The organism is Sphingobium sp. B8D3B (assembly GCF_025961875.1).
GTDB lineage: Bacteria > Pseudomonadota > Alphaproteobacteria > Sphingomonadales > Sphingomonadaceae > Sphingobium.
Map to the genome: position 1 here is coordinate 1,134,357 of NZ_JAOQON010000001.1, position 56,976 is coordinate 1,191,332.

At 64.5% G+C, this 56,976-nt stretch carries 54 protein-coding genes and 2 riboswitches (2 of these 56 running past the window's edge); of the genes, 22 read left to right on the forward strand and 32 right to left on the reverse strand.

What is annotated here, in order from left to right; genetic code table 11:
* The 3 genes in view from M2343_RS05300 to M2343_RS05310 are tightly spaced (at most 54 nt apart) and all read right to left on the reverse strand, a layout consistent with a single transcriptional unit that may run on beyond the window.
* Positions 1 to 555: the 5' portion of an SRPBCC family protein gene (locus tag M2343_RS05300; protein ID WP_264575865.1), read on the reverse strand. The gene continues 21 nt to the left of window position 1, outside the view; 555 of the gene's 576 nt are visible here — the first part of the coding sequence; its start codon is at positions 553 to 555; its stop codon lies off the left edge, out of view.
* A 54-nt stretch (positions 556 to 609) separates the two neighbouring features.
* Positions 610 to 1,152: a hemerythrin domain-containing protein gene (locus M2343_RS05305; RefSeq protein ID WP_264575866.1), complete on the reverse strand. Its 543-nt coding sequence runs from the start codon at positions 1,150 to 1,152 to the stop codon at positions 610 to 612.
* A gap of 24 nt (positions 1,153 to 1,176) precedes the next feature.
* Positions 1,177 to 3,264, reverse strand: a complete 2,088-nt coding sequence (locus M2343_RS05310; RefSeq protein ID WP_413716005.1) for a catalase — start codon at positions 3,262 to 3,264, stop codon at positions 1,177 to 1,179.
* A gap of 266 nt (positions 3,265 to 3,530) precedes the next feature.
* Here M2343_RS05310 and M2343_RS05315 point away from each other — a divergent pair, with 266 nt between their 5' ends.
* The 7 genes from M2343_RS05315 (at position 3,531) to M2343_RS05345 (ending at position 7,593) form a co-directional block, all read left to right on the forward strand.
* Positions 3,531 to 4,271: a Crp/Fnr family transcriptional regulator gene (locus M2343_RS05315; RefSeq protein ID WP_264575867.1), complete on the forward strand. Its 741-nt coding sequence runs from the start codon at positions 3,531 to 3,533 to the stop codon at positions 4,269 to 4,271.
* Entirely contained in the window at positions 4,268 to 4,453 is a 186-nt protein-coding gene (locus tag M2343_RS05320) for a hypothetical protein (protein WP_264575868.1), read from the forward strand. The genes M2343_RS05315 and M2343_RS05320 overlap by 4 nt, the downstream gene beginning before the upstream one ends.
* 237 nt (positions 4,454 to 4,690) lie before the next feature.
* Positions 4,691 to 5,176: a CinA family protein gene (locus M2343_RS05325; RefSeq protein ID WP_264603867.1), complete on the forward strand. Its 486-nt coding sequence runs from the start codon at positions 4,691 to 4,693 to the stop codon at positions 5,174 to 5,176.
* Between the two features lie 8 nt (positions 5,177 to 5,184).
* Positions 5,185 to 5,697: a hypothetical protein gene (locus M2343_RS05330; protein ID WP_264575869.1), complete on the forward strand. Its 513-nt coding sequence runs from the start codon at positions 5,185 to 5,187 to the stop codon at positions 5,695 to 5,697.
* Positions 5,697 to 6,179, forward strand: a complete 483-nt coding sequence (locus M2343_RS05335) for a DUF421 domain-containing protein (RefSeq protein WP_264575870.1) — start codon at positions 5,697 to 5,699, stop codon at positions 6,177 to 6,179. The genes M2343_RS05330 and M2343_RS05335 overlap by 1 nt, the downstream gene beginning before the upstream one ends.
* Positions 6,180 to 6,333: 154 nt before the next feature.
* On the forward strand, positions 6,334 to 7,035 hold the full coding sequence (locus M2343_RS05340) for a 2OG-Fe dioxygenase family protein (protein ID WP_264575871.1): 702 nt from the start codon (positions 6,334 to 6,336) through the stop codon (positions 7,033 to 7,035).
* A gap of 9 nt (positions 7,036 to 7,044) precedes the next feature.
* The gene (locus M2343_RS05345; RefSeq protein WP_264575872.1) at positions 7,045 to 7,593 is read left to right on the forward strand and encodes an AAA family ATPase; all 549 of its coding nucleotides are present in this window, start codon (positions 7,045 to 7,047) and stop codon (positions 7,591 to 7,593) included.
* Between the two features lie 13 nt (positions 7,594 to 7,606).
* Here the strand turns inward: M2343_RS05345 and M2343_RS05350 are convergent, their stop codons facing one another.
* Positions 7,607 to 8,995, reverse strand: a complete 1,389-nt coding sequence (locus tag M2343_RS05350) for a PLP-dependent aminotransferase family protein (protein ID WP_264575873.1) — start codon at positions 8,993 to 8,995, stop codon at positions 7,607 to 7,609.
* Between the two features lie 86 nt (positions 8,996 to 9,081).
* On the opposite strand from M2343_RS05350, the gene M2343_RS05355 reads away from it, so the two are divergent.
* From M2343_RS05355 to M2343_RS05365, 3 genes are all read left to right on the forward strand, one after another.
* Positions 9,082 to 9,675 carry a LysE family translocator gene (locus M2343_RS05355; protein ID WP_181559558.1) on the forward strand — a complete coding sequence of 198 codons (594 nt, stop codon included), beginning with the start codon at positions 9,082 to 9,084 and terminating at the stop codon, positions 9,673 to 9,675.
* 12 nt (positions 9,676 to 9,687) lie between these two features.
* Positions 9,688 to 10,062 (forward strand): nuclear transport factor 2 family protein, encoded by a 375-nt coding sequence (locus M2343_RS05360; RefSeq protein WP_264575874.1) that lies wholly within the window; start codon positions 9,688 to 9,690, stop codon positions 10,060 to 10,062.
* Between the two features lie 43 nt (positions 10,063 to 10,105).
* Positions 10,106 to 10,210: riboswitch (SAM-I-IV-variant riboswitch) on the forward strand.
* 36 nt (positions 10,211 to 10,246) lie between these two features.
* A complete protein-coding gene (locus M2343_RS05365; RefSeq protein ID WP_264577500.1) occupies positions 10,247 to 11,170 on the forward strand; it encodes a homoserine O-succinyltransferase in 924 nt (307 codons plus the stop codon).
* Positions 11,171 to 11,176: 6 nt separating this feature from the next.
* Here the strand turns inward: M2343_RS05365 and M2343_RS05370 are convergent, their stop codons facing one another.
* The 8 genes from M2343_RS05370 to M2343_RS05405 all read right to left on the reverse strand — a co-directional run bounded on the left by M2343_RS05370 (position 11,177) and on the right by M2343_RS05405 (position 21,505).
* Positions 11,177 to 11,596, reverse strand: a complete 420-nt coding sequence (locus M2343_RS05370; RefSeq protein ID WP_264575875.1) for a MerC domain-containing protein — start codon at positions 11,594 to 11,596, stop codon at positions 11,177 to 11,179.
* 221 nt (positions 11,597 to 11,817) lie between these two features.
* Positions 11,818 to 13,494: a CocE/NonD family hydrolase gene (locus M2343_RS05375; protein WP_264575876.1), complete on the reverse strand. Its 1,677-nt coding sequence runs from the start codon at positions 13,492 to 13,494 to the stop codon at positions 11,818 to 11,820.
* 72 nt (positions 13,495 to 13,566) lie between these two features.
* Entirely contained in the window at positions 13,567 to 16,506 is a 2,940-nt protein-coding gene (locus M2343_RS05380; RefSeq protein ID WP_264575877.1) for a TonB-dependent receptor domain-containing protein, read from the reverse strand.
* A gap of 259 nt (positions 16,507 to 16,765) precedes the next feature.
* Positions 16,766 to 17,755, reverse strand: a complete 990-nt coding sequence (gene egtD / locus M2343_RS05385; RefSeq protein WP_264575878.1) for an L-histidine N(alpha)-methyltransferase — start codon at positions 17,753 to 17,755, stop codon at positions 16,766 to 16,768.
* Positions 17,756 to 17,757: 2 nt separating this feature from the next.
* Positions 17,758 to 19,032, reverse strand: a complete 1,275-nt coding sequence (egtB, locus tag M2343_RS05390) for an ergothioneine biosynthesis protein EgtB (RefSeq protein WP_264575879.1) — start codon at positions 19,030 to 19,032, stop codon at positions 17,758 to 17,760.
* 1 nt (position 19,033) lies between these two features.
* On the reverse strand, positions 19,034 to 19,300 hold the full coding sequence (locus M2343_RS05395) for a DUF2171 domain-containing protein (RefSeq protein WP_264575880.1): 267 nt from the start codon (positions 19,298 to 19,300) through the stop codon (positions 19,034 to 19,036).
* A gap of 86 nt (positions 19,301 to 19,386) precedes the next feature.
* Complete coding sequence (gene ligK / locus M2343_RS05400; RefSeq protein WP_319799423.1) at positions 19,387 to 20,061, reverse strand: 4-carboxy-4-hydroxy-2-oxoadipate aldolase/oxaloacetate decarboxylase; 675 nt, start codon at positions 20,059 to 20,061, stop codon at positions 19,387 to 19,389.
* Positions 20,062 to 20,074: 13 nt separating this feature from the next.
* Complete coding sequence (locus M2343_RS05405; protein WP_264575882.1) at positions 20,075 to 21,505, reverse strand: aldehyde dehydrogenase family protein; 1,431 nt, start codon at positions 21,503 to 21,505, stop codon at positions 20,075 to 20,077.
* Between the two features lie 63 nt (positions 21,506 to 21,568).
* Between M2343_RS05405 and M2343_RS05410 the strand changes: the two genes are divergently transcribed.
* Positions 21,569 to 23,197, forward strand: a complete 1,629-nt coding sequence (locus M2343_RS05410; RefSeq protein ID WP_264575883.1) for a GMC family oxidoreductase — start codon at positions 21,569 to 21,571, stop codon at positions 23,195 to 23,197.
* Positions 23,198 to 23,328: 131 nt separating this feature from the next.
* On the forward strand, positions 23,329 to 24,678 hold the full coding sequence (locus tag M2343_RS05415; RefSeq protein ID WP_264575884.1) for a neutral/alkaline non-lysosomal ceramidase N-terminal domain-containing protein: 1,350 nt from the start codon (positions 23,329 to 23,331) through the stop codon (positions 24,676 to 24,678).
* Positions 24,679 to 24,717: 39 nt separating this feature from the next.
* On the opposite strand, the gene M2343_RS05420 is transcribed toward M2343_RS05415, so the two are convergent.
* Positions 24,718 to 25,200 (reverse strand): hypothetical protein, encoded by a 483-nt coding sequence (locus M2343_RS05420; RefSeq protein ID WP_264575885.1) that lies wholly within the window; start codon positions 25,198 to 25,200, stop codon positions 24,718 to 24,720.
* 21 nt (positions 25,201 to 25,221) lie between these two features.
* Positions 25,222 to 25,767, reverse strand: coding sequence for a hypothetical protein (locus M2343_RS05425; protein WP_264575886.1), 546 nt, complete (start codon positions 25,765 to 25,767; stop codon positions 25,222 to 25,224).
* A gap of 244 nt (positions 25,768 to 26,011) precedes the next feature.
* Between M2343_RS05425 and M2343_RS05430 the strand changes: the two genes are divergently transcribed.
* From M2343_RS05430 to M2343_RS05440, 3 genes are read left to right on the forward strand one after another with little or no spacing between them, the layout of a single operon-like run.
* Positions 26,012 to 28,189, forward strand: a complete 2,178-nt coding sequence (locus tag M2343_RS05430) for a pilus assembly protein TadG-related protein (RefSeq protein WP_264603868.1) — start codon at positions 26,012 to 26,014, stop codon at positions 28,187 to 28,189.
* Between the two features lies 1 nt (position 28,190).
* Positions 28,191 to 28,853 carry a TadE/TadG family type IV pilus assembly protein gene (locus tag M2343_RS05435; RefSeq protein WP_264575888.1) on the forward strand — a complete coding sequence of 221 codons (663 nt, stop codon included), beginning with the start codon at positions 28,191 to 28,193 and terminating at the stop codon, positions 28,851 to 28,853.
* Positions 28,850 to 29,551, forward strand: coding sequence for a TadE/TadG family type IV pilus assembly protein (locus M2343_RS05440; RefSeq protein WP_264575889.1), 702 nt, complete (start codon positions 28,850 to 28,852; stop codon positions 29,549 to 29,551). Before M2343_RS05435 ends, M2343_RS05440 begins: the two co-directional genes overlap by 4 nt.
* Before the next feature lie 15 nt (positions 29,552 to 29,566).
* Here M2343_RS05440 and M2343_RS05445 read toward each other — a convergent pair whose 3' ends face one another.
* The 10 genes from M2343_RS05445 to M2343_RS05490 form a co-directional block, all read right to left on the reverse strand.
* Positions 29,567 to 30,664: a Gfo/Idh/MocA family oxidoreductase gene (locus M2343_RS05445; RefSeq protein ID WP_319799389.1), complete on the reverse strand. Its 1,098-nt coding sequence runs from the start codon at positions 30,662 to 30,664 to the stop codon at positions 29,567 to 29,569.
* A 26-nt stretch (positions 30,665 to 30,690) separates the two neighbouring features.
* Positions 30,691 to 31,836 (reverse strand): dihydropteroate synthase, encoded by a 1,146-nt coding sequence (gene folP / locus M2343_RS05450; protein WP_264575890.1) that lies wholly within the window; start codon positions 31,834 to 31,836, stop codon positions 30,691 to 30,693.
* Between the two features lie 111 nt (positions 31,837 to 31,947).
* The gene (locus M2343_RS05455; protein WP_319799390.1) at positions 31,948 to 33,087 is read right to left on the reverse strand and encodes a site-specific DNA-methyltransferase; all 1,140 of its coding nucleotides are present in this window, start codon (positions 33,085 to 33,087) and stop codon (positions 31,948 to 31,950) included.
* A gap of 238 nt (positions 33,088 to 33,325) precedes the next feature.
* Complete coding sequence (locus M2343_RS05460) at positions 33,326 to 33,895, reverse strand: TMEM165/GDT1 family protein (protein ID WP_181559541.1); 570 nt, start codon at positions 33,893 to 33,895, stop codon at positions 33,326 to 33,328.
* A 3-nt stretch (positions 33,896 to 33,898) separates the two neighbouring features.
* Positions 33,899 to 34,084, reverse strand: a riboswitch (yybP-ykoY riboswitch).
* A 37-nt stretch (positions 34,085 to 34,121) separates the two neighbouring features.
* Entirely contained in the window at positions 34,122 to 34,703 is a 582-nt protein-coding gene (locus tag M2343_RS05465; protein WP_264575891.1) for a ribonuclease HII, read from the reverse strand.
* On the reverse strand, positions 34,703 to 35,821 hold the full coding sequence (thiD, locus tag M2343_RS05470) for a bifunctional hydroxymethylpyrimidine kinase/phosphomethylpyrimidine kinase (protein ID WP_264575892.1): 1,119 nt from the start codon (positions 35,819 to 35,821) through the stop codon (positions 34,703 to 34,705). The genes M2343_RS05465 and thiD overlap by 1 nt, the downstream gene beginning before the upstream one ends.
* Before the next feature lie 52 nt (positions 35,822 to 35,873).
* Positions 35,874 to 36,197 (reverse strand): TraR/DksA family transcriptional regulator, encoded by a 324-nt coding sequence (locus M2343_RS05475; RefSeq protein ID WP_264575893.1) that lies wholly within the window; start codon positions 36,195 to 36,197, stop codon positions 35,874 to 35,876.
* Between the two features lie 90 nt (positions 36,198 to 36,287).
* A complete protein-coding gene (locus M2343_RS05480) occupies positions 36,288 to 36,512 on the reverse strand; it encodes a DUF1272 domain-containing protein (protein ID WP_264575894.1) in 225 nt (74 codons plus the stop codon).
* On the reverse strand, positions 36,505 to 37,857 hold the full coding sequence (glmM, locus tag M2343_RS05485) for a phosphoglucosamine mutase (RefSeq protein ID WP_181559536.1): 1,353 nt from the start codon (positions 37,855 to 37,857) through the stop codon (positions 36,505 to 36,507). The genes M2343_RS05480 and glmM overlap by 8 nt, the downstream gene beginning before the upstream one ends.
* Positions 37,858 to 37,907: 50 nt before the next feature.
* A complete protein-coding gene (locus M2343_RS05490; RefSeq protein ID WP_181559535.1) occupies positions 37,908 to 39,491 on the reverse strand; it encodes a peptide MFS transporter in 1,584 nt (527 codons plus the stop codon).
* Positions 39,492 to 39,710: 219 nt separating this feature from the next.
* Between M2343_RS05490 and M2343_RS05495 the strand changes: the two genes are divergently transcribed.
* The 3 genes from M2343_RS05495 (at position 39,711) to M2343_RS05505 (ending at position 41,180) form a co-directional block, all read left to right on the forward strand.
* The gene (locus M2343_RS05495; RefSeq protein ID WP_264575895.1) at positions 39,711 to 40,289 is read left to right on the forward strand and encodes a nitroreductase; all 579 of its coding nucleotides are present in this window, start codon (positions 39,711 to 39,713) and stop codon (positions 40,287 to 40,289) included.
* Between the two features lie 58 nt (positions 40,290 to 40,347).
* Positions 40,348 to 40,704: a GntR family transcriptional regulator gene (locus M2343_RS05500; protein WP_264575896.1), complete on the forward strand. Its 357-nt coding sequence runs from the start codon at positions 40,348 to 40,350 to the stop codon at positions 40,702 to 40,704.
* A 110-nt stretch (positions 40,705 to 40,814) separates the two neighbouring features.
* On the forward strand, positions 40,815 to 41,180 hold the full coding sequence (locus M2343_RS05505; protein WP_181559532.1) for a glycine zipper 2TM domain-containing protein: 366 nt from the start codon (positions 40,815 to 40,817) through the stop codon (positions 41,178 to 41,180).
* Positions 41,181 to 41,238: 58 nt separating this feature from the next.
* Here the strand turns inward: M2343_RS05505 and prsR are convergent, their stop codons facing one another.
* Both prsR and prsK read right to left on the reverse strand, forming a co-directional pair.
* Positions 41,239 to 42,603, reverse strand: coding sequence for a PEP-CTERM-box response regulator transcription factor (gene prsR / locus M2343_RS05510; RefSeq protein WP_264575897.1), 1,365 nt, complete (start codon positions 42,601 to 42,603; stop codon positions 41,239 to 41,241).
* The gene (prsK, locus tag M2343_RS05515; RefSeq protein WP_264575898.1) at positions 42,603 to 44,690 is read right to left on the reverse strand and encodes an XrtA/PEP-CTERM system histidine kinase PrsK; all 2,088 of its coding nucleotides are present in this window, start codon (positions 44,688 to 44,690) and stop codon (positions 42,603 to 42,605) included. The genes prsR and prsK overlap by 1 nt, the downstream gene beginning before the upstream one ends.
* Positions 44,691 to 44,933: 243 nt before the next feature.
* Between prsK and M2343_RS05520 the strand changes: the two genes are divergently transcribed.
* Positions 44,934 to 45,314 (forward strand): hypothetical protein, encoded by a 381-nt coding sequence (locus tag M2343_RS05520; protein WP_264575899.1) that lies wholly within the window; start codon positions 44,934 to 44,936, stop codon positions 45,312 to 45,314.
* Between the two features lie 430 nt (positions 45,315 to 45,744).
* Here the strand turns inward: M2343_RS05520 and M2343_RS05525 are convergent, their stop codons facing one another.
* Positions 45,745 to 47,037, reverse strand: coding sequence for an amidohydrolase (locus M2343_RS05525; RefSeq protein ID WP_264575900.1), 1,293 nt, complete (start codon positions 47,035 to 47,037; stop codon positions 45,745 to 45,747).
* Between the two features lie 112 nt (positions 47,038 to 47,149).
* Here M2343_RS05525 and M2343_RS05530 point away from each other — a divergent pair, with 112 nt between their 5' ends.
* Positions 47,150 to 47,842, forward strand: coding sequence for an HAD family hydrolase (locus M2343_RS05530; RefSeq protein WP_264575901.1), 693 nt, complete (start codon positions 47,150 to 47,152; stop codon positions 47,840 to 47,842).
* Here the strand turns inward: M2343_RS05530 and rmuC are convergent.
* On the reverse strand, positions 47,839 to 49,293 hold the full coding sequence (gene rmuC / locus M2343_RS05535) for a DNA recombination protein RmuC (RefSeq protein ID WP_264575902.1): 1,455 nt from the start codon (positions 49,291 to 49,293) through the stop codon (positions 47,839 to 47,841). The two genes, M2343_RS05530 and rmuC, sit on opposite strands and share 4 nt — an antisense overlap.
* Positions 49,294 to 49,359: 66 nt before the next feature.
* Positions 49,360 to 49,872: a YbjN domain-containing protein gene (locus M2343_RS05540; RefSeq protein WP_264575903.1), complete on the reverse strand. Its 513-nt coding sequence runs from the start codon at positions 49,870 to 49,872 to the stop codon at positions 49,360 to 49,362.
* A 106-nt stretch (positions 49,873 to 49,978) separates the two neighbouring features.
* Here M2343_RS05540 and M2343_RS05545 point away from each other — a divergent pair, with 106 nt between their 5' ends.
* Positions 49,979 to 51,058, forward strand: a complete 1,080-nt coding sequence (locus M2343_RS05545) for a PA0069 family radical SAM protein (protein WP_264575904.1) — start codon at positions 49,979 to 49,981, stop codon at positions 51,056 to 51,058.
* A gap of 26 nt (positions 51,059 to 51,084) precedes the next feature.
* On the opposite strand, the gene M2343_RS05550 is transcribed toward M2343_RS05545, so the two are convergent.
* Both M2343_RS05550 and dnaE read right to left on the reverse strand, forming a co-directional pair.
* Positions 51,085 to 51,687 carry a PEPxxWA-CTERM sorting domain-containing protein gene (locus M2343_RS05550; protein ID WP_264575905.1) on the reverse strand — a complete coding sequence of 201 codons (603 nt, stop codon included), beginning with the start codon at positions 51,685 to 51,687 and terminating at the stop codon, positions 51,085 to 51,087.
* A 194-nt stretch (positions 51,688 to 51,881) separates the two neighbouring features.
* Positions 51,882 to 55,418: a DNA polymerase III subunit alpha gene (gene dnaE / locus M2343_RS05555; RefSeq protein WP_264575906.1), complete on the reverse strand. Its 3,537-nt coding sequence runs from the start codon at positions 55,416 to 55,418 to the stop codon at positions 51,882 to 51,884.
* Between the two features lie 186 nt (positions 55,419 to 55,604).
* Here dnaE and M2343_RS05560 point away from each other — a divergent pair, with 186 nt between their 5' ends.
* Entirely contained in the window at positions 55,605 to 56,768 is a 1,164-nt protein-coding gene (locus M2343_RS05560) for a Yip1 family protein (protein ID WP_264575907.1), read from the forward strand.
* 71 nt (positions 56,769 to 56,839) lie between these two features.
* Here M2343_RS05560 and M2343_RS05565 read toward each other — a convergent pair whose 3' ends face one another.
* On the reverse strand, positions 56,840 to 56,976 hold the final stretch of the coding sequence (locus tag M2343_RS05565) for an SDR family oxidoreductase (protein ID WP_264575908.1). 529 nt of this gene lie beyond the right edge of the window; 137 of the gene's 666 nt are visible here — the last part of the coding sequence; the start codon falls outside the window, past its right edge; the stop codon is at positions 56,840 to 56,842.

Below are 56,976 nucleotides of genomic sequence, written 5' to 3' on the forward strand. Positions count from 1 at the left end.
TTGCTCGTGCGTCCACGCCGACGTGGCGATCTCGCCGGTTTCCATGAGTTGCTTGAAGCGCCGCAGGTCGCGCCGAGCCTGAATGGCCGGCTCGCGCTGGAACATCTTCGCGATGACCTTGCCGATGAACCCTGCGGGCGGATCGTAGAGGATCGTCGCCGTAACCACGGTGCCGCGCGCGCCTGCATCGCGAAAATCGATTCGACCGCTGTTCGGCACGTCGGCACCCTCGGTCGAGGCCCATGCGATGAACGCATCCGGCTGCTCTTCGGTGATGACTGCATCCCACTCGACGGTCCGGCCGCCAGGCGCCTTCACCACCCAATGGCTGGTCACATCATCGATCATGTCGACCCGCACGACATTGTCCATGAAGGTCGGCAGCCGGGTGAAGTCACGCCAGTAAGCGTACAGCTCCGCACGGGGGCGATTGATCGTCACGGAGCGGCCGACCAGACTGTCGCCTTTGGGTTCGACCAGGGTCGCCGCAGCCTCATCGACCGCTTGGCGATCTTTGGAGGTCGTCAGCGGTGCGTCGTCGCGCGCATCGGGCATTCTACTTCTCCTGTCGCGGGTTGGTTCAGTGAGCGTATGATCAGTCAACGCGTCTCAGCTGGGACCGTTGCCCACATATCGGACGAACTCCTCAGAATAGCGGCGGGTGATCATCGCCTGCTCGCTGGACGAGACGTCCTCCATCAGCTTGGGGAACCAGGTTCCCTCCTCGGAATAGATGTGATGGGCAACCGCGCCGCGGATATGCTCGAGCTTGTCGAGATAATCCTGGCTCATCGGGTCCAGCCGTTCCAGCAGACCCATCTCCATCTTGGCGGCAGATTGTTCCTGATAGGCAAGCTCGGCATGGCCGACCTGCTTGTCCGCGGCCAGCGCAGGATAGATCGCCGCTTCCTCCGCGATGGAATGGCCCGTGAGGAGCAGCGCCAACCGCTCCTGCGCATCGCGACGCGTCTCGGCCGTGGTTGCGGCCTTCACGGCTGCGAACAGAGCCTCGATCTGCCGATGATGATCGAGAATATGCGCAAGCCAGCTGCCGCGCGTCGCAAGCTCCTCGGCCTTGGCCCGGGCCTCGGCCCGCGCCTCCTCGCTTTCGGGCGGGGTGACAGCGGCGATGACCTTATCGATAATGGACATGATTAATCTCCTTTTCGAAGGAACTCAGGCAACGGCATCGAGATCGACGAGCGGCTCGCGTGCCCAGAACCGCAGCGGCGCCAGCGCCGCGACGAATGCCGTCGCATCGGATTTGCTCTTGAGGGCGAAGCAGCCTTCATCGAGGTCGGGCATCAGACCGGCCTTGGTCAGCAGCGGCTCTGCTTCCTTGCTCAGGCCCATGAACTTGCAGTGGGCAAAAGCGTCCGTCACGAAGTCCTTCGCCGTGGCATCGAGCGCGAGCAATTGCCCGCCTTCGGCCGAGGCGACGACCGCGACGGCATCGAACAGGACCGAAGGCCCGCCATCCACCTTGTAGTGGGCGCCAAGGATCTTACCGTCCGACAAGGTGACCCCGCCGATCTTGGGGGCAATGAACTCGATCATCGCACCGGCTTCATCGACCGCATTGATGATCGCCTGGACAAGCGTCGCATCGGCGCCGTCGGTTACCAGCAGGCCGAGCTTGCGGCCGGCAAAGCTCTGCGGCCCACGCTTGATGATGCTCAAGGCGTCGGACGGCGCCAGATCGGTCCGCGGCTGCACCGCTGCGGTCGCCGCCTGCGGCATGGCAAGCCCCAGCCCGTCTGCGACGGTTGCCGCGAGGTCCGCATCGATGTTCAGCAGATGCGAAACCATGCGCGACCGGATGTCCGGCCGCTCCACGCGGGAGAGCTCGAACACCAGCGCATCGCCGATATGCTTTTGCTCGATCAACGTCTGGCTCGCATAGAACTGCGTGGCCTGGCTATAATGATCGGCAAAGCTTTCCGGCCGGATGCGCAGCTTGTCGCCATCGGCCGGCTCCGCATAGCTCTTGAAGCCGCGCTGCGGATCCTCACGCGGACCGCCGATTTCCGCGCCCCAGCTATTGGGCTCGTAATTGGCGCGACCAACGGGATTGCGCATCGCCATATGCCCATCCTGCTGGAAATGCGCGAACGGGCAGCGCGGGGCGTTGATCGGCAGATGCGTGAAATTGGGCGAGCCGAGGCGCTTGAGCTGGGTATCCAGATAGGAGAAATTGCGCCCCTGCAACAGCGGGTCGTTGCTGAAGTCGATGCCCGGCACGACATTTTGGGTGCAGAAGGCGACCTGCTCGGTCTCGGCGAAGAAATTATCGACCAGGCGATCGAGCACCAGACGACCCACGACGCGGATCGGCACCAGTTCCTCGGGAATGATCTTGGTGGCATCGAGCACATCGAAATCGAAGCTGTCGGCGAATTCCTGATCGAAGAGCTGGAGGCCCAGTTCCCATTCAGGGAAATCGCCGGCTTCAATGGCGGCCCAGAGGTCCCGCCGGTGGAAGTCGGGGTCGGCGCCGTTGATCTTGACCGCTTCGTTCCAGGCTACCGACTGAAGGCCCAGCTTGGGCTTCCAGTGGAACTTGACGAATGTCGACTTTCCGTCTGCGTCGACCAGCCGGAAGGTGTGGACGCCAAAGCCTTCCATGAAGCGGAAGGAGCGCGGGATCGTCCGGTCGGACATGATCCACATGACCATGTGCATCGATTCCGGCGTCAGGCTGATGAAGTCCCAGAAGTTGTCATGCGCCGTCTGGGCCTGCGGAAAGGCGCGATCCGGCTCGGGCTTGGCGGCATGGATCAGGTCGGGAAACTTCATCGCGTCCTGGATGAAGAAGACCGGGATATTGTTGCCAACGAGGTCCCAATTCCCCTCCTTGGTGTAGAGCTTCACCGCAAAGCCGCGCACATCGCGCGCGAGATCGAACGAGCCCTTGGACCCAGCCACGGTCGAGAAGCGCACGAAGGCCTCGGTCCGCTCGCCTACCCGCTGGAAGAGATCGGCGCGGGTGATGTCGGACAGGCTGTCTGTCAGCTCGAAAAAGCCATGGGCGCCATAACCGCGCGCATGAACCACGCGCTCGGGGATACGCTCATGATCGAAGTGGAACATCTTCTCGCGAAAATGGAAGTCTTCCAGCAGCGCGGGGCCGCGCGCGCCCTGCTTGAGGCTGTTCTGGTCATCGGAAACGGGAACGCCCTGCGCGGTCGTCAGCGTCGCGACATCACCGCCAGCGGTCTGCCGCGTTTCGCCACCCTCGCCCATCGGTCCTTCAAAAACAGGCATGTCCTCAAAGGCGGCATCTGCAGAAGGGCTGTTTGCCGATGACCGCTGCTGATCGGATTTCATAGGCGCACGGCCTTTCGCCGCACGCGTTGCCTGTTTCGCCATCGCGGTTCCTTGTCATTGCTGGGATGTGAACGAGTTCGTCTCGTGCTTCACCAACACGCCGTCCGGATGACAGTTGCCTGTTAAGGCTAGGAATTAACATTGATCATAGTGAAAGCCGATCGGGGCTGGATCGCCAGCGCGGCTTATCCGTTAGCCACTCGATGTTGATGGATCGCCTCCTTGCAAACCGCCGCGGCGTGGCCCTGACGCCGGAAGAACGAGCCGCGCTCGAAGACACGATTCTCGAGGTTCGCACCTTTGAGCCCCGCACGACAATCGTCGAAGCGGGTCAGATTGTGGATGTCAGCAGCTTCCTGGTCGAAGGGATCATGTCGCGCTACATCGATGATCGCAAAGGCTTGCGGCAACTCGTCGCCATCCATGTGCCGGGCGAATTCGTCGATCTCCATGCCTATCCCATGCGGGAGCTGGACCATGCTATCGGCACGCTCACGACCGCGAGCATCGCCATCGTGCCGCACAAAGCGCTGAAGGAAGTGCTCGACCCGCGACCCGATCTGGCGCGCAAGCTGTGGTTTTCGACGCTCATCGATGCGGCCCTGCACCGCGCCTGGTTGTTCCGGGTGGGCCGGCTCGACGCGGTCGGGCGTGTCGCCCATTTCCTGTGCGAGATGAATGCCCGCCTGTATGCGGTGGGATTATCGGACGGACATCGCTTCGTGCTGACCCTGACGCAGGGCGACATTGCCGAGATTTGCGGCCTGACTACCGTTCACACCAATCGGGTGCTCCGCCAATTAAGAGAAGCCGGACTGTGCGAGAGGCACGCCTCACTGGTCCAGATCAACGATTATGCCGGTCTGGCCCGCCGGGGCAATTTTTCATCAGATTATCTGTATCTCGCCCCCTGCGCAGATATCCAGCAAGGAGGACCAGCATGACTGTCCACTCCCCAATCGAGCCTTATGCCGAACCCGGCGTCGCCACGGCTGAGGAGGATCATGTCATCCTCGAGGGTCCGGGCGGGATCGCCGTCACCATGACGGCGGATGCAGCCGTTGCCACGGGCGAGAGCCTGATTGAAGCCGGCGAGGAAGCGCAAAGGCACCTGAAGACGAAGTAACTGCGTTATCTCAGATGCCACGCAAGCTTGGACTGGGACGGTCACGGGACGCGTCGATCGCTTGTCGACTCCTCTCGGAGACCCCGGCGCCGGGAACGATGTCGACCGGATGGAAGTTTCTCTCCAGCGATAAGGACAACAGGTCGAAAGATGATGTTTCCGCAGCAAAAAGCTTCGCAGGGTGCCGACGCTGAGACCCTTGCGCCGGCGTTGCCCGATGACATCATTGCGGCGGCCATGGCTGTGCTCGAAACCGCCAGTCAAGCGGAGACCGGAATCGCGACCGCAGAAAGTTGCACCGGGGGCCTGCTCGCATCGCTGCTGACCGATATCGAGGGGACCAGTAATGCCTTTGACCGCGGCTTCGTCGTCTACAGCAAGGATGCCAAATGCGATCTGCTCGGGCTCAGCCATAAGCTTGTCGAGGATTGCGGCGCGGTGAGCGAACCCGTCGCGCGCGCGATGGCTGAAGGGGCCTTGCGCCGATCCAAAGCGCGACTGGCGATTGCGATCACCGGCTTTGCCGGCCCCGGTGCCTCCGACGACGAACCGGGGCTGGTCCATTTCGCCTGCGCCGCGCATGGGGCGGATACGCGCCACAGCGTCCATCACTTCGGCGACAACGGGCGCGGCGCGACCAGGATCGAATGCCTGCGCGTTGCGCTTGTCATGCTGGGCGAGACGCTCGCCGAGGTGGCCGCCGATCCGCAGCGGGCCGCGTGAGGCCGCCCATGGCGACACCGGCACCCGATGGCATCACGCAAGAGCATGAGAGCAACAGCCGGCGGGCCAATCCCTGGCCGCTGGTCCTGCTCACGGTGATCTTGGGCGCCGGTCTGACCGGCCTGTTTGCGGGGCAGGCCCCTGTCGTGCGCAAAAGCTCGAACGACAGATTGATCTTCGCCGTGCAGACGCCGGAAACGCTGCGCAACGGCATGGTTTTTGAGACCATCGTCGAGGTGACGCCGCGCAAGCCGGTCGGTGAGCTGGTGATTGCCGTATCGGATGACCTGTGGCGGGAGATGACGATCAACACGATGATCCCGGCTGCAAGCGAGGAACGCTATAAAGACGGCTCTCGGCAGTTCTCCTTCGGCGCGGCAAAACCCGGCGAGACCTTCCGCTTCAAGATCGACGGGCAGATCAACCCGCCGCTGTTCGCCGGTACGCGCGGCAAGATCGCCGCCCTCGACGGGGAGCGCGAACTCGCTGCCCTGCCCGTCCACATCAAGGTCTTGCCCTGATGGATATCATTCTGCGCGCCAGCGTGATGTTCTTCATCATGTACATGCTGCTCCGGCTGCTGGGCAAACGCGAGCTCAGCCAGGTCACGCCGTTCGAACTGGTGCTGCTGGTGGTGATGGGCGATCTCGTCCAGCAGGGCATCACCCACAATGATCTCAGCATGACCGGCGCCGCGCTCGCCATTGGCACCATTGCCTTCTGGGCGCTGGCGCTGAGCTGGATCACCTATCTTTCCCCACGCGCCGAACGGTTGCTGGAAGGCGTACCGCGCGTGCTGATCAAGGATGGGGAACTGATTACCCCCAATATGCGCCGCGATCGCGTGACCCGGGCCGAGGTTGAAATCGAGATGCGGCTGGCGGGTATCGCCAACATATCCGAGGTCGCCTGGGCCATCCTCGAACCCAATGGCAAAATGAGCTTCATCGCGAAGAAGGATGGCGGGCCGGCCAAGCAGGAAGATGATGACAAGGCCGTTTGACCGGCTCCGCTGACCGCGCCGCCGGTCTTTCCAGCTGAACAAGTGCGGCAGGGTTGCCCACAGGCCGGCGTCATTGTATCAGCAGGTCCGCCGACCAAACGAACTAATGTATTGGTTCAATCATGCACATTCACCGTACAGCTGGCCTCACGCTATGAGGCCACGCATCGAGACCCTGACTCGTCCCACAGCCCTGCTGCTGCAGCCCGGCGACTTGGCGCTCCCTGCCCGGCCCGAATGGCGCTCGTTCGCGCAGAGTTGGGATGACCTGCCCCGCGACATGTGGATGGCCGATGGCGGAACCTATCGCCGCCGCCGCTACGCTGCCTTTGAGATCGATGGCGACGCCTGCGCGCGCCTGCCGCATCGCGCCCATTATCAGGATCGCGATCACAATCCCTTGAACGGCGGCGTCGAACGCTGGTTTGCCCCCATGGCGGACGGGCAGGCCGCGAGCGGGTTATTGCGCGATCTGATGCGGAATACTGCGGCGCGCATTTCGCAGGCCAGCGGTTGCGAAGAGCACGCATGGATGGTCGAAGCCCATCAGTTTCGCATTGAGGCCCTGCCCGGCCACCCCGGTCTTCCGACGCCTGAGGGGATGCATCAGGATGGACGCGATTGGGTGTTGATCCTGCTGGTCGGCGGCAGCAATTATTCGGGCGGCAAGACCCGCGTCGAAACTGTTTCGGGCGCGTGCCTGCTCGAACACCGGCTCGCGCACGCCGGCGAAGCGCTGCTCCTCGATGATGGAAAGGTGGGCCACGGAACCACGCCGATCCAATCGGAAGCCGGGGATCTGCCGGCCTGGCGGGATACGCTGGTCCTGACCTTCGCGAACGCCGCGCGGCGCTGAGCGGCCGGCGTGGATCGCTTTTTCATCGTCACCGGCGGCCCCGGATCGGGCAAGACCACGCTGCTCGATGCGCTGGCCCGGCACGGCGTCGCGACCATGGCCGAGGCCGGGCGCGCGATCATCCGGCAACAGATGGCCGCAGACGGCAGCGCCCTGCCCTGGGCCGACCGGGAGGCGTTTGCGGAGAAGATGCTGGCGTTTGACGTGACGTCCTATGAGGCCGCAAAGGGACGATCCGGCCCGATCCTCTTCGACCGGGGCATCCCGGATGTCATCGGCTATCGCGCCCTGTGCGGCCTTTCGGTTCCGCACGATCTGGAGCGGACCGCCAGCGCGCATCGCTACAATAACGACGTCTTCATCGCCCCGCCCTGGGCGGACATTTATGCGCAGGATGCCGAGCGCAAACAGGACTGGTCGGAAGCCGTGGCGACCCATGAGGTCATGGCCCGGGTTTATTCCGACCTTGGATATAATCTCCTGCCGCTACCGTTTACGACTCCGGACAAGCGCGCGGATTTCGTGCTGCGCAGGATCAGCGCCAACGCGTCAGCCTGACGACGATCGCCCCTCACACAAGCCCCCGTGCGGCGCTGTCGCCGGCCGGCGTCAGCATCTCCACCACCTCGTGAAGCGCCTGCTCCAGACGATCCCGTGACGGGATCGCGCCGAGGCACAGCCGCACGCCCGAGGGTGCACAGGGATCGACGGCCGGCGCATCGGGCGGGGTGAGCGCGATGCCGGCGCGCAGGGCGCGGGCGCTCAGGCGCTCGGCATCGAGCATCGGCATCGGCATCCACACATGGAGGCTGCGCGCCGCGCCCGGCACCGCCATGGCCTTGCCGAGAATGTCGCGGGCAAGCTGCGTCCGCACCTCCGTCTCGGCGACCAGTTCGTCGGCGATGCGATCGGCCGTGCCATCCTGCTCCCACTGGCTGAACACCAGACCGCCCAACGACGGCGGCGTATAACCAAAGGCGCGGACGCCGAGCAGCAATCGGTCGCGAATCCCGCCATCCTCCGGCGGCAGCAGAAAGCCGAGGCGAAGGCCCGGCGCGACGGCCTTGGACACGGCCGCGACCATCAGCGTGCGCTCGGGCGCCAGATCGGCGAAACTCTCCGGGGCGTCGCGATCCGCGAACACGCGATAGGCATCGTCCTCGACGATCATCAGATCCTGCGCGCGCGCCACCTCGATGATCTCTGCGCGTCGCGCGGCATCGAGCGTGATGGTGGTAGGGTTCTGCAGGGTCGGGATCAACACCACCACGCGCGCACCGGTCTCGCGGGCGGCGCGGGCCAGTGCCGCGGGTTCGAGCCCACGTTGATCCATGACGACACCGCCCAGGCGATAGCCGGCATGATCGGCCAGCGTCCGGATGCCGGGATAGGTAGCCGCCTCGCACAAGATCGTATCGCCGGGCCGCGCCAGCGCCGAGAAGGCAAGCGCAAGGCCGTGTTGGCCGCCATTGCACTGGATCACGCGATCCCGCGTGGCGCGCTGAACGCCATGGCGACGGTGGAGCCAGGAGGCTCCGGCCTCCCGGATGGATTCAAGCCCCTCGGGCGGGCCATAATTGACGGCTGTCGCCAGATCCGCGCGCTGTCGCACACGGCTCAACCCTTCGCCGATCCAGCGCTCGGCAGGCGCGAGCGGCGGAATGTTCCGCGCCATGTCCAATGGCCCGCCCGCCTCGGCCGGCGACTGCGGCCGCGCCCGGTCCGCAACGAAGGAACCGCGCCCGACATGGCTGGAGATAAAGCCCCGCCGTTCCGCCTCGACATAAGCGCGGCTGACCGTCCCGACACTCAGCGCCAAGCGATGGGCAAGGTCGCGCTGCGGCGGAAGGCGATCACCGGGGACGAGCCGCCCCTCGCGCACATCGCGCTCCAGCGCTGCGACAAGACGCTCGTACATCGGTGCATCCTCGCCCGACACCTGCGGCCGCCAGTCCTTCATTCAACATCCTCGCTCGATTGAACCGGTGCAATATCACATTTGACACATGGATCAATCGCGATCATTTCCGGAAGCAGGAGATCATCATGGATACCAGCCTGCTCGCGCCTTTGGCGCTTTATAGTTTCGTCTGCACGGCCACGCCTGGCCCCAATAACATCATGCTCGCCTCATCCGGGCTGGTGTTCGGATTCCGGCGGACGCTGCCCCATATCTTCGGCATCAACTTCGGTTGTGCGGCGATGCTGGCCTTGAGCGGGCTGGGCCTTGGCGCGATCTTCGAAGCCTGGCCGATCCTGCGCTGGGTGCTGCGCATCGTGGGCGCAGCCTATCTGGCCTGGCTTGCAGTGAAACTCTGGCAGTCCGAAGGCATGGCCCGGCGTGAAGGGGCGCATCCGATGACCTTCTGGCAGGCGGCGGCCTTCCAGTTCATCAATCCCAAGGCATGGGCCATCACGGTGCCGGCTATCGCCACCTTTACCGTGCCGGATCGTCCGCTGGGTCTGCAGCTTGCGGTGATCGTCGCAGCGTTCTCGCTGGTCGGCCTGCCCTCCATCGCGGGCTGGGCGGCGATGGGCGCCGGCGCGCGCGAATTGCTCGAGAGTCGCAAGGCCATGACACTTTTCGTGCGTACCATGGCCATCATGACGGCGCTCACCGCTTTGCTGTTTCTGATCTAGGGAGCTGGACGCGTGACACGCGACGAGATGATGCGCTTTGCGGCCCGGTGGATCGCCAACTGGAACGCGCGCGATCTGGAGGCGGTGCTTTCGCACTTCGCCGAGGACGCGCACTTCATCAGTCCCTTGGCTAGGGAGGTTACCGGTTCGCCCATTATCGAGGGCAAGGCCGCGTTGCGCGCTTATTGGTCCGATGCGCTTGCGGTCACCACGGACATGCACTTCACCCTGATCGCGGCGGTGTGCGACATCGAGGCACAGGTGCTGGACGTGCATTATCTCGCGCAGCGGAACGGCAGATCCCGGCGCGCGCTGGAGACGATGCGGTTCGTCGATAGCAAGCAGGTGGAAGGCGAGGCCTTTTTCGGCATCGATCTCACAGACTGATAGCAGGCGCGGTTGCCAAAGCCTGCGCGAGCGTCTAGCAGAATCGTTACATCAAGAGTTGGGGCGACGCCCAACGCCAACCTGCCAATCCGGGCAAGGTGGCACTCCGCAAGGAGGATGTGGCCGAACGGCAATTATGCGGATCAAGCCACTCAGCGTCGACCCGGACAAGGACCGACGCACCGTGCCGATCAAGATACCAGACCACCTCCCCGCCCGCCGTACCCTGGAAGCGGAAGGCGTCCTCGTCATGGACGAAGGCACCGCCACGCGGCAGGACATCCGGCCATTGCGGATCGGCCTGCTGAACCTGATGCCGGACAAGATCAGCACCGAGACGCAGATTGCCCGGCTGCTCGGCGCCACGCCGCTCCAGATCGAGCTGACGCTGGTGCGGATTACGGATCACGCCACCCGCAATACCTCCGCCGATCATATGGCCGCCTTTTATCGCCCGTGGAGCGCGGTACGCCATGAGCGGTTCGATGGCTTCATCATCACCGGGGCGCCGGTGGAGCGGCTCGATTATGAGGATGTGCGCTACTGGCCGGAACTGACCGACATCTTCGACTGGACGCAGACGCATGTTCACCGCAGCCTGACGATCTGCTGGGCGGCGCAGGCGGCGCTTTATCACTTCCATGGCCTGCGCAAGCGCACCTTGGAGCAGAAGGCGTTCGGGATCTTCCCGCATCGCAATCGCCTGCCGACCTCGCCATATCTGCGGGGCATGTCCGACGTGTTCGACGTGCCGGTGTCGCGATGGACCGAGGTGCCGCAGATGGAAGTGGAGACGGCGCCGCATCTGCAGATCCTTGCCGATGCGGCCGGAACAGGCGCGGGTCTGGTTTATGACGAGGCCCGGCACATGCTGCACATGTTCAATCATCTGGAATATGATACGGAGACGCTCGCGCGCGAATATGCCCGCGATGGCGGGAACTGTTGGCCTGTCGACTATTTCCCGCAGAATGACCCAACGCGTCCGCCGCTGAACAGCTGGCGGAGCCACGCCCATCTGCTGTTCGCCAACTGGATCAACGAGGCCTATCAAACCACCGGGTTCGACCTTGCGCATGTCGGGCGGGAGCCACTGCCGGTGTCGTGAAGGACATCACCGGTTCCGCGCACGCCGTAGCCTCCAGTTGGCGATGTGCGCCCCCGCGAGCAGCAGGCTGCCCGAGACCGTGATCGCCGTTTCCAGAATCTCCCGGCTGGCGAACAGGATGCCGACCGCCATCAGCGCCAGGCCGACCGCGCCGATCGCCAAGGGCACGGGCGCCCGGTGCCTGCGCCAACCGCTCACCAGCGCGAAGGCGCTGGTCGGCACCGCGAGCGCGAGGACGATCGCGTGGAAGCTCTCGCCCGGATCGATCTGATCGGCGAAGGCCGGGAGGGCTGCCAGCAGCAGCGGCAGTCCCAGACAGTGGATCATGCAGGCGACGGAGGCGCAGACGGCAAAGCCGTCCAGCCAGTCGTTTCTGCTCCGGGTTTGCGTGAGGGGAGATGCGGCGGTTACATGATTCAATTCCATGCCACCATTATGATATGGTATATCATGTCTTTCAAGGCATGGAGCATTTAATTGGTCGGAACGCTACCTCTGAAGCAGCCCGCTATTCAAACGCTACGCGCCGCCAATCAGGGCGCGGCAGCCTGAACAACGCGCAGCCGCCTACCCTCTCAGTTCCGCTAGCATTTAGGTGCGCGAGCGCGCCCGCAACATGGAAAACTCCACGTCGCGGGCGTTCGCATTCACGCCTTGGGGATGACCGGCACCAGCAGGTGGCTGTCATACTGACCACCGGTGTGGATGATATGCGTGCCGGCGTTGCGCAGTTCTTCGTGGCGCGCGAAGGGCAGCATCGGCAGGCCCTCGCGATAGATATCCATGCCCTTCACGACGACGCGCAATTGCTCGCCAGCGCGGAACAGCGTGGAGGACGGCCAGATCTCGATATCGACCGGCACCGGAACGCCCGGCTCCAGCGGTTCCTCGACCAGATGGCTGTGGACCGGCTGGAACGGCGTCGAGCGTGCTTCATCCAACGCGCGATGGCTGGCGCGCAGCCAACCCAGTGCTACCGGACCATTTTCGAAGAAGGCGTAGAAGGTCATGCCCACCGCATTGCCATCGGCATCCAGCTTCTGCAGCGCGACGAACAGGTCCATGTCGTCCGCGCCCTGCGTTTCCACCCACAGGCGCAGCTTCATGTAGCCGGTCAGCTCGGTATCCTTGTCGAAGCGGATATCGAAGCGGGCGTCGCCGGCTTCATCGAGCGGGTCATAGGAGGCGCTGGCTGCATTGCCCACGGGCTCGCACTGCATCGTGCCGGTCGCGGCATCGAGATAGAGCGGCGTGTAGACCGTGCGTGCCAGCGGCCATTCCTGCTCGCCGCGCATGGTCCATGTCTGCGCGCTTTCGCGGACTTCGAGCAGCACCTTGGGCCAGTCGGCAAGGCCGCTCTCGACGCCCTTGAGATAGCGATCGAAGAAGACGCGGGCCAGCTCCTTGCTCTCGGGCATATAATAATGTGCCCATTTCTTGCGGCCATGGCCAATCAGCCATTTGTCCGGCGAGGAGAACTGGCGGAAGGCCTCGAAGGTGCCGCGGGTATGCAGTGCCTGATCCGCCCAACTGCCGACGACCAGCGCCGGAATGTCGATGGCCGACAGGTCGACTTCCTTGCTCGCCCAATAGGCATCGTACAACGGATGCGCCTGCACATTGGCGTTGGTATCCTCGTAGCGCTGATGGCCAAAGCGCAGATTGCTGCTGCCGCGCGGCAGGAAGCCCGTCTCGCGAATGCCGCCATGATAGGCGAATTCGCGATACCAGTCCGAGAAGCCTTCCCACGGATTGATGGCGGCCAAATGCGGCGGCTTGAGCTGGCCGACGAGATACTGGATGGCCGCGAGATAGGAGACGCCGGTCATGCCGACCTTGCCGTTGCTCCAATCCTGCACGCCGAGCCATTCGATGAGATCGTAGCAATCCTCGCCCTCGCCAAGGCCGTTGTGGCGCACCTCCCCTTCGGACTGCCACATGCCGCGCGAGTCCGCGTTGCACACGGCATAGCCATGCGCACACCAAAAGGCCGGATCGGGCGCCTCGAAGGCGGTGAAGCGGGACATCCAACCGGCCTCCACGCCCGAATGGGGCGGGAAGAGCTTATCGGACAGGCCGTGCTTACCATAAGGGCTCCAGGCCAGCAGCACGGGCAGCGGGCCATCGGCGGCATCGGCGGGACGATAGAGATCGACATAGATGTGAACGCCGTCGCGCAGCGTCACCTGGATATTGCGATCGATGAGGAGGCCGTCCTCTTCCCACTGCTCATGGGCAATCGGCGGCAGCGGCGGCTTGCCCGGTGCTGTCGTGGGATCAATGCTGTCCTGCATGATCAGCGTGAAGCCGGCCGTATCGCTCATCGACTATCCTCTCGTCTGGAAATTAAAAAATGCCCGGCGATCGGTTGGACCGCCGGGCACATCATTAACGGATCAGAACTTGAACCGGGCACCGATGCGGTAGGAACGGCCAACCACGTCATACAGCACATTGTTGGTCGGACCGAAGCTGGACGGCGCGTCCACCGGCGGATCCTTGTCGAACAGATTGTTGATCGCGCCGAAGATCTCCATCTTCTGGTCGCCACGGTTCCAGACCGCGACGCTGCCGTTCAGGTTCACATAGGTCCAGGGCGCGATGTAGTTGTCGTTGACGCTGTTATCGAGGTTCGGGTCATAGCCATATTGGCCAGGCCCGATCAGCGAGTTGTTGTAGGTGCCGCTGGAGATGTGACGGACCTGCACCTGCAGCGTGGCAGGCTCCGCATTGAACGTCACATAGCCGTTGATGATGTAGCGCGGCATGCCGGACGGCTGCGAAACCGGCGAGCCGTTCATGCCGGCACGATCGACCGTACCGCTGGCCGAGTTGGTGATCAGATCGTCGATTATCGTCGCCATGCCGCGCAGCGAGATGCTGCCCCCGAACAGGTTGACCGGCAGCGTGTAAGCGGCCTCGATGTCCCAACCGCGCGTGATCAAGCTACCCAGGTTCACGTTCGTGTTCACGATCGACTGGATATCACCGAAACGACGCCCCGGAGCGACCGGACCGCGGGTAATAAGGCTGCAATACTCCTGGATGCCATCGCGCTCGCAACCATCGACGATGACCTGCGCACCTAGCTGCGACACAGCCTTATCAAGCTTGATGTCGAAGTAATCGATCGAGAAGCGCAGGCGACCGGCACTGCCCAGATCGGGCTGCAGGACGACGCCGACCGTGAAGGTATCGGCTTCTTCCGGCACCAGCGTGGAATCGCCGCCGAGCAGCACGGAGGTGAGCACCTGACCGCCTTCGCTCGGGCGAACGTTCTGGAAGCTGGTTTGCAGCGGCCCGAACAGCTCGAAGAGGTTGGGCGCACGAATGTCACGCGAGCGCGTCGCGCGCACACGCAGCCAGTCCAGCGGCGAAGCCTCGACACCGACCTTCCAGGTCATGACGTCGCCGCTAGTCGAGTAGTCCGTGTAACGCAGAGCGCCGTTCAGATAGACGCCGGGCGCGACGGGAACGTCGAGTTCGCCGAAGGCCTCGAACACATCGACCTTGCCGTCGATCGGCGCGCCCGGGCCCGTGTAGAACTGCAGCGCCCGCGAGATCGCATCGGCATTGCCGCGCGCGATATCCTGACGCAGCTCGACACCGGTTGCGGCCTTGATCGGACCGGCCCAGCCCTGGAACAGCGTGCCGTTCATCGATGCGGCGACGACGTTCTGGGTGATCCGCGTGTCCTGCTCCACCGTGCCATGCGTCCACGCCTTGGCGGCGGCCGAGAAGTTGTTCTCACCGAACGGGTTCAGCGGAACGCAGCCAGCAGCCGCCGGGTTGCCCTGCAGGGTTGCGCGGCACACGATGTTGCCGTTGGCAGGACCGCCGTTGAATTCGCCCTGATCGACGGCGTCGATGGCAAACTGCAGGCGCGGCGTGATCGAGGTGTTGTAGCCGCGCTGCCAGTAGTCGGTGCGGCCGAACTGGTAATAAGCATCGAATTTCCAGTCGCCCCACATTTCAGCATTGATACCCACGACCGCGCGGTAGGTGTCGCGCTTCACGGTCGAACGCTGCGGCCCGAGGTCGTTCCACACGCGACCCATGTTGAAGGACGGCAGGCCGACGCTCGCCATGGTGGCTGCGACCGAATCCGGCAGGAAGGCGTTGTCGGCGCGGATCACCAGCGAACCCAGGTCGCGACGCTGCGCCCCGACGGTGGAGCCATTGACGCGGCTGTAGGAGCCCTCCGCGAACAACTCGACCCCGTCAGCCACTTCGAACTTCAGATGGGTGAAGCCGTTGAGGCGCTCGACGGGCGCGGCGATCGGGAAGTTTTCGTAGAAAGCCTGACGCGCATCGCCACCACCGCTCTGGAAGATCGGCACGCCGTAATAGGTGCCATAATCATGCGGCACGAGGGTGCCGTCCGGCCGGAATTCCATGCCGCGCAGACCCGACGCATTGAAGGCTGCCGCGTTCGCAGCCGGCCCGGAGACGATGAGACCATTGTAGGACGCCGTCGCCGTGCGCGTGTTCGGCAGGATCAGCGTGGCGGGCAGCCCCGCGCCGACGCGGCCGAGGCTCCGATTGGCGGGGTTGACAAGCGGGTTGGCAACCGTGTTGTAAGCCAGCGAGCACCAGTCGCGCGAATAGCAGCCATCGGTGCCCTTATTATCGGAATACTCGACGCCCGCGATGATGTGGCCGCGACCACCGGCAAAGCCCATGCCGCCGGCCAGCGCGAACTGATATTCCTTGCCGTCACCCGCATCGTTGATGCCGTACTGCGCCGAGCCCTTTAGGCCGGTCAGGTTGGTGTCGAGAATGACGTTGACGACGCCCGCGACGGCGTCCGAGCCGTAAGCGGCCGAGGCACCCCCGGTCACCACGTCGACGCGCTCGACCAGCGAGGTCGGGATGATGTTGAGGTCAACCGCGCCGGCATTGGCGAAGGAGCTGCCCTGCACGGTCGAGGCCACCACGCGGCGGCCATTGATGAGCACGAGCGTGCGGTTGGCGCCGAGGCCGCGCAAGTCGGCGGTGGAGGCGCCGATGTTGTTGGCGAAGATCGCGTTGGTGCTCGGCGTCGCCTGCGGACGGAAGGACGGCAGCTCGTTCAGCACCTGCGCTACGTTGACGGCGGCTTGGCGCGCGATCTGCTCACCGCCGACGACGGAGACGGGCGTGGGCTGATCGAAGCCGGTGCGGGCGATGCGCGAGCCGGTGACGATGATCGCCTCACCAGCCTCATCATCCTGCGGCTGCGCGGCGTCCTGAGCGAAAGCGGGCGTGGCGACAAAAGCCATGCCGAGCGCGAGAGCGCTCAGGCTGGCACCGGCACCGGCCCTCAAAACGCGCGAACGGGTAATGAATGGGGACATGGACAATCTCCTCTCCTGATCAGGCACTAGGCACAAGCTTTGCCGAACGACGCGCGCGCAAAGATAATGCCCGCCCCCGTTCGACATGCTGGAAAAACAACGATGACGGACTATCAAGGGAGAATTGATCCCTCAACACCTTTAGCGCGAGTTAACTGCCTCATTGGCGAGGTGTGACATATCCGTCACAAAACCGGCGCTTTGCGTTGAAAAAGTCCACTCGGATGGGGGTTTCTGAGCACCAAAACCCCCAGAGAGGTCAGGGAGCGAGGGGAATAGTCTCAGCCTCGGCGAGGATCAGGAGAAAGTCCTCCCGGGCGTCGGTCCAAACCTGCCGGGGGGTCCAGCCACCGGCCGAAAGCAGAGCGCGGGCGGACTGTTCAGTATATTTGTGGCTGTTCTCAGTATGGATGGTTTCCCCATCGCGCATGAAGAACAGGCGGTCCTCGACCTGGAACGCGACGTCCCGATGCGCCTCAAGATGCATTTCGATCCGGCTCGCGGAGGGGTTCCAACGGGCGACATGGTGGAAATCGTCCACGGGAATGTCCGCGCCCAGCTCCCGGTTAATCCGGTGCAGGAGATTGAGGTTGAATTGAGCGGTCACGCCTTGCGCGTCGTCATAAGCGGCGATCAGGCGATCGATTGGCTTCACCCGGTCGATGCCGATGAGCAGCCACGAGCCATGGCCGAGCGTGTCGCGCATCGAGCGTAAGAGGTCCGTCGCGGCGAAGGGCGCGAGATTGCCGATGGTGGAGCCGGGAAAGAAGCCGAGCATCGCACTGCCCCGCAGCGCGGAGGGCAGCGCCACGGCTTTGGTGAAGTCGGCTTCGACCGGATAGATTGGTAGATCCGGCAGCAATTGCGCGAGACCGGCATTGGACTGGAGGAGGAATTCCCCGGAAATATCGATGGGCACATAAGCCGAAGGATTGACCTGCCGCAGCAGATGCGGGGTCTTGAGCGAACTCCCGGAGCCGAACTCCACAACGACCCGCCCCTCACCGATCACGTCTGCGACATCGCCGCAATGGGCCTTGAGCAAGCCGACTTCCGTGCGGGTCGGGTAATATTCGGGCAGCCGCGTGATATCCTCGAACAGTTCCGAGCCGACAAGATCGTAAAACCAGCGCGCCGGGATGGCCTTTTGCCGTTGCGAAAGCCCCGACAGGACGTCCTCGCAAAATGCACTGGTGCCTTCATCCGGTGCGCAGCTGTCCAGCAGATCGAGTTTGGGCATCGTCGCCATGGTCAGCAGTCCTTTGCGAGCCGCAGTCCGGTGAACTGCCAGCGCTGATGGGGGTGAAAGAAATTCCGGTACGAGGCGCGCATATGGCCGCGCGGCGTGGCGCAACTCCCGCCCTTCAGAACGAACTGGCTGCTCATGAACTTGCCATTATACTCGCCGACCGCGCCCTCTGCGGTGCGAAAGCCGGGATAGGGTCGATAGGCCGAACCGGTCCATTCCCAGACATTGCCGAACAGCGAGAGCAGGCCTGGCCCGTCTTCCGGGCATCGCGGCGCGACTGGTCCCGGCCGGTCAAGCTGGATACCAGCGTGAGGATCGGCAACCTGCGCCGCCGCTTCCAGTTCCTGCTCGGTGGGCAGGCGCGCGCCGGACCAGCTCGCAAAGGCATCAGCCTCGTAGAAGCTGATATGCGTGACCGGATCGGCGTCATCCACGGCCTGCCAGCCCGAAAGACTGAACTGCTCCCAGGCGCCATCCGACTCCCGCCAGTAAAGCGGATGGCCGATCCCCTCACGATTGCACCAATCCCATCCGTCGGACAGCCACAGGGATGCCGTGCGATAGCCGCCATCCTCGATGAACGCCCGCCACTCGCCATTGCTGACCGGCCGGTTGGCGAGCGCATGGGGCGCGAGATAATGGGGATGACGCGGCTGCTCATTGTCGAAGGCGAAGGTGCCAGCGCCATCTGCATGACCGACCTCGACAAGGCCGCTCGGCCGCTCGATCCAACGCGCGGCCGGGGTCTCGCTATGTCCTCGCGGTTGTGCGGGCCACAGGGCGACATCGAGCGGGTTGCACGAAAACAGATGCTTGAGATCGGTCAGCATCAGTTCCTGATGCTGCTGCTCATGATGGAGGCCGAGGGTGAGCAAGTCCGGGCACGCCTCCGCGAGCAGAGGCATCGCGTTCAGGACCGCCTCATCGACCCGCGCACGATAATCGCGGACCTCCGCGAGCGTCGGGCGCGTGAGCAGGCCTCGATGCGGGCGCGGATGTCGCGGCCCCTCCGCTTCGTAATAGCTGTTGAAGAGATAGGCCCAGCGCTCGTCATGCGCGACATAGCCCGGCACATGGTCGCGCAGCAGGAAGGTTTCGAAAAACCAGGTCGTATGGGCGAGGTGCCACTTGGCCGGCGAGGCGTCGGGCATCGACTGCACCGTCGCGTCGGCATCGCTCAGGGGCGCCGCCAGATCGACAGAAAGCGAGCGGACGGATTGAAAGTGGTCAGCCAGGTCTGCAGAACATGCCTCGGCGACCTGCGCGCGGCTGGCCATCTCAGGGATTCATGTCCGCGATCGGCTTCCCGTCCTGCTCCTCTTCGAACAGCAAGGCCGCTGCTCCGGTTGCCGACAAGCGCACCTTGTCGCCCTCCACCTCTGCGACGAGCCCGCCCGAAAGATAATGGTGGTGCTTGCCATGCGAACCGCTGTCCGCGCGCATCATCTTGATGCGGTCACCCTCGACATGGTCGACCGTGCCGATATGCACGCCATCCGCGCCGATGATGGACATATGCTCTTTGACGTTGCTGAGATCGGCCACAATTGCCTCCACGCTTGATCGGGAACCCGATAGCCTAACGCGCAAGGCCGATATTGGATGCAGGGCGATCCGAGCGAATCTTTGGCTCAGACGTAGCGCAACCCGGCGTCCATGATCCGCTGGCGCAGATCGAACACGTCGAGGCTGAACTCTCCGGCTGCAAGGCGCGTGCGCTTGCCAGCCTCGTTCGCCTCCCGTGCCCGCGATGCTTCCAGCACCTTGGCGGCGTTGGCGCGGGGGACGACGCACACGCCGTCATCATCAGCGACGATCACATCGCCCGGATTGACCAGCGCATTGGCGCAGACCACCGGGATGTTCACGCTGCCCAGGGTGTTCTTGACCGTGCCCTGCGCGTAGATCGCCTTGGACCAGACCGGGAAGGTCATCTCGGTGAGGTCGCGCACGTCACGCACGCCGGCATCGATGATCAGGCCGCGACAGCCGCGGGCTTGCGCCGAGGTCGCCAGCAGATCGCCGAAATAGCCATCCTCGCACGGGCTGGTCGGGGCCAGCAGCAGCACGTCGCCGGCCTTCAACTGCTCGATGGCGACATGCACCATCCAGTTGTCGCCCGGAGGCGCGCTGATCGTCACCGCACTGCCCGCGATCCGCGCGCCGGCATAGATCGGCCGCATATAGCTCGCCAGCAAACCCGTGCGTCCCTGCGCCTCATGAACCGTCGCAACACCGCACGCCGCCAAACCGTCAATCACCTCAGGATCAGCACGCTCGATATTCTGTACGACCACACCCATGATTGCTCCTGCCCTCTCAGCTTGCGATAATTGTCTTTGTCTCCAGAAACTCTTCCAGTCCCCAGACACCATATTGCCGGCCATTGCCGGACCTTCTGTATCCTCCGAACGGCGCCGCCGCCGTCCATGGCGGAAAGTTGATCGACACATAGCCTGCCCGCACGCGGGCAGCGACGGCCCGCGCCGATGCGGGATCGGCCGACTGCACATAGGCGGCGAGGCCGAAGTCGGTGGCATTGGCGATTTCGATGGCCTCGTCAACATTGCGATAGGTGAGGATGCACAGGACCGGGCCGAAGATTTCCTGCGTGGCGATGGCGGCATCCGGCGCGACCGGACCGAAGATCGTCGGTCTGGCGTAATAGCCGGTCGGAAGATGGTCGGGTCGTCCGAGACCGCCGGTCAATAGCGGCTGGCTTTCATCGATCGCCTGCCGGATCAGGCCCTGCACCCGATCGAACTGCGCCGCGTTCATCAGCGGGCCGAAGCTTGTTGCGGGATCATCGGGCGGCCCCACAACAAGGCCCTCCCCTGCCGCCACGGCAAGCGCGGCAACCTCCTCGAACCGGTAGGCCGGGACGATCAGCCGGGTCGGCGCGGCGCAGACTTGCCCTGCCACCATCATGCATGCCGCCACGCTGCGCGGGACGACCGCCGCGACATCGGCATCTGGCAGGAGGATGTTGGCGCCCTTCCCGCCCAGTTCCTGATGTACCCGCTTGATCGTCGGTGCCGCCGCCGCCGCGACCGCCGCGCCGCCCGCCACCGATCCGGTGATCGAGATCATGTCTACATCGGGATGCGCAGCGAGGCGCTGCCCGCAATCCGCGCCGCGACCATTGACGAGATTGAACAGGCCGGGCGGCAGGTCCGCCTGTGCCATCGCCTCCGCGAGCAGCCCGCCGCACAATGGCGCATGTTCGCTCGGCTTGACGATCACCGTGCACCCCGCAGCAATCGCCGGCACGGCCTTGCACAGCATCTGATTGACCGGCGCATTCCAGCTGGTGATCGCCACCACCACGCCCATCGGCTCCCGCACGATCTCGAAGCCGCCGGGCATCATCTGGGCGAACGGATATCGCGCGAGGATCTCGGCCATGCTGTCGAAATGCGCTCGGCACATCATGCTCTGCCCCTGCGCGACCATGCGCGTCAGGCCGATCTCCCGCATGAGGTGATCCTCGAGCGCGGGTGCCAGCACCTCGAAGGCGCCGCGCATCCGGGCGAGCACGTCCAGCCTTTCCGCGATGCTGCTCTGCGACCATGAGGCGAACGCTTGCCGGGCTGCTGCGACGGCTCGATCTGCGTCGACCGCATCGCCGAGGACCGCGCGCCCGAGCAGCGTTCCATCTGCGGGAGACCGGACCTCGACGATGTCCCGGCCATGCGGCTCGACCCATGCGCCGCCGATGAAGAGACGATCCTGATACAGCGGAGCATTCAAAGTCGTGACACCCTGGCGCGAGAATTGTATAGCACGAGAATATACTATTTCAGAGAGGCGCCGGTGCCGCAATCGGAAAGCGCAGATTATATCGTCATCGGCGCGGGCTCGGCGGGATGCGTCCTCGCCAACCGCCTGTCGGCCGCGCCGGAAAACCAGGTCTTACTGCTGGAGGCGGGCGGGCGCGATCGCCACCCGCTGATCCGCATGCCCTTCGCTTTCATGAAGCTGCAATTCATGCCGTTCCTGACCTGGCCCTATTGGAGCGAGCCCGAGCCGGGGCTGGATGGCCGGCGCCTGTGGCTGCCGCGCGGCAAGGTGTTGGGTGGCACCTCCTCGATCAACGGCATGGTCTACGCGCGCGGCCATCCAGCAGACTATGATGAATGGTCGGCACTCGGCGCCACCGGCTGGAGTTGGGACGAGGTGCTCCCCTATTTCCGGCGCTCCGAACGGAGCTGGCGCGGCGACAGCGCGGATCATGGCGTCGAGGGGCCGCTGACGGTCAGCCCGGTCGAGACGACTGGGCCTTTGCATGATGCGGTGATGCAGACCGCGCGCGCTCTTGGCCATCCCATCCTCGACGATCAGCATGGACCCAATAGCGGTCACGGCTTCGCACCGCCCGAAGTGACGGTAGACAAGGGCCGCCGCGCCAGCAGCGCGCGGCAGTTCCTGCATCCCGTTGCGCACCGCCCCAATCTTGCCATTCGGACCGGCTGCACGGTCACCCGGATTGTCATCGAGGCCGGGCGCGCGGTGGGCGTCGAGATCATGGACAAAGGCCGCCCGACTTTGCTGCGCGCGCGGCGCGAGGTTATATTGTGCGCGGGCACCTACAACTCGCCACAATTGCTGATGCTCTCAGGGCTCGGCCCGGCGGACGACTTGCGCGCGCTCGGTATCGATGTCGTGACCGATTTGCCCGGGGTTGGCCGCAATCTTCAGGAGCATCCCCTCACCGGAATTGGCTACACGCTGACCGAGCCCATCGGCTTCGAGAGCAATTTGCGCTTCGACCGGCTGCTGTTGAACGTGGGACGCTTTTTCCTCGGCCTGGGGAACCGGGCGACGCAATTGCCGGTCACCGCCTTTGGCTTCATGCCGACCAAGCCCGGACTGGCGCGGCCGGATATCAAGGCCAATATCTACCCCACCCGGCTCGATGCCCGCGTCTGGTTCCCCGGCATCCGCAAGGGCGCCGGTCATGCCATGAGCGCGTTCGCCGTGCTGCTGAGGCCCGAAAGCCGGGGCAGCGTGCGCCTGCGCTCCCGCAACCCGGCGGACGCGCCCGAGATCCGGATCAACATGTATGAGGACGAACGCGATCTGCTGACGATGCGCCGGGCGGTGCGCATGTTGCGGGAGTTCTTTGCCGCCGCGCCGCTGCGCGACCTGGCCGGAGGCGAGATCATGCCGGGCAGTGGCGTGCGGAGCGATGCGGAGATCGACGCGTACAACCGCCGCAGCAGCGTGCTCGCCCATCATGCCTCCTCGACTTGCGCCATGGGCACCGATGAGCAGGCGGTGGTCGACCCGAGCTTGCGGATCCGGGGCATCGAAGGCCTGCGCGTGGCCGACGCCTCTGTCATGCCCCGCATCGTGGGCGGCAATACCAATGCGCCGGTGATCATGATCGCGGAAAAGGCTGCTGACCTGATCCTGGGCATCGCCCCGCCGCAGTCCTGCTGAGGGAGGAGGTTCTCACGGCAATCGATTGCATTTTTACTGGCCCTGCCCGCCTCGCTTCGCTACCCCTCCCACCCATCGACCCGCTGGATGCGAGACTCGCCGCAGCCGCACGAGGATGAGGAGGCTTTGAAATGAAGAGATTTTTAATCGCCGGCGCCGCCATGCTGGCCATGGGCACGGCGCTCACTGCGCCCGCTCAGGCAGAACTGAAAGTCGGCGCCGCCAAGGTCGACTGGACCCCGGCCGCCAAGAGTCTGAAAGAACCCTATACCGGCGTTCTCGACCCCATCTACGTGCGCGCGATCGCGCTGGAGAGCAATGGCGAGCGCGCTGCGCTCGTGACGGTGGATGTGGGTGCAATCCCGACGGACCTGTGGAGCGGCGTCACCGCTCGCCTGAGCAGCGATCTCGGCATCGCGCCGGAGCGCGTCATGCTCACCGCGACCCATACGCACAGCGTGCCCTGGGGTCCGCACCCCAAGCTGGAGGACCAGATCGTCCAGGCGGTGCGCGAAGCGGTCGGCAAGATGCAGCCGGGCAAGGTCGCCTTCGGCGAAGGCAAGTCCTACATCAACGTGAACCGCAACATCATCGACCCGGACAACCGCCGTTGGTGGGAAGGCCCCAATGTCGATGGCCCGTCCGACAAGACCGTGGCTGTGCTGCGCTTTGAGAATGCGGCCGGCAAGCCGGTCGCCGTATACTATAACTATGCGGTCCATGCCGTGCTGACCGGCAATCTCGATCTGGTGAGCGGCGATCTGCCCGGCGCTGCCTCCCGCTACATCGAAAATGCGATGGGCGATGATGTGGTGGCCGTATGGTCCGAGGGTGCTGCGGGTGACCAGAACCCCATTTTCTTCCAACAGACCTACGATCTGCGCGCCATCCGCATCGCCGATTATGCCAAGCGCGGCGAAGACATCAGCAATGCCATGCCGCCCGGCGGTGTCGGCATGGACCGCAAGAACCCGCAGGTCGCCAAGCTGATGGAGCAGCAAAAGCAGATGGCCCAGTCCATGGGCCAGATGCTGGGTGAGGAAGTGCTGCAGATCATCCGCCTGCGCCTCGAACGGCCCGAGAAGGTGAACGGCATCGCCGGCGCCAGCAAGACGTTGGTGTGCCCCGGTCGCGAGCGCATCGACAAGGGCCGCGCAGGCTATGCCGGCACCTATGTCGACGCGGCAGACATCCCCATTCACCTCAGCATGCTGAAGATCGGCGATGTTTTCATCGGCGGCGTGAATGGCGAGGTGTTCAATCCCATCGCGACCAGCTTCAAGGCGCAGGCGCCCTCGCGCCGCACGATGATGGCGACGCTGACGAACGGCTTTGGCCCATCGGGCTATATTCCGAACGATGCGGCTTATGGCCAATATACCTTTGAGGTGATTTCCTCGCGCCTGAAGCCCGGTTGCGCGGAAAGCGGCATCGTCAATGGCTTGCTCGATCTGGTCGAGCAGACCGACGCCGCAAAGTAAGGCCAAGGGGGCTACGGCCCCCTTCGCGCCCCCGCTCGCTCAATCCTCTTCGCACTTGCAGACCGGCCCCGCGCGCGTCGTGCTGGGCCGGGGTGCAGTCGTCGCGAATTCGACCGGGACCAGACGGCCATCGCGGTTTGCATCGGCGCCCGCAAAGCGGGTCGATGTCGCCACGGCCCACTCCTCGAACGAGAGGAGGTTGTTGCCGTCCTTATCCAGCTTGCGGAACGCGCTCGTTCGGCTTGCCATCATCTCCAGGCGCGTCACCACGCCATCGCGATTGCGATCATAGCGGTCGAAGCGCTTCTGCTCGCGGGTGCGCTCTGTGGCTTCCGGGACGTCGGGCGGCGGCGCCCCGCGTGCATTGGGATCGCCTGGCCCGGGCAAGGGCAGCGCTTTTGCGCGCAGGCCACCATTGGCGACGCGCGGCTGCATGTCCACATCCACGGCGGATTGCCACCAGAACAGCCCCGCCGCGACGAACAGCAGCGCGGAAAGTACACCGGCAAAGAATCGCCCCATCGCAGGCCCCCCGCAGGGAGATTAACCGCGCAGGGCGGCGATCAGCAAGCGGCTGTACTGGCGGGGCGTGAAGCCGCGCGATGGCAGCCGCGCGGCGCGGACGTCCGGCATGGCGACAGCGGCGAGCAGACGCAGGGGGCGCGGCAGGCTACGAGGCGATCGCGCATCCCGAGGCAGAAAATCCGAGGCAATCGCGAGACTCCGCCGCGCAAGCGCATCCTCGCTGGCGTGACCGGCCAGATCCCACAAGGCCCAGAGCGCGCCGAGCCGATCGGACGCCTCGCTCTCTCCTCCAGCCAGCAGGGCAAACAGCCCCCCGCCACGAGCCAGCGCATAGTCCCGCAAATCCTCGTCGCTGAGCGGATCGGGCGAGGCAAGCACGCGCCATCCGTCGATCAGCCGTTCTGCCGCCGCGCTGGCGCCGGCGTCCGCTTGCTGGCGCCAGGCATCGACCAGAGGCTCGCCGCGCCCCTTGGCATCATCCCGTTCCACCAACACGGCATCCCACCAGGCAAGGCGAATGGCGGCGATGGTCGGATCGGCCCGCCGACGGATCAGCTCGGCCAACCGGGCATCCAATTGCCAGCACAACGCATGCCATGAGCGCTCCCCAGCAAGCGTGTGCGCGAGCAACAGGCGCTGCAACGGGGCGGGCTCGTGATCGGCACCGAGCGCGGTAGGCGGCGCATTCACCAACGATCAACCAACCGAATTAGGCATTTGTCCACCACTTCTGGATAAGGCGAGGATCGGGCCGGTGGCGGTGCAATCGTTCGCCGGATGGGTGGCTTTAAGGGCAGTGAGGACAGGAATGCGCGACCGGGCAGGCGCAAGCTTCATGACCAGGCTTGGCCGCGACGTGCGCGGCAACGTCATCGCCATTTCGGCAGCGGCGCTCATTCCGCTGGCGGGGCTGATTGGCGGCGGCGTGGACATGAGCCGTCTCTACCTCACAAAGACGCGACTGCAACAGGCTTGTGACGCCGGCGTACTGGCCGGCCGGCGCGCGATGGGCGGGGGAAGTTGGACAACGGAAGGCCCCACCAGCACGCGAGGACGCGCGCTCGAATTGTTCAACGCCAATTTCACGGATGGTGCTTATGGCGCGACCCTGCTGAACAATGATTTTTCGGTGGATGACGGCGAGGTCAGCGGCTTCGCGGACGTCTCCGTGCCCATGACCATCATGCGCATCTTCGGAATCACGGAGCGGACCATGCACGTCACCTGCACCGCCAAGATGGAAATTCCGAATACCGACGTGATGTTCGTGCTGGACGTGACGGGATCGATGAATTGCGCTACCGGCGCCGGCTCCTGCCCCAACGGTAATAACAATAACGTTCCGGCGAGCAACGCAAAGCTTTACGGTCTTAAAAGCGCGGTCAAGTGCTTCTATGAAGCGTTGCTACGGGTGAATACTGCGGAAGTATGCGGAAACGACCCGACCGCCACTAGTTATACTGGTACTGCCCAAGTCAGAATAGGATTTATGCCCTATTCGGTAAACGTAAACGTAGGCAAGTTGCTTCATAACGACTGGATTGCCGATACGTGGGATTACCAGTCCCGCGTTGGCGTCAATAATAGAGTCTACACCTGGGAGGCCGGTTCTGAGACTTTCTCGAACTGGAGCGCTTGGTCGAATCCACCGAGCGGTCTAAACAACTCAAGCAGCTACACGGGATGGCAAAACATCTCCGGGAGTGGCTCCGTGACAATAAACAATACTAGCTACAACAAGACGGTATCTAACAAGAACTCTACGACGTGTCCTCAATTGAACAATAATGGTGGCGTTCTGACTTACACTGACAGTGGAAATGTGCAGGCGGCAACGAACGAATCGCCCCCCGTTTACTCCGACCCACAACAGACAATCACCTACTCGGAGAACGACGTTCACACGGTCAGAGGATATAAATATACGTGGACGAACAATAGTTGCCGCCTGCAGCAGAGTAGCACTCGCACCTATACATTAACGCGCAGTCAAACCTCGACTCGTCCGATCACATGGACAGCGCGGGACCGCGCCAGCTGGACCTATAAAAAACTCCAGTTTAGCACGGCGGCCCTGAAGGCTGGCGGCTGGACGTGGAATAACAGTTTGTCGCTACCTGTTGGCAACTCGGATGTGCAGGCAAAGCTCTCCGGCTCGAACGAGACGATCACCGTCTCCAAGAGAGTCGACATGGATGTGGTGTGGGACGGGTGCATCGAAGAGCGGAAGACTGTCCCGAACAGTGACGGCAATCCAACCGACGAATGGAGCCCGATCCCCAGTGATGCGTTGGACATGAATATCGATCTCGTGCCCGATGCAACGACGGGTTCGCACTGGGGCCCGATGCTGCGCGACGCAGTATGGGGGCGGTACACCGGCACCTCCACGCGAACGATGGCGGACGTGCCAACGTTCGAAAATCTCGATCGCAATAACAGCTATTATTGCACGACCGAAGCCAAGAAACTCCAGACTTGGTATACGCCGTCCGGATTCGAGACCTACGTCAACTCGCTGGCCGCGATCGGTAACACATATCACGACATTGGGTTGATATGGGGCGCCCGCTTCATCTCCCCTACTGGGATCTTCGCCGACGAAAACAAGGAGACGCCCACCGGCGGCGCCATCCAGCGGCACATCATCTTCATGACCGACGGTGCCACGATGACCGACAACACGAATTATACGGCCTATGGGATTCCTTGGTATGAACGGCGCCAAACTACCTATTCTCCGAACAGCACGCAGCTCAATAACATCGTCAATAGCCGACTCGTCGCCCTCTGCACCGCCATCCGTAACCGCAATATCACCCTGTGGGTCGTCTCCTACGGGGGCGGTGTCGATAAAACCACGGAAACGCGGCTGGAAAGCTGTGCCACGCCTAAAAAATACTTCAAGGCGGACGATACGCCCACGTTGATCAGCAATTTCAAGCAGATCGCCTCGGAAATCGCCGATTTAAGGTTGACCCACTGAGATGAGGCGCGCGCCTCATATCTTCGGCGCACACGCCCTGCCTGTCCTGCGTCAGTTCTCGCAGGCGCAGGACGGCGTGACGATCATCGAGTTCGCGCTCATTCTGCCGGGCTTCCTCATCATGTTGCTGGGCGCGCTGGATGTTGGCCACACGCTCTACATGCAGAGCGTGGTGCAGGGCGCCGTGCAGAAGGCCGCGCGGGACGGCACGCTGGAGACATCCGCGGGCACCAACGCGACCTCGCGCGATGCCATCGACGCCGTCGTGGAAAGCCAGATCAAGCAGTTGCACAATGACGCGGAGGTTTCGGTCCAGCGGCGCTTTTATCGCAGCTTCTCGCAAGCCTCCGCTGCCCAGGCCGAGCCCTTTACGGACAGTGCCAGCGGCCCCAACAAGAATGGCGTTTGTGACGGCGGCGAGCCGTTTGTGGATAACAATAACAACGGCGTTTGGGATGCCGACGGTGGCAATGCCATCAACGCCGCGGGCGCGCGTGACAATGTCGTGTTTACCGTAACGGTGTCCTATCCGCGCCTTTTTCCGATCGACAGACTGATCGGCGGGCATGGGATCACACATGTCGTGGCCAGGACTGTGCTTTCCAACCAGCCTTATGGCGACCAGGGCAGTGATGGCGAGCCCACCGTGCGGAATTGCTTATGAACGGTACGACGGCTCGCCTTCGTCCCCGGCGCAAGGGAGCGCCCCATGGCTTCCTCGCGCGTTTGATCCGCGCTCACAGAGGAGTCGCCGCCGTCGAGTTCGCGCTCACGGCCCCGCTTATTCTCGGCTTATTCCTGGCCGGCGCCGAGCTTACCAATTTTGCGATTACGCGGATGCGGGTGAGCCAGATCGCGCTGCATGTCGCCGACAATGCCTCGCGCATCGGCACCAATCAGCTAAACGCGCCACCACTAATCAGCGAATCGCAGATCAACGATCTACTGATCGGCGCCAACATGCAGTCCGGCTCGCTGGATCTCGCCACCAATGGGCGGATCATCATTTCAAGCCTGGAACCGGTCGCCAATCCCAATCCCGAACCAAAAAAATTCCGCATCCACTGGCAGCGCTGCTTCGGCGCCAAGAACTGGACCTCGACCCATGGCGTGCAGGGCGACACCGATCTGCCGGCGATGGGTGAAACCGGCAAGCAGGTGACGGCGCCTGATGGCGGCTCGGTCATCTTCGTAGAAGTAGCCTATGACTATACGCCGCTCATTTCGGCGAGCATCGTGCCGACGACCGTCATCGTCGATACCGCCGCCATGACCGTGCGCGACGACCGCGACTACGACGGCAATGGCGGAACGGGCGTCGCCAATAACGAGAATGTTGCGGCCTCGACCTGCAGCAGCTAAGGCGACGGCGCGGGCCTAGAGCGCCAGATCGACCCACCCGCTTTGGGCCCGAGAGGCGGCAACGGCTGTCTCGATAAACGCCATGCCGCGCAACCCCTCCTGCACGCCGGGGAGCAAAGGCGCCGCATTGCCCTGAAGAACCGCCGCGAAATCGCGATAGAGGGTGGCAAAGGCCGCCATATAGCCGTCAGCATGGTGGACGCCGGGCGGGCAGGCGATCGCAGGCTCGTCCTCGCCGAAAGCGAGCCGAAGGCTGGCACCGTCGATCGGATGCAGCGCGAGGGCATGCGGATCATCGAGCCTCCAGACCAGACTGGCGGCCTCCCCATCGCAGCGCAGGCGCAGCCGGTTGCCCTCCCCCGCCTCGATCTGCGAGGCCATTATGGTCCCGCGTGCACCATTGTCGAACCGCAGGAGCACGGCGCAGTCATCGTCCAGCGAGCGCCCCGGGACGACGCTGCCAAGGTCGGCCATGATCCGGCTTACATGCAGGCCGGAGACGAACTCGGCGAGATGGAAGGCGTGGACGCCGATGTCCGCGATGCAGCCGCCTACACCGGAGCGCACGGGGTCTACACGCCAGGCCGCCTGCGCATCGCCAGCGGGGCTCGCCAGCCAGCCTTGCGCGTAAGTTGCGCTGACCTTGCGGACCGCGCCCAGCTCTCCCTCGGCGATCATCGCGCGGGCGGCGCGCACAGCGGCAAAGCCACCATAAGGATAGCTGACCGCAAAGGGGCGGCCCGTCTCGTTCACAAGCGCGGCAAGCCTGCGGGCTTCATCGAGCCGTGCGGTCATGGGCTTGTCGCTCATCACGGCAAGGCCAGCCTCAAGGGCGGCCACGGCCGCCGGATAATGGAGATGATTGGGCGTGACGATGGTCACGAAGTCGGCGCCATCCACCCGGTCCCGCTCGCCCGCCAGCAAGGCGGGGACATCGGCATAGACGCGGGCGGGATCGATGCCATAAGCAAGGCCGGCCTGCCGGGATCGCGCCGGGTCGGAGGAAAACACGCCGGCAACCAGCCTGATCTGTCCGGTCGCCTCCGCCGCAATGCGGTGGGTCTGGCCGATGGACAGGAGCCCGCTTCCGCCAATCATAGCCATGTTCAACATGACAGGCGTCTCCGCTTCCCCAGCGATCAGGCAGCAACCAAGGCGGCGTCGCGCAAGCCGCGCCACACCCGGGCGGCCTGCACGCTTTCCTGCACATCGTGCACCCGCACGATCTGCGCGCCCAGCCCGATCGCGACCTGCGCCAAGGCGACCGAGCCGCCGAGCCGCTCCTCGACCGGCGCACCATCGGTCAGCGCGCCGACAATGCGCTTGCGGCTGGCGCCGAACAGCAGCGGCACGCCCAGCGCCTGATACATGGCCAGATTGTTGATGATGCGCGTATCGTCCTGCAACGCCTTGCCGAAGCCGACACCGGGATCGAGGATGATCTTGCTCCGCGCCATGCCGGCATCGAGGCAGGCGGCGATCCGCGCCTCCAACCAGTCGAACACGGCCATGTCCGCCGTCGGCCCTGCCACGGCGCCGGCCTTGTACTTGACCGCCCCACCATGCGGATCGTCGCCAGCGGACGGGCTGTGCATCAGGATGACGGGGCACCCCGCCTTCGCTACCACCTCCAGCCCACGCGGATCGTGGGTGAGGCCAGTCACATCATTGACGATGCTGGCGCCGGCCGCGAGCGCGGCCTCCATCACCGCCGCCTTGCGCGTATCGATGGAGACCACGATGCCGGTCCTGGCCAGTCGCTCGATCACCGGCACGGTCCGGGCGATCTCGTCGCCCTCCCACACGGTGGCGGCGCCGGGCCGGGTGGACTCGCCGCCGACGTCGATGATCGAGGCGCCGGCCAGCTGCATCGCAAAGCCGGCATCGGCGGCGCGCTCGGCATCGCCGATGAGCTTGCCGCCATCCGAGAAACTGTCCGGCGTCATGTTGAGGATGCCCATGACCTGCGGCGTATCGAAGCGAATGACGCGCTCGCCCAGCGTCAGCGGTGCGCGCGGCGCCGTCAGCCCCTCCATTTGCGCTGCGACCCGCTCAGCCTGCGCGTCGCTCAGGCGGCTTTGCCAGTCCTCAAACATGGCAACGGGGACGATGGCCTTGCCGGCGGTGCCTTCCGCGCCCGCCCAACGGACCTCGAGGCCCTGAAACCAGATCAGTCCCCCGGCAAGCCTGCGGAATTCATGCGTCTCCAGCCCGACAGGCGTGTCGATGAACCAGATCGGGCGCAGATAGAGGCGGGCGTCCGGCGGCGGGATTTCCATCATCATCGGGCGATATCCTTGTGCATCCCGCGCGCCTTAGCTTGCCCGACAGAAAAGCGGAAGCAGGAGCCCGGACCCGCGGTGGGAGCGCGCCGTCCGGGCCCCAACGACGGCGCCTTATGGCTCCGTCGCGAGCAGGTAAAGCTGGCGCATGGCATCGAGCGGCTTCACGGCGCCTTCGTGCTCGATCTGCCAGAAAGTCCAGCCATTGCAGCTGGGCGCGCCCTGCAGCGTGGCGCCCATCTTGTGGATCGAGCCGGTCTGGCCCTTGCACTCCAGCGAGCCATCGGCGCGGACATGCGCCTTGAAGCGCCCCTTGCTGGCGGTGAGCACAGTGCCGGGTGCGATCATGCCGGTCTCGACCAGCGTGCCGAACGCCACGCGCGGCTGGCTCTTGGGGGATTGCATGATGGTCAGCGCGCTCTCATCGAGCGGGAGCGCTGCAGCAATACGCTCCCGCGCGACCTCACAATAACTGTCTTCCCGCTCGATGCCGATCCAGCGGCGCCCCAGGCGGCGGGCCACGGCGCCGGTTGTGCCGGTGCCGAAGAAGGGATCGAGCACGACATCGCCCTTGTTGGTGCAGGAGAGCAGCACGCGGTACAACAGCGCCTCCGGCTTTTGGGTGGGATGCGCCTTGGTGCCGCCGCGCTTGAGGCGTTCCTGCCCGGCGCAGATCGGCAGCACCCAGTCCGAGCGCATCTGCAGCTCGTCATTCAACGTCTTCATGGCGCGATAATTGAAGGTATATTTCGCCTTTTCGCCCTGGCTCGCCCAGATCATTGTCTCATGGGCATTAGTGAAGCGCGTGCCCTTGAAATTGGGCATGGGGTTGGCCTTGCGCCAGACGATATCGTTGAGGATCCAGAAGCCGTAATCCTGCATCAGTGCGCCGACGCGGAAGATATTGTGATAGCTGCCGATCACCCAGATCGTGCCATCGGGCTTGAGGATGCGACGCGCTTCGGCCAGCCACTCGCGGCAGAAGGCATCATAGGCGGCATAGCTGTCGAACTGGTCCCAGGCGTCGTCGACGGCGTCCACGCGTCCGCCCTCGGGCCGGAACAGATCGCCGCCGAGCTGGAGATTATATGGCGGATCAGCGAAGATCATGTCCACGCTTGCCGTCGGCAGCGTGCGCATGATGGCGATGCAGTCGCCCTGCAGCAGCGTGTCGAGCGGCAGCACCGGCGGCGTGTTGGCCGGCAGGACCTTTGCGCGCACCGGTCGCTTCGTCAGTTTTTCCATCACGCTCATGTCGTCTAACCCCCGTTTGTGCGCCCGGTGTGAGTCACGACGAGTCCACCGTCAAGAGCGGTAACGGACTGGAGTCACGAGAAGAATCCGGGCCGGAAATGAGAACGAAACGAGTCCCACACGAGGGATGGAGTCCTGCGATTCAGGCAGGACTCAACATGTTGTGGTGTTGCGCCGAAGACTCAGGGCCGCGATGGGCCGAAAAAAATTTTAACCGAGCCTCCGGCATTATCGATTTTCAGAGGCTGCCCGGTCCCTGGATCAGCAACCACAGGCCGATGACCGCGAACAGGCTGGCCGCCACGATGCGCACCACCTTGAGCGGCACGCGGCGGAGCAGTTCATGCCCGAGGAACACTGCCGGGACATTGGCGATCAGCATGCCCAGGGTCGTCCCCATCGTCACCAGACCGACCTGATGGAACTGCGCGCCAAGCGCGACCGTCGCGATCTGTGTCTTGTCTCCCATCTCCACGAGGAAGAAGGCGATCGTAGTGGTGACGAACGCGCCGAAGCGGGCCGGCTTGTCCTCCAGATCATCGATCTTGTCGGGGATCAGCGTCCAGATCGCCATGGCGAGAAAGCCGGCTGCGACCAGATAGTGGAACCAATTTTGCTGAAAGATGGACGCCACGCTCGCGCCAAGCAGGGCTGCCAGAAAGTGGTTGGCCAGCGTCGCTGCGAGAATGCCGAGGATGATCGGCACCGGCTTCTTGAACCGGGTGGCGAGCAGAATGGCCAGCAACTGCGTCTTGTCGCCGATTTCGGCGAGCGCGACGACGGCGGTGGAGGTGAACAGGGCTTCCATGAAAAATCCTCAGCCGGGCAACAAGACAAACAATGACACCGAGCCTCCCGCCCGGCCTGGACGGAAGCTCGATGTCATTGGTCTCGCCGGAATGCTTGGATTCCCTGCCGCCACGGCCTCTCGACCGAGTATGTTGACGGGCAGGCCTGCCGGAAACCGGCAGCTGGCTACTCCCCAGATGACCCCAGCGCCTTAGGCCTTCGGCCGTCTCCCGTCAACGGGCGCCCTACAGAAAGGCCAGCTGCGCGACTGGCGCGAAGCTGCGGCGGTGAAGCGGGCTTGGGCCATGCTGGCGCAGCGCGGCGAGATGATCGGCGGTGCCGTACCCCTTGTTCCGCTCCCAGCCATAATGCGGATGATCGCGCGCGGCTTCCCGCATCAGCGCGTCGCGATGTTCCTTGGCGATGATCGACGCGGCGGAAATGCAGGGCTCCAATGCATCCCCTCCGACGATTGCGCGCGCCGACCAGCGCCACTCAGGGCGCCGGCCATGCGGTGTGAGATTGCCGTCGACCAGCACCTCGCGCGGATCGCATCCCAGGCGGGCGCACAGCCCCTCGACCGCCAGCGTCATCGCCAGCATCGTCGCGCCGAAGATGTTGAGCCGGTCGATCTCCGCGACATCGACCACGCCGACCGCCCAGTGGCAGCAGCGCTTGATCGTCGCTTCCAGACCCGCGCGCTTGGCGGCGCTCAGCTTCTTGCTGTCATCCAAGCCGGACGGGCGCGGCTTGCAGAGAACCACCGCCGCCGCGACGACTGGCCCGGCCAGCGGCCCGCGCCCGGCCTCATCGACACCGGCGATCATCAGCCGATCCGCCAGGGCGGATAGCGCCGGTCCTCGCCCGCCGAATAAAGGCAGACGCGGTTACCGGCCGGATCGACCAGCCAGGCCTCGCGCCAGCCCCATGCCTGATCCACCGGCTCATTATCGAAGACGAGCCCGGCCGAGATCAACGCGGTCACCCGGGCATCGAGATCGTCGCATTCCAGATAGACGCCATGCTGCTGGCCATGGAGAGACAGCGTCGCGCCGCCCGGCGCCTCGAACCGGGCATAGGGCTGGTCCGGACTGTCCACGATCAGGGTCAGGCCCAGATCCTCGTAGAAATCGCGGGAGGCGGCATAATCACTGACCGGCACGGAAATCTGGTTGAGGCGGGCGCTCGCCCCCATATCGAGCCGCACCGCGCCATGCGCCATCGGACCATGCCCGCGACCGAGGCCGGGCGCAGTGCGCAGAGCCAGCCGCACGAACAGCCGCGCCCGGGCAATCGCCTCCGGGAGATCGAGCCCCTGCCCCAGCCCGGTCGCGATGGCGCTGGCCAGGGTGCAGCCGGTGCCATGGGTATCTTCGGTATGGATGCGTGCCCCTTCCCAACGGGCGATTTCGCCTTCCGATCCAACCAGCCGGTCGGTGATGATCTCGCCGGGGGCGTGGCCGCCCTTGATGAGCAGCATCTCGCCCCGCGCGGTCAGGTCCGCTTCGCCGCCAAGCGCTTCCAGCTCGGGCAGGTTCGGCGTCGTGACGAACGCCCAGCCCATCAGCTCGTGCAGGCTCTCGATGGTGGCGGCGTCCGCGAGCACGCCGCCGCTCGTCGCGACCATCACCGGATCGAGCACCACCGGCGCGCCGATGCTCTCAAGTCGGTCGGCGACCGCCAGCGCCGTCTCCGCGGAGCCGATCATGCCGATCTTCACGGCGTCCACGCCGATGTCGCTGACCACGCTGTCGATCTGCGCCAGCACCATGTCCGTCGGCACGGGATGTACGGCCTGCACGCCCAGCGTATTTTGCGCGGTGATCGCGGTGATCGCCGTCATGGCGTGGCCACCCAGCATGGTGACGGTCTTGACGTCCGCCTGGATGCCGGCGCCGCCGCCGGAGTCCGAGCCGGCGATGATCAGGATTCGAGGATAGCTCATGAGGCGCTTTTGCCCCTTGCCGGCGCGGAAGTCGAGCCGCTGGCGCTGCGCCTCACTGTTCCTTGCGGGCGCAGACGATGCACAGCGATGCCTCGGGCCGGGCCGCCAGACGCGCCGGCGCGATGGGCTCGCCGCACAGCACGCAGGCGCCGTAAGCGCCGGCCTCGATCCGCGCGAGTGCACGATTGACCGAGCCGATCTCGCACGCCACCAGTGCAGATTGCTGCTCCAGCGCGCGATCATCCTGCACTTCGCTTGCCTGTTCGGCTGAATCGGCATTCAGCGGTTCATCGAGATCGACTGCAAGCCGCTTTTGCCGGGCTTTCAGATCATCGCCCATGGCCAGAAGCCGTGCCTTTGCGTCCATCATATCCATGGTCACACATCTCCGTCCGACTGCTCGATGCCAGTCTAGGGAGTGATGCGCGCCAATCCATGCGCCAGATCAAATGGGTCGCGGGGGCGCTCAGCCCTGGAAGCGGCGCTCCGTCGAAGCAGGGTTTCGCTTGAGCGCGTCGCCAGTCCGGCTGGGCCGGTCCAGCAACTCGCCGCCGCAATTGGGGCAGCGATGATCGAGATCCTCGGCGCACTCGGCGCAGAAGGTGCATTCGAACGAGCAGATGAAGGCGCCGCCGGCATCGGCTGGAAGATCGGTGCCGCAGCGCTCGCAATCCGGGCGCATCTCAAGCATGGGCGGCCGCCGCGCTTGCCACGGCATCGCAGATGCGGTCCACCACGCGGACGACCTGATCGCCATCGTCCCCTTCGGCCATCACGCGGATCACCGGCTCGGTGCCGGACGGCCGAATGACGAGACGCCCCACCCCTTCCAGCTCCGCTTCGGCCTGCGCGATCACGGCCTGGACGCTCTGCGCCTCCAGCGGCTTGCCGCCGGCGAAACGGACATTCTTGAGCAATTGCGGGACCGGCTCGAACTGGCGCAGCAGCGCGCTCGCCGGCTTGCCGCTCTGCACGAGCGCGGCGAGCACCTGGAGCGCGGCAATGGTGCCGTCGCCCGTCGTCGCATAATCGGAGAGGATCATGTGGCCGGACTGCTCGCCGCCGACATTGCAGCCACGCGCCTTCATCTCCTCCAGCACATAACGGTCACCGACCTTGGTGCGGATGAGGGGAATGCCCTCGCTGGCGAGCTTTCGCTCCAGCCCAAGGTTGGACATCACCGTGGCGACGACCCCCTCACCCTTCAACATGCCCTGCCGCGCCCAGCTCGTGCCGATCAGGGCCATGATCTGGTCGCCATCCACGATGGTGCCGGTCTCATCCACCACGATCAGGCGGTCAGCATCGCCATCGAGCGCGATCCCGATGTCCGCGCCGGATGCCACGACCGTCTCCTGCAGCAGCAGCGGCGCGGTCGAGCCGCAGCCATCGTTGATGTTGGTGCCGTTGGGAGTCACACCGATCTGGACTAGCTCAGCACCCAGCTCCCAGAAGGTGTAGGGCGCGGTGTTGTAGGCGGCGCCATTGGCGCAATCGAGCGCCACCTTGAGCCCATCGAGCCGCAGATGCTGCGGGAAGGTCGATTTGACGAAGTGAATGTAGCGCCCGCGCCCATCCTCGACCCGCCGCGCGCGCCCGATGCCCTCGGATGGGGCCAGCGGTATCTCGCCGCCCTCGATCAGCGCCTCGATCTTCAGCTCGTCGGCGTCGGAGAGCTTGTAGCCGTCCGGCCCGAACAGCTTGATGCCATTGTCATAATAAGGATTGTGGCTGGCCGAGATCATCACGCCAAGATCGGCGCGCATCGATGCGGCCAGCATCGCCACGGCGGGCGTCGGGATCGGGCCGAACTGCACCACGTCCATGCCGACACTGGTGAAGCCCGCGACCAGCGCATTCTCGATCATATAGCCGGAAAGGCGCGTATCCTTGCCAATCACCACGCGGTGGCGATGACTGCCGCGCATGAAGTGGCGGCCGGCGGCCATGCCCACTCGCATGGCCATTTCGGCCGTCATCGTGGATTGGTTGGTGCGGCCCCGGATGCCATCCGTGCCGAAGAAGCGTCTGGTCATCGCCGGTGCTTAGCGGATCGGGGGCCGGCAGCGCCAGCCCCCTTGAAGGCTCACCGCACAGGCGCCGTCTGGTCCCGCAGGCCTTCCTCCGGGCGGTCATCGACCGGTTCATCCTCTTCCTTCAGCGTGTCGAGATGCATCAGGCGCTTGACCAGCGGGGAGACCGCCAGCACCGCGACGGCAATGCCGATCGTCCACCAGCCGATGGTGTTGTAGACCGAGAGCGTCGCCTCCTTGGTCATCTCGCCATCATGACCGCCGGTCGCCTCGCCGATCTTGCCGGCGACGAAATTGCCCACCGCCGACATGTAGAACCACGCGCCCATGATGAGGCTGGCGAGATGCTTGGGCGCCAGCCGGTTCATGGCGGAGAGGCCGACAGGCGAGAGGCACAGTTCGCCGGTGGTCTGGAACAGGTAGACCAGGAACACGAACAGCACCGGCGTCAGCGCCGCCATGCCCGCGGACTGGGCGCCCCACACGAAGATGAGGAAGGAAAAGCCGACCTGCGCCAGCGCCAGACCGAATTTGGCCGGTGCGGACGGTTCCCAGCCGCGCTTGCCCAGCCACAGCCAAAGCCAGGCGAAGACCGGCCCGAGCAGCACGATATAGATGGGGTTGAGCGACTGGAAGAAGGTGGTCTGGAAACCGCCACGGTCGACATAGCGGTCCGTATAGAGGTTGAGGCTGCCGCCCGCCTGCTCAAACAGGCCCCAGAACACCGGGTTGAGCGCGACAAGGAAGACGATCGCGAAGATGCGATCGCGGGCATCCGGTTGCAGCTTCATCGCGGCGTAGAGCACATAACCGAGCAGGGCGACGCCCGCGACGATAAGCAGCGTCTCGATGATATCCTGATACTGGACGAGGAACCAGATCACGCCGATGGAGGCGACGCCGATAGCGTAGAGCAGCCATTCCGTGCGCAGGGTGAGCGGCTTGGGCGGCTCCCCCTTGCCCATGAGAAACGGCTTGCCGATGACGAACACCGCCGCGCCCAGCAACATGCCAACGCCCGCCGCGCCGAAGCCATATTTCCAGCCGTAGGTCTCGCCGAGCCAGCCGGCCATGATGGTGCCGATGGCCGCGCCCACATTCACGCCGACATAGAAGATCGTGTAGGCGCCGTCGCGGCGGGGATCGGTAAGCCCGTAAAGCTGGCCGACGATCACCGAGATATTGGCCTTGAGGAAGCCCGAGCCGACAACGATGCAGCTTAGCGCCAGCCAGAAGATGTTGATCGTGGGATCATCCTGTCCGCCCGATCCCTCGAATGCCATCAGGCAGTGGCCAGCGGTGAGGATCAGCGCGCCGAACAGCACGGCCTTGCGCTGGCCGAGATAACGGTCGGCGAGATAGCCGCCCAGGACCGGGGTGACGTAGACGAGGCTGGTATAGGCCCCGTAGACGAGGTTCGCCTGCCCGTCGCTGAACAGCCAATGCTTGGTGAGGTAGAAAATCAGCAGGGCGCGCATGCCATAATAGGAAAAGCGCTCCCACATCTCGGCAAAGAACAGAATGTAGAGGCCCTTGGGATGGCCGATAAACTCCTGCTTCTTGCTCACAAGCCCAACCGCGCCGCCGGCAAGAAGCACGACGAGCGCGATGAGGGCGATGGCTGGAATGGTCGCCATAAAGTCTCCTGGTCCGGGCAACGGCGAGACGCCGGCCGCGACAATATGCTCACGAGACTTAGTGAGTCTGACATTTGAGAAAAGCGCTTTTTTCTGCCGGCCTCGATGGGAGCCGCTCCATCGGCCCTGCCGTAGCGAAAAGCGCCGCTATCGCCGCGACATTGCGATCAATTCGCAAATGCGCTTGGCGGATCGACCGGATTTGTCTAGCGATGCGGCATGTTCAACGACCGCTCTTCCATCCCCGCCTATCTCGCATCCCGCCGGTCCGGCAAACCGCGCGACCTCGCGGCGCCTGGCCCCTCGCTCGATGAGCAACGCGAGATGGTGCGGATCGCGACGCGGACCCCCGATCATGGCAAGCTCGCCCCCTGGCGGTTCGTGATCGTGCCCGACAACCACCGCGCGGCGCTGGCCGCCCTGCTCGAGCGAGCCTATCTCGTCGAGAAGCCCGAGGCCGGCCGGCTGGAAATCGAGGCAATGCATCAATTCGCGCATCAGGCGCCGGCGCTGATCGTCGTGCTGTCCTCGCCCAAGCCTTCCAAGATTCCGGCGTGGGAGCAGGAGCTCTCCGTCGGTGCGGCGACGATGAACCTGCTGCATGCCGCCCATGCCATGGGTTTTGCGGGAGGTTGGCTGACCGGCTGGCCGTCCTACAACGAGGCCGTGCGCGATGCGTTCGGCACCAGCGAGGAGCGGATCGCCGGCTTCGTGTTCATCGGCACGCCCTCGCGGGATCTGGACGAGCGCCCCCGGCCGGAGCTGGACGACGTGTTGTCGATCTGGTCGGGCGGCTGACCGCACGCTTCCTGGCCGGCGCCTTGACCGATCCACTGTATTATGTCACTGATGCAGCATGATCGATGAGAGCCGGCCCGTTTATCTGCGCCTGCGCGACGAAATTGCCGCCGCCATTCTGGATGGACGCTTTGCAGATGGCGATGTCTTGCCATCCGTGCGGGCCTTTGCGGCCCAACAGGGCGCCAATCCGCTAACCGTCGCCAAGGCCTATCAGAGCTTTCAGGATGAAGGGCTGGTGCAGGTCCGCCGTGGTGTCGGCATGTTTGTCGCGCCGGGCGCATCGCGTCGCCTGCGGGCGATGGAGCGCGAACGCTTCTTCAGTGCGGTCTGGCCGGGCGTCTCCGAGCAGATGCATCGCATTGGAATCACCCTGGAAGAGCTTGTCGAGCGAGATCGCGTGACCACCGACTGATCACGGCCCATCGCTCCAGCCCATCGATCTATCGTGTCTGATCTCTCGTTCATCTGCCGTTGCGGTTGGCCTCGCCAGACTTGTCGCATCAGGTTGAACGGAGACAAGACATGATCAAGACCGCCCTTGCTACCCTCGCCGCCGTCGGCGTGATGATGAGCGCAGCCCCTGCGGAAGCCCATAAGAGCAAGCATCGGCACGGGCACGGCGCCAGCCGGATGTATGACGACCGCGGCTATTACCGCGAGCCCCGCCCGATCACCCGCGACACGCGCACATGGCGCGGCGACGATGGCCGCTATTATTGCAAACGCGCGAACGGCACGACGGGCCTGATCATCGGCGCGGCCGGTGGCGCACTGCTCGGCCGGACCATCGATACGCGCGGCGACCGCACGCTCGGCACCGTCCTCGGTGCCGCTGGTGGCGCCTTGCTCGGTCGGGAAATCGAGCGCAGCGGCGCGCGCTGCCGCTGATTTCCGCTTGAGTTTGGACGTGCCGGAGTGGCCCTGAGGTCGCTCCGGCACGGGCCGCTCAACTCTGAAGATTATAGCTTTTCATGAGATCGTAGAGCGTCGGCCGGCTCACTCCCAGCATTCGTGCCGCGCCTGAGATATTGCCCTCGGACCGGGCGATCGCCCGCCGGATCGCCGCCTGATCGGCCGCCTCGCGCACCGCGCGCAAATTGACCACCGGGCCATCCTCGCCGTCCGCTCCATCCAGATCGAGATCGCCGGCGGTGACCATCTTGCCCTCGGCCAGGATGACCGCACGTTTGACGCGGTTTTCCAGCTCCCGCACATTGCCCGGCCAGTGCCAGGCATCGATGGCGGCAACGGCATCGCTGGCCAGGCCACGCACCTGTGCATTCAGTTCCGGGGCGAAGCGGGCGACGAAGCGGCGCGCGAGCAGCACGGCATCGCCGGTTCGCTCAGCAAGAGCCGGGATGCGCACGACGATCTCTGCCAGACGATAATAGAGATCCTCGCGGAAGCGGCTCTGGGCGATCATCTCCTCCAGATTCTGGTGGGTCGCGCAAACGATCCGGCAATCGACCGCGATCTGCTGGCGTCCGCCGATCCGCTCGATGGTCCGCTCCTGCAAGAAGCGCAGCAGCTTCACCTGCAGGGCGAGCGGAATATCCCCCACTTCATCGAGGAACAGCGTGCCGCCCTGCGCCTGTTCGATCTTGCCGGGCGTGGTCTTCACCGCACCAGTAAAGGCGCCCTTCTCGTGCCCGAACAGCTCGCTCTCCAGCAGCGTCTCGGGGATCGCCGCGCAATTGATCGCCACGAACGGTCCGGCTGCGCGGTCGCTCTTTTCGTGCAGGCCGCGCGCGAGCAACTCCTTGCCAGTGCCGCTGGCGCCAAGCAGCATCACGGACACGCTGGCGCTCGCCACCCGTTCGATCATGCGCGCGACCTTGAGCATTTCCGGCGATGCCGTGATCATATGCCCGAGCACCCGCGCATCGGCGGGGACGGCCTCGGCGAGCCGCCGGTTCTCCTGCTCCAGCGTATGGACGTGGAAGGCGCGGGCGACGATGTGGCCCAGCGAATCGATGTCGAGCGGCTTCTGGTAGAAATCCCACGCCCCCTGCGCGATCGCACGCCGGGCACTTGCGCGGTCGCCCTGGCCGGACGCCACGATCACTTTGGTCGCCGGGGCTTCGGCGAGAATTTGCGCCAGCGCGGCCATGCCCTCGGTGATTCCATCCGGGTCCGGCGGCAGCCCCAGATCGAGCGTGACCACCGGCGGCGCTTCCGCGCGCAGGATGTCCATCGCCTCCTCCCGGTCGCCGGCGATCAGGATGTGATAACCGTCATAGGACCAGCGCAACTGGCGCTGCAGGCCCGGATCATCCTCGACGATCAACAGTTTCGGGCGCATATCCGCCATCAGGTCATACTCCGCATCGGCATGTCTCTTGCGTTCTCACTTGGGCTGGAGACTGGCAGCCAAATCGTGAACTGGCTGCCTTCTCCCTCGACACTCTGAACGAGCAGCCGACCGCCCATCGCCTCGACCAGCGCGCGCGTTTCATGGGCGCCAAGGCCAAATCCATTGGCTTTGGTTGAACTGAACGGCCGGAACAGACGGTCGCGCATGAAGGCGGCGCTCATCCCCTTGCCCCGATCGATCACGTGAAGATCCAGCCCGGCATCGCCTTGCTCGACGACGATCCGCACCAGGGCTCCGTGCGGGCTGGCCTCGATGGCGTTGCGCACCAGATGGGTGAGCGCGCGCTGCAGATTGTCCGCATCGACGATAACCCGCTGGTCAAGCGCACCCTCCACGACGACATTGCGCGTGCCGCCGGCCCAGGCGCGGGCGAGATCGCCGAGCCATGGCCCCAGCAGCAGTTCCTCGCGCTCGGAGGGGCGCGCCCGCCCGCCACGCCCAAGGCGCTGGATGAGGTCGTTCATCCGCGATGAAGTTTCTTCCAGCGTCAGGATCATATCCTCCCGAAACGCCGGATTGTCTGCGTGGCGGCGGGCGTTGCCGGCCAGTAGCGTCATCTGGCTGACCAGATTCTTGAGATCGTGCAGGATGAAGGCGAAGCGACGGTTGAACTCTTCGAACCGCTGCGCTTCAGCCAAAGCCTCGCGATGGCGCTCCTCCGCGACGCGAGCGGCAGCTTCACCGCAGACGACGCGCAGAACGTCGAAATCCTCCCAGTCGAGCGCGCGAGAGCGTGGCGGTGCCGCGAGCAGCATCACGCCGATGATCTCATCGCGGCAGATGAGCGGCGCGATGGCCCAAGCGACACGGCTCTCCAACATCGAGGCCGGGAGAAGGGCGCCCAGATCATGTCCCTCGCGTGCGATGTCGAGAATCTTTCCGGCCGGGACCATCCGGTCGGCGACGGCAATGGGCAGGGTCAGCGGTGCCGGGCTAGCCTCTGGCCACGCATAGGCACAGACGCGGACCAGACGCTCGTCCTGCCTCAGATACAGCGCACCGGCCGGCGCATCGACCGCCTGGGCAATCGCCCGCGCGATCCGGCAATCGAGGCTGGTATCATCCGTATCTCCGCCATCCATCGTGGCGGAGAAGCGGAGCCAGAGGCTGCGATAGTCATATCGATGCGCGAACACATGCTTGGAGATTTCGCCCCGCAACCATGACCGCATCGAGGCCGACGGCAGAAAGGCCAGCACCGCGACGGCAAGGGTGAAAAGCAACGCGAACTGGACGATGCGTGCCATGGGAGCGCTCATGCCGCTCAGCAAGCCGACCAGCAGCAGGATGACGCAAATATAGAACAGCGCGAGACCCGCCGAGACGAGCCGGGTCGTCAGTGTGCGCGAGAGCGCGAAGGCGCGCGTGCCGTCGCTGCGCAGGCCCAATGCGAGCATGATCGCCAGCACCGCCATCACGAACCCGCGCATCGGCGCGAGCGGGGTCATGCTCCCTTCGGCGAACCAGACCAGCAGATAATGGTTGAAATCATAGGCCCACATGCAGGCCAGCGCGGCGGCCAGCCAGCCCTCACGACGGGCGGATTCCGGGTCACCGCGCCCGGTATTCCAGCGGAACAGGAGGAGCAGCGCGCCCAGAGCGAAGGCGGCGCGCAACATCCAGGTCATTTCGAAATAAACGAGAATGCGGCGATCAAACCGAATGCCTTCGCCCATCTGCAGATCGAAAATCAGCTGAACAGCGAGCACAAGCGCCAGAGCCAGCACCACGACCTTGGGGCCGGCCCGCCCGCCCGGTCGCCAGACCCGCGAAAGGCTGGCCAGTGCTGCCAGCCACGCCGCGTTGCGCATGGTCTCGGTGACGCCATCGCTCAATTGGCCGAGCGGGCTGAAGCCGACAAAGGCGTGCCGCAGCGACCACAGCGCCGTCAGCGCCAGCGCGACGATGACGAACTGCGCCGCGGCGATCCGATGGGGCTGCCGCGAAATCAGGATCGCGAGCGTGGCGAACAGGATCGCCGCGAGCGCGTGACCCAGATGGCCGGCAATCAGCCAGACAGTCATGCGCATCTCCCCCGGCTAGGCGACCGCGCGGCCGTGAAGACCACGCCGCCCACGCCGCAGCCCGGCCATCCCGCTTTACAGGTCAGTGTAAGATGATCCGACACCCAGCCGGCTTATGGTGAAATAGCAAAAATATGCTGAACGCGGCAGACCGCCGATGCGCGATGCCGATTTTTACCGGATGCTAAGCCTGTTTGCTTATCATGCCCGTGTCCGCGAAGACCGGACGAGCCGGAGCCATTCATGCCCAACCGCATCTATCTGCTGATCGCCCTCGCCTTCATCATCGGTGGCCCGATGCTTGTGATGGGCATCAGCAATGTCCTGCCCTCAGACCCGGCGGCAGAGATGGTGGCGAACGGCGGGCAGGCCCCAGAACCGCTGGTGGATGAGGCTCAATCCGAACCGGACGCGGAGGCACCGCCCCCGCCGATGGTGGAACAGGCGCCCGGATCGACCGATCCCCTCTTCGATGCCAACCCGACGCTGGACGCGGAGTCCGCCCGCGTCTCACTGCCCGACCCGGTCGCCGAGGATGTCCCCGCACCGGCGCCCCCGGCCCACGCGGAAAACTTCTCGCCGCAGTCCGGTTTTGGCGGCGACGACGGCAAACCGCATTATTGAGGCGCGCGTGATCTTGCAGCGATCAGTCCACGCCCCGTAGAGAATTCATATCTCTTGGACGTCCGCGACAGAGCAGCGCAGACTTGCTGGTTCTGGAACCGAAATCGCGTAGTTAAGGGCGCCTTCTTCGCCGCGATCTAAATCGTAGACTTAGCCATGCGAGCCCCAAACCTATCGGGATCGAAACCACAATCAGCCCGATAATGGATAACGACCAAGACCAACCTCGTTCTCTCGCGAAAGTTAGGAATGCGAAAGTGAAAAGCGCTCCGAATATGTGAACGCCATAATCCGATAGTTTTAGGTTCCGCCGCCTCATGCTCGCCCAGTTGCCTCATGCCAACGATGCCCACAACGGCGGCGTGTCCGGAATGGCGCCTTCAAAGATAAATACAAGATAACGGCCAATCAGTGAATGCGCCCACCCGACCTACGACTTCCCAAAAATATCCAGCACCGCAACCGTCAGCGCCTTTGCAGCCGTGCCGATCACCGCACAGGGATCGGGCGCCCAGAGCGGGCTGTGGAGCGACGGCAGGCTGATCTCGCCGCGCTGCGCAGCGGCCACCTTGTCAGGGTCCACCCCGCCGACCCAGAAGATCATGCTCTCGATGCTGTTATCGGCGCGGTGATATTGGCCGAAATCTTCCCCGCCCATCACCGAGGGCACCTGTCGGACCCGATCGGCACCGAAATGGGCGCGCAGCACGCCCGCGACATGATCGCTGAACTGCGGCGTGTTGTAGGTGGCGGGCGTATAATCCTGCTCCACCGCCATGATCGGCATCCGGTCCTCCGGCACACCGGCCGCCATCGCCTCGCCCCGCGCGATCCGCTCGATGCCGCCCAGCAGGCGCCCGCGCGTCTCATCGGAATAGCTGCGCACGGTGATCAGCAGCTTTGCCTCGTCCGGAATGACATTATGCTTGGCGCCGGCGACGAAACTGCCGACCGTCAGCACGGCCGCCTCCTGCGGATCGCATTCGCGGCTGACCAGCGTCTGCAGGCTGGTGACGATGCGCGCCGCGATCACGATCGGGTCGATGGTCTTGTGCGGGTAGGCGCCATGGCCGCCCTGGCCGCGCACGGTGAGGTCCACACTGTCCACATTCGCCAATACCCAACCCGGCGTGTAGCCGATGGTGCCGGATGCAAGCTCGGCGCTGTCATGGAAGGCAAGGACATGGCTTGGCTTGGGGAAGCGCGTGAACAACCCGTCGTCCAGCATGGCCTTGGCACCCAGACCGATCTCCTCGGCCGGCTGCAGGATCATCACCAGCGTCCCCGACCATCGCGCCCGCAGCCTAATCAGCGCCTGCGCCGCGCCGGTCCAGGCCGTCATGTGCGTATCGTGGCCGCAGGCATGCATCACCGGGCTCTCGATGCCATCGCGCGTCGTCGCCCGAACCCTTGAGGCGTAGGGCAGACCGGTCTTTTCCTCGAGCGGAAGCGCATCCATGTCGGCGCGGATCATCACCACCGGGCCGGGGCCGTTCTCCAGCACAGCTACCACGCCCGTCTGCCCGACCTGCTCGGTAACGGCAAAGCCAAGCGCCCGCATTCGCGCCGCCAGCGTCGCGGCGGTCCGTACTTCCTGAAAGCTCAGTTCCGGGTTGGCGTGCAGGTCGCGATAGATCTCCAGCAGTTCGGGAAGCGCTGCATCGATGGTCGCGTCTATATGGGAGGCCGCAATGGCTTCCTTTGACGCTTCACTGAAAGACATGTCTGTTCCTTCTGCCCCGTGACGGCCGCGATCATAGGCGCTTTTGCGCGCCTTGGAAGGGCAGTGAGCCGAAGCGCTTCCAACCCGCCTGCTCTGTGCCTATGAGGCGGGCATGAAGCTGGACCGCCCCCCAAAAGCCGTGGTGTTCGATATGGACGGCGTGCTGTTCGACACCGAGACGCTCTATCGCGCGGCGATGTTTGCCGCCGGCGATGAGGGCGGCCATGCGATCACCGAAGCGCTGTTCAATGCCACATTGGGATGCCCATGGCCGACGGCGCGCCAGCAGTTGCTCGACCATTTCGGCGGCGATTTTCCGGCCGATTATTTTCGGCATCGCGTGCGGGCCCATTTCGACCAGTTCGTGGCGCGGGATTTGCCGCTCAAGCCCGGCGTCGTCGCCTTGCTCGATGTGCTCGATGCGGCGGGGTTGCCCCGCGCGATCGCGACATCCTCCGGCCATGAGCAGGTCCGGCATCATCTGGCGCATCATGGTTTGGCGGATCGGTTCATGCATGTCGTGGCGTTTGGCGATTATCAGGCGGGAAAACCGGCGCCCGATCCCTATCTCCTCGCCGCCGATCGGCTGGGCGTCTCGCCGGCCGATTGCCTTGCCCTTGAGGATTCCCACAATGGCGTGCGCTCGGCAGCCGCGGCAGGCATGATGACGGTGATGGTGCCGGATCTAATGGCAACCACAGCAGAAATGCAGGACCTTTGCGCCCACATCGTCGAGGATCTGCACGCTGTGCGCGAGATCGTGCTGGCGTCGCTTTCGGAAGGCCGCGTGGTCGAACGCCGCTAGTCCGCGCGCCCGGTGACTTGCTCGTCGGCCGTGGCATCGGCCTCCTGAGCGGCGCCCTCGCCCGGTGATGGCGCCGGCAAGCGCCCAAGCGCTTCGACCGGCTCGATCGCGTCGATCTCCCGCGATCCGGTTTCGACACTTAGATCCTTGAAGCGTCGCCCGGTCACCAACACGCGATTTTCGAAGCTGGAGACGAATTTATTATAGCTGGAAACCGAGCCATTGAGGCTGCGGCCGAGCGAAGAAAGATGCCCGGCGGCCACCGCCAGCCGCTCATACATCTCCTTGCCGAGCGCCGCGATCTGCTGGGTCTGTTCGGCCATTTTCTCCTGCCGCCAGACGCTTGCCACCGTGCGCGCAATGGCGACCAGATTGGTCGGCGTGGCCAGCAGCACACGCTTCTCGAAGGCCCATTCCCACAGGCCGTCATCCTGCTCCAGCGCTGCCGCGAGGAAATGCTCGCCGGGGATGAACATCACGACATAGTCCGCCGCATCGCCAAAGCGCGTCCAGTAATCCTTGGCGCCAAGCTGCTGCGCGTGGTTGCGGATCGCGCCGGCATGGGCCTTGAGATGCCCGACCCGCACCACCTCGTCCACGGCGTCGACCGCTTCCAGATAGGCGTTGAGCGAGCATTTGGCATCGATGATGAGTTGCCGCCCCCCGGGCAGACGCACGATCACGTCCGGGCGAAGCCGGCCGTCGGCGGTATCCACGGAAACTTCCGAGCGGAAATCGGCGAACTGGCTGAGCCCCGCCATTTCAAGCACGTTACGCAATTGCTGCTCGCCCCAGCGCCCGCGCGCCTTGGGGCTGGAGCGCAGCGCATTCACCAGCCGCGCCGTCTCCACCCGCGCCTCGGCACTGCCCAGCCGAACCTGCTCAACGGCCTCGCGGAGCGCGGCGTAGCTATCCACCCGCTCCTTCTCGACCTTGCCCAGACCTTCCTCATAGCGCTTGAGCGTCGTCTCGACCGGCTGGAGCAACGCCTTGAGACTGGCCTCGCTTTTCTCATGGGCCTGATGGAAGCGCTGATCGGCGCGCTCGATGAGCATGCGCTGCGCCTCGTTCAGCAACTTGCCGGCGGTCTCACTGAACTGCGCAGACAATTGCTCGCGCGCCTCACCCAGCGCGCGAATTTGGGCCTCGAAGCCCTCCATCCGCGCCTTCTGATCGGCCTGCACAGCCGCGAGCATCCGTTCGGCCTCGTCCCGCGCGCGATCGGTGTCCTCCAGTTTCGCGCGCAAGGCGTCGGTCTCTTCCGCCCGGCTCGCCGCCACCGCGAGGTCGCGCAGCGCGGCGTTGCGCATGTCCTCAAGGGTGGCGAGTCGGTCGGCGAGAGTCTTGCGCTCGGCCTCAACCGGCGCAGCCATGCGGGCGCGCATCAGCCAGCCAGCGACAAGCCCGACCAGCAGAAGAAGCAGACTGAGAACAAGGCTTTCGACGGTCACGGCAACTCGCGGCAAAACAGGAACGAAATGAGAACCTATCGCCACTGCCCCTCAAGCGCAAGCCCGTCACTCGATATGGCCCTGCTCGCGAAAGAAGCTGTTGAGGGCGCCGAGCATCGTCTGCCACCAATCGACGACATCGGCGAAATTGCGCTGTGTCAGGCCGCCATAGGTGGTCACGTCATAGGTCAGGTCGAGCGAGCCATCCTCGTCCACCGCCATCTGGCTGAACCGGTTCTTACGGTTCCACAAATTGGCGAGCTCTGGCGTGTTCTTGCCGTCATCCACGAAGCTGGTCGAGAAATGCAGTGAGGCGCAGTTCTTGCCGTCCTCGCATTCGTAGAAATAGATGTTGAAGTTGTAGCCGCTCGCCGCGCTGGTGATCATCGGGTTGCCGCTCGACTCACTCTTGCTCAGGCTGGCCTTGTAGCCGGCGTCCTGGATCGCCTTCACCACCGTCTCGGGCGCATTGGCGCAGACGAGCCCCTTGCCGCACGGTTCCTCATCGGCCGCATGAGCGGGCGCCGTCATCATCACAAACGCACATGCCGCAGCGGAAATCCAAGCGGTCGTCTTCATCGTCGTCCCCATTGCTCGTTACGGCCAAGGCCTTATCGCGATGAAGCGGACATCGCCACACCGCAAAGCCTATTGCAGATATGTTCTTCATATGTTCTATTGACGCATGAGTGCGATCAAGGGGCGCGGCGCCCCGGCCAACGAGGTATCGAGCCGTTTCCACCTGCCCGCGCGCGAGGTGGATGGCGACTGGCTGGATGCGCGACTGGCGGACGAGGAGGATCAGCCGCCCCCCCTGCGCACCACCGTGACGCTGGAGCAGGCGCGCACGATCATCACCCGCAACAATTCCCCCGACATTGGGTTTGAGCAATCGGTGAATGCCTATCGGGGCTGCGAACATGGGTGCATTTATTGCTTTGCGCGGCCGAGCCATGCCCGGTTCGATCTCTCGCCGGGGCTGGACTTCGAGAGCCGGTTGTTCGCCAAGCCGGACGCGGCCAGGCTGCTGCGGCAGGAACTCGCCAAGCGTGCTTATCTGGTGAAGACCATCGCGATGGGGACGAACACCGACCCCTATCAGCCCATCGAAGCGCGGTATCGCATCACGCGGGCGTGCATCGAGGTGCTGGCGGACTGCCGCCATCCGCTGATGATCACCACCAAATCCAACCGGGTGTTGCGGGATCTCGATCTGCTGGCGCCGATGGCGGCGCAGGGGCTGGTCGCGGTGGCGATTTCGCTGACCACGCTGGATGCCGGGCTGCACCGCAAGCTGGAGCCGCGCGCGCCCTCGCCTGCCAGTCGGCTCGCGGCGATCCGCGGGCTCTCACAGGCGGGGGTGCCGGCCCATGCCAGCCTGTCACCGATGATCCCGGCGATCAACGATCATGAGATCGAGGCGCTTGTCGCGGCGGCCGCAGAGGCGGGCGCGCAATCGGTCTCGTTCATTCCGGTGCGGCTGCCCTTCGAGGTCGCGCCGCTGTTCCGGGATTGGCTCGATGCGCATTATCCGGACCGGGCCGCCAAGGTGATGAGCCTCATTCAGTCGATGCGGGGCGGGCGCGACAATGATCCCAATTTCGGCACGCGCATGCGTGGGTTCGGGGCTTATGCGGAGTTGATCGGCACGCGCTTCCGCGTCGCTCAGGCACGCCATGGCCTTGGCAAGGGCCGCCTTGCGCTGCGGCATGACCTGTTCGTGCCGCCGTCCGATCAGGGCGATCTGTTCAGCATGCTGCGATGAACAGACCGCCCTTCGGCTATGTCAGATCAGTTGAAGGACACGCGCATCGTCGCCTTGCGACCCCTCAACGTGTAGCCAACCGCGCCGAAGCCGATGACCAGCATGGCCCAGACAGCCGGCTCAGGCACCGGCGGAGCGTTGGTTCCGTTTACGGCAATATTGTCGATGTTCGCCGAAGCGCCACCGACAACGAAGCCGAAGACGACCCGGTCAACCAGATTGCTGGCGCCGGCGATGGTGGAGAAATCCCCGGAGAAGGTCGAGAGCAGGCTGAACACCGGCACCTGACCCGCAAAGCCGGTCACGCTGTAGAGCAGGTTGCTGTCCACGGTCGCCAAATCGAAGCTGTCCAGCGTGAAGCTCGCGCCGCCCGCCGTCAGATCGAACAGGCTGAGCGCCGTCCCGCCGCCAAAGCCGACGCTGGGCGCGCTATTGCCCGAGCCGGCATCGACCACGGAAGACCCCAGCACATTGGCGAAGGTAAACCCATCCTGCGTGTAGCTGGTGAACGGATCACCCGATCCGGAGAGACCATCGAAGCTGATGATTGCGGCCTGTGATGGTGCCGCCAAGGCGGCTCCGGCCATGAGCGCCGCTGTGAGAAGCGGCAGTTTGTACATAGTTTTCATCGGTAACTCCCAAATCCTAAGAGTCACCCCCGACGCCACCCGATGGAACGGGATGGCACCCCCGCCGCTGCGATGGTTAACATTTCGCAAACGCACAATAGCGCTGCGTTCAATTGTGCTCACGAGGCGAGGAAAGCCGCGTTGGTCCGCGCGCCCTCGCGGTGCGGTGCAGCACGTCGCGCGTCAGGCACGGTTTAGCGGGAGGCGACCAGCGCCAGCTGCGGCCCGTGCTGAGCTAGCACCACCTTGGTCACACCGCGCACCGTTTCGACCCGCTCGCCAAGCTCGGCATCGAGCTGGAAATCCTCGCCGAGGATGACCCGCGCCCGCCCGCCATCGGGCAGCGCCGCGTCCAGCTCCACCGTCGAGCGCGCGCCGCGCCGTTCGCCCAGCATCTGCCGGAGCGCAGGAATAGCGCTCGGCTCCTCCACGGAAATGACCATCCGCATTCGCGCCGTGCCCGCGAGGCGCGCGAAGGACTGGACGTTGCGCACGGTGACGCGCGGGGTCTCCTCACCGGGCTGGCGATCCAGCTCCACGGTCAGCAGGGCGCATTCGTTGCTCTCGTGCAGGGTGGCGAGCAGCTTGCAACTTTCCTCATCGAAGCAACTGGCCTGGAACTGCCCGCTCGAATCCGAGAAGGTCGCCGAGGCGTAGCGGGCGCCGCGCTTGGTCTCACGCCAGCGTATATCCTCGATCAGCCCCGCCATCATCGCACCGGTGCGGTCGCCGCCGCCAATGCCATCCGACTGGCCGCACAGTTCCGCATAGCTGCGCACGCCCTTGCCGCGTGCGAGGATGCGATAGCGGTCCACGGGGTGCGCCGAGAAATAGAAGCCGAATGCCTCCTTCTCCTGCGCCATGCGCTCGACGGCGGCCCATTTCACATCCGGCAGCGGCACGTCCGCATGGGAAACATCCTCCCCACCGAACAAGCCGCCCTGCCCGCTCTCGCGCTGCTCGGCGGCTTTGGCGGCAACTGCGAGCAGCGCCTCCGCCGCGGCATGGACCACCGCGCGGTCCAGACCCAGGCTGTCGAAGGCGCCGGCCGCCGCCAGACTCTCAAGCTGCCGACGATTGAGCAGGCGCGGCTCGATCCGCCCGGCCAGATCATCGAGATCGCGAAACGCGCCGCCTCGGACCCGCTCCTCGACCAGCGTTTCCATCGCCTTCTCGCCCACGCCCTTGAGGCCGCCCAGCGCATAGCGCACCGCATGGCGGCTGGCGTCCTCCGGGTCCGGTTCCACCGAGAAATCGGCCTCGCTGACGTTGATGTCCGGCGGCAGGCAAGTCAGCCCCATGCGGCGCATATCATCCACGAACACGGTCAGCTTGTCCGTCTGGTGGATATCGAAGGCCATGGAGGCGGCGTAGAATTCGGCCGGATAATGCGCCTTGAGCCACGCGGTCTGATAGGCGAGCAACGCGTAGGCGGCCGCGTGGCTCTTGTTGAAGCCATAGCCGGCGAACTTGTCGATCAAGTCGAACAGCTCATTGGCCTTCTTCTTGTCGATCTGGTTGTGCGCCTTGCAGCCTTCGACGAAGGTCGCGCGCTGGGCGTCCATCTCCGCCTTCACCTTCTTGCCCATGGCGCGGCGCAGCAGATCGGCGCCGCCGAGCGAGTAGCCGGCAAGGATCTGCGCGGCCTGCATCACCTGTTCCTGATAGACGAAGATGCCGTAGGTCTCGTTCAAGATCGGCTCGAGCAGATCGTGCGGATATTCAATCGCCTCCTCGCCATTCTTGCGGCGGCCGAAGAGCGGGATATTGTCCATCGGGCCTGGCCGGTAGAGCGAGACGAGCGCGATGATGTCGCCGAAATTGGTCGGCTTCACGGCGGCGAGCGTCTTGCGCATGCCCTCGGATTCCAGCTGGAACACGCCGACCGTGTCGCCCCGCTTGAGCAGATCGTAGACCTTCGCATCGTCCCAGCTCAGCCCTTCCAGATCGACGCTAACGCCGCGCTTGGCGAGCAGCTTGACCGCGCGTTGCAGCACCGAGAGGGTCTTGAGGCCCAGAAAGTCGAACTTCACCAGCCCGGCGCTCTCGACATATTTCATGTCGAACTGGGTCACCGGCATGTCGGACTTGGGATCGCGGTAGAGCGGGATCAGCTCCGACAACGGACGATCGCCGATCACGACGCCGGCGGCGTGGGTGGAGCTGTTGCGCGGCAGGCCTTCCAGCATCATCGCCTGATCGACCAGCCGCTTGATCTGCCCGTCCGCCTTATATTCGGCCACGAACTCGGCGGAGCCGTTCATGGTCCGCTCCAGCGTCCATGGGTCGGTCGGGTGGTTGGGGACGAGCTTGGCCAGCCGGTCGACCTGATTATAGCCCATTTGCAGCACCCGGCCGGTATCCTTGAGCGCCGCGCGCGCCTTCAGCGTACCAAAGGTGATGATCTGCGCGACCTGATCATGGCCATATTTGCCCTGCACATAGCGAATGACCTCGCCGCGCCGGGTTTCGCAAAAGTCGATGTCGAAGTCCGGCATCGAGACGCGCTCGGGATTGAGGAAGCGCTCGAACAGCAGGCCCAGCGCCAGCGGATCGAGATCGGTGATCGTCAGCGCCCAGGCGACGACCGAACCAGCGCCCGATCCACGGCCCGGCCCCACCGGAATATCCTGCGCCTTTGCCCATTTGATGAAGTCGGCCACGATCAGGAAGTAGCCGGGGAAGCCCATCTGGATGATGATATCCAGCTCGAAATCGAGCCGGGTGAAATAGTCCGGATAGCTCTCCCGCAGCGCAGCTTCGTCAAGCTCGGCCGCGGCCTCGCCATGCGTCTGCTGGTGGATCTTGCGCAGGCGCCCGACCAGACCCGCCGTCGCATCGACGCGCAACTGCGCCTCCTCACCGTCGCGGTCGCCGGCAAGGCTGGGCAGGATTGGCTTGCGCTTGGGCGCCATCACCGCACAGCGCTGCGCCACGACGAGGGTGTTGGCGATGGCCTCCGGCAGATCAGCGAACAATTGCTGCATCGCATCGGCAGGCTTCATCCAGCTTTGCGGCGAGCTTTTCGGGCGGTCGTCGCTCTCCACATAGCTGCTGTTGGCAATGCAGAGCAGCACGTCATGGGCCGGATGGAAGCCGGCATCGGCATAACAGGCGGGATTGGTGGCCACGAGCGGCAGATTGCGCGCATAAGCGAGGTCGATCAGCGCGTCTTCCGCCGCCGCCATGATCGCATCGTCCGTGCGGGACAGCTCGATATAGAGGCGATCGCCGAACAGCGCGGAGAGACGGCCCAGATAGCGACCGGCTTCCTCCGGCAGGCCTTCCGCCAGCAACCGGGCGAGTGCACCTTCGCCGCTGGCCGTCAGGCAGATAAGACCGTCGGCATGGCGCTCCAGCGCCTCGAAGGAGACATGCGCCTCCTCCATTTCCGGCCGCTCGACATGGGCGCGGCTCGCCAGCGCACAGAGATTACCATAGCCGACGTCATCCTGCGCCAGCAGGACCAGCCAGTCGATCTGCACCGGCGCATTGTCCGGCCGCCCGGGGCGCGCCACCGCGAGCGTGGTGCCGATGATCGGCTGCACGCCGGCCTTGGCGGCCGCGTCGGAGAAGGCCATGGCCGCATAGAGGCCGTTCCGATCGGTCAGCGCGGCGGCCGGGAAGCCCAGCTCCTTGGCCCGCGCGGCAAGCTGCTTGGGCGCAATCGCGCCTTCCAGCAGGGTGTAGGCCGACAGGTTACGGAGCGGAACATAGGGCTGGTGCGGCATGACCGCTGTTATGGGGCCTTAGCGCCCATCTGGAAAGGGCCGCGCGCAAGTTACCCACAGGCTTTGCACCACTGAGACCGCCGGCACGGGGTCATCCCCGCAATCCCCCTGAACGCCCGATCTTGCAAGGACTTGCGCCCCGGACCCAAGATGGTTCAATGAGTCGCAGAAACAGGGGACGGGATTATGGACATCGAACCGACGGGTGGCACGGCGCCATCGCTCATGGAACGCGCGAAGGCGATCATTCTCAAGCCCAAGGCGGAATGGCCGGTGATTGCGGCGGAGACGACGCCGAGCGGTGACATCTTCACCAACTACGCCCTGCCACTGGCGGCGATCAGCCCGATCGCGGCCTTCGTCGGCGGCCAGCTCTTCGGCTTCGGCGCGTTCGGCTTCAGCTATCGACCGTCGCTGATGGGCGGCCTCTCCATGGCGGTGACGAGCTTCATTCTGGCGCTGGTCAGCCTGTTCCTCATCAGCTTCATCGCCAACAAGCTCGCGCCCAAATTCGGCGGCGTCGGCAGTTCTCGCAACGCCTTCAAGCTCGTCGCCTATTCGATGACGGCCAGTTGGCTAGCCGGCATCTTCAGTATCGTGCCGTCGCTCAGCTTCCTTGGAATTCTCGGCCTCTATTCTTTCTATCTCTTCTATGTCGGCGCGGCCCCGCTGATGAAAGTGCCGCCCGAGAAGGCGCTGACCTACACGATCGTGACGGTGCTGTGCGTGCTGGTGATCTATATCGTCATCGGCGCGATCACCGCCACGGTGGGCCGCACCTTCGGCTTCTCGCCCTCGGGCAGCCTGGGCGGCGGCACGGTGACGACGGAGGATGGCGCGACGATCGCCCTGCCCGGCGTCGGCAACATCGATACCGGCAAGATCGAGCAGGCAGCGCGCGACATGGAAGCCGCGCAGACCCGTGAGGCCGTCGCCCCGGCGCAATTGCAGGCGCTCCTGCCCGCCAGCATCGGCGCCTATCAGCGCACGGCGATCAGCAGCGTCAAGGCCGGCCCCACCAGCCAGGCCGAGGCAAGCTATGAGGCAGGTGGCAAGCGCTTCACTCTCAAGGTCTCCGACATGGCTGTGATGGGTGCGATTGCCGGCATGGCAAGCGCCATGGGCGTTGAATCCAACCGTGAGGATGGCGACAGCTATGAGCGCACCACGACGGTGGACGACAATATGGTCATCGAACGCTGGGACCGCGGCGCCGGCAACGGATCGTTCGCAACCACGGTCGACAAGCGCTTCATGGTCGAGGCAGAGGGCGATGCGGGCAGCATTGACGAGTTGAAGGCCGCCGTCGCTGCCATCGACATGGCCAAGCTGAAAGGCCTGGGGCGCTAATCAGGCACCGATCCGTTCAAAAATAGCCCGCGCCTGACCGCCTCAGGCGCGGCGCCGGATTGCTCCGGCCATTACCAGTCCAGCACTTCGCCATCATAGGCCCAGAAGCGGCCGCTATTCTCCATGCTCAGGCCATCGAGCACCTGCCGCAATCCCGCCGCGCTGGTCTCGACGTCGATGTCCGCGCCGGGGCCACCCATATCGGTGC

Coding starts and splice junctions, on each gene's coding strand:
- M2343_RS05305 (WP_264575866.1), bottom strand. CDS start 1,152: ATGTCCATTATCGATAAGGTCATCGCCGCTGTCACCCCGCCCGAAAGC.
- M2343_RS05310 (WP_413716005.1), bottom strand. CDS start 3,264: ATGCCTGTTTTTGAAGGACCGATGGGCGAGGGTGGCGAAACGCGGCAG.
- M2343_RS05315 (WP_264575867.1), top strand. CDS start 3,531: ATGTTGATGGATCGCCTCCTTGCAAACCGCCGCGGCGTGGCCCTGACG.
- M2343_RS05320 (WP_264575868.1), top strand. CDS start 4,268: ATGACTGTCCACTCCCCAATCGAGCCTTATGCCGAACCCGGCGTCGCC.
- M2343_RS05325 (WP_264603867.1), top strand. CDS start 4,691: ATGGCTGTGCTCGAAACCGCCAGTCAAGCGGAGACCGGAATCGCGACC.
- M2343_RS05330 (WP_264575869.1), top strand. CDS start 5,185: ATGGCGACACCGGCACCCGATGGCATCACGCAAGAGCATGAGAGCAAC.
- M2343_RS05335 (WP_264575870.1), top strand. CDS start 5,697: ATGGATATCATTCTGCGCGCCAGCGTGATGTTCTTCATCATGTACATG.
- M2343_RS05340 (WP_264575871.1), top strand. CDS start 6,334: ATGAGGCCACGCATCGAGACCCTGACTCGTCCCACAGCCCTGCTGCTG.
- M2343_RS05350 (WP_264575873.1), bottom strand. CDS start 8,995: ATGAAGGACTGGCGGCCGCAGGTGTCGGGCGAGGATGCACCGATGTAC.
- M2343_RS05355 (WP_181559558.1), top strand. CDS start 9,082: ATGGATACCAGCCTGCTCGCGCCTTTGGCGCTTTATAGTTTCGTCTGC.
- M2343_RS05370 (WP_264575875.1), bottom strand. CDS start 11,596: ATGGAATTGAATCATGTAACCGCCGCATCTCCCCTCACGCAAACCCGG.
- M2343_RS05375 (WP_264575876.1), bottom strand. CDS start 13,494: ATGAGCGATACGGCCGGCTTCACGCTGATCATGCAGGACAGCATTGAT.
- M2343_RS05380 (WP_264575877.1), bottom strand. CDS start 16,506: ATGTCCCCATTCATTACCCGTTCGCGCGTTTTGAGGGCCGGTGCCGGT.
- egtD (WP_264575878.1), bottom strand. CDS start 17,755: ATGGCGACGATGCCCAAACTCGATCTGCTGGACAGCTGCGCACCGGAT.
- egtB (WP_264575879.1), bottom strand. CDS start 19,032: ATGGCCAGCCGCGCGCAGGTCGCCGAGGCATGTTCTGCAGACCTGGCT.
- M2343_RS05415 (WP_264575884.1), top strand. CDS start 23,329: ATGAAGAGATTTTTAATCGCCGGCGCCGCCATGCTGGCCATGGGCACG.
- M2343_RS05420 (WP_264575885.1), bottom strand. CDS start 25,200: ATGGGGCGATTCTTTGCCGGTGTACTTTCCGCGCTGCTGTTCGTCGCG.
- M2343_RS05430 (WP_264603868.1), top strand. CDS start 26,012: ATGCGCGACCGGGCAGGCGCAAGCTTCATGACCAGGCTTGGCCGCGAC.
- M2343_RS05435 (WP_264575888.1), top strand. CDS start 28,191: ATGAGGCGCGCGCCTCATATCTTCGGCGCACACGCCCTGCCTGTCCTG.
- M2343_RS05440 (WP_264575889.1), top strand. CDS start 28,850: ATGAACGGTACGACGGCTCGCCTTCGTCCCCGGCGCAAGGGAGCGCCC.
- M2343_RS05445 (WP_319799389.1), bottom strand. CDS start 30,664: ATGTTGAACATGGCTATGATTGGCGGAAGCGGGCTCCTGTCCATCGGC.
- folP (WP_264575890.1), bottom strand. CDS start 31,836: ATGATGATGGAAATCCCGCCGCCGGACGCCCGCCTCTATCTGCGCCCG.
- M2343_RS05455 (WP_319799390.1), bottom strand. CDS start 33,087: ATGAGCGTGATGGAAAAACTGACGAAGCGACCGGTGCGCGCAAAGGTC.
- M2343_RS05460 (WP_181559541.1), bottom strand. CDS start 33,895: ATGGAAGCCCTGTTCACCTCCACCGCCGTCGTCGCGCTCGCCGAAATC.
- M2343_RS05465 (WP_264575891.1), bottom strand. CDS start 34,703: ATGATCGCCGGTGTCGATGAGGCCGGGCGCGGGCCGCTGGCCGGGCCA.
- thiD (WP_264575892.1), bottom strand. CDS start 35,821: ATGAGCTATCCTCGAATCCTGATCATCGCCGGCTCGGACTCCGGCGGC.
- M2343_RS05475 (WP_264575893.1), bottom strand. CDS start 36,197: ATGGATATGATGGACGCAAAGGCACGGCTTCTGGCCATGGGCGATGAT.
- M2343_RS05480 (WP_264575894.1), bottom strand. CDS start 36,512: ATGCTTGAGATGCGCCCGGATTGCGAGCGCTGCGGCACCGATCTTCCA.
- glmM (WP_181559536.1), bottom strand. CDS start 37,857: ATGACCAGACGCTTCTTCGGCACGGATGGCATCCGGGGCCGCACCAAC.
- M2343_RS05490 (WP_181559535.1), bottom strand. CDS start 39,491: ATGGCGACCATTCCAGCCATCGCCCTCATCGCGCTCGTCGTGCTTCTT.
- M2343_RS05495 (WP_264575895.1), top strand. CDS start 39,711: ATGTTCAACGACCGCTCTTCCATCCCCGCCTATCTCGCATCCCGCCGG.
- M2343_RS05500 (WP_264575896.1), top strand. CDS start 40,348: ATGATCGATGAGAGCCGGCCCGTTTATCTGCGCCTGCGCGACGAAATT.
- M2343_RS05505 (WP_181559532.1), top strand. CDS start 40,815: ATGATCAAGACCGCCCTTGCTACCCTCGCCGCCGTCGGCGTGATGATG.
- prsR (WP_264575897.1), bottom strand. CDS start 42,603: ATGGCGGATATGCGCCCGAAACTGTTGATCGTCGAGGATGATCCGGGC.
- prsK (WP_264575898.1), bottom strand. CDS start 44,690: ATGACTGTCTGGCTGATTGCCGGCCATCTGGGTCACGCGCTCGCGGCG.
- M2343_RS05520 (WP_264575899.1), top strand. CDS start 44,934: ATGCCCAACCGCATCTATCTGCTGATCGCCCTCGCCTTCATCATCGGT.
- M2343_RS05525 (WP_264575900.1), bottom strand. CDS start 47,037: ATGTCTTTCAGTGAAGCGTCAAAGGAAGCCATTGCGGCCTCCCATATA.
- M2343_RS05530 (WP_264575901.1), top strand. CDS start 47,150: ATGAAGCTGGACCGCCCCCCAAAAGCCGTGGTGTTCGATATGGACGGC.
- M2343_RS05540 (WP_264575903.1), bottom strand. CDS start 49,872: ATGAAGACGACCGCTTGGATTTCCGCTGCGGCATGTGCGTTTGTGATG.
- M2343_RS05545 (WP_264575904.1), top strand. CDS start 49,979: ATGAGTGCGATCAAGGGGCGCGGCGCCCCGGCCAACGAGGTATCGAGC.
- M2343_RS05550 (WP_264575905.1), bottom strand. CDS start 51,687: ATGAAAACTATGTACAAACTGCCGCTTCTCACAGCGGCGCTCATGGCC.
- dnaE (WP_264575906.1), bottom strand. CDS start 55,418: ATGCCGCACCAGCCCTATGTTCCGCTCCGTAACCTGTCGGCCTACACC.
- M2343_RS05560 (WP_264575907.1), top strand. CDS start 55,605: ATGGACATCGAACCGACGGGTGGCACGGCGCCATCGCTCATGGAACGC.